We start from the raw sequence: 57,671 nt of genomic DNA, 5'->3' as shown, positions 1-57,671 counted from the left end.
TTGTTAAAAAAACGGTTACCCCTTCCTTTTTCTTCTGCCATATTATTTCCTTTATAATACTTGCTGTATTGGGGTCTAAACCGGAGGTAGGTTCATCTAAAAACCACATTTTGGGATTATTTATCATGGATCTCACAAAAATTAGCCTCTGCATCATACCTTTTGAATATTCCCCGGCCCTCTTTTTTGCGTCTTTTTCTAATCCTACCATTCTTAAAAGTTTAATGGGTTCCTCGGTCGGCACGCTGAACATCCTTCTGTAAAATTCCAGATTTTCTAATCCCGTCAACTTTTTATAAACATTGTGCTGCTCAAAGCATACCCCTATAATATTGAAAAATTCCTCGGTAGGTTTTTTAATGTTAATACCTGCAATACTTGCTTCACCCTTTTGTAAAGGAAGAAGCCCGGTTAAGATTTTTTGTGTTGTGGATTTTCCTGCACCGCTGGGCCCTAAAAATCCGAAAATTTCTCCCTTTTCAATTTCGAAACTTAAATCCCGGACCGCATAGTGTTCATCACCGGTATATGAAAAATAAAGATTTTTTACGGAAAGCATATTAATTCTCCTTTCCTTTTACCTTAATACCATTTTCAATAATATAAAGCATCTTATCCACCAGGTTATATATCCCCATGAGGTCTTCACCTTCCCTCGTCTTTAGATAATACTCAGAAATATCAATGCTTAAAGAAGTAATGAGCATGGACACTAAATCCACATCAATGGCGGGATCCACCTCCCCTTTTTCAATTCCCTTTATCAAAAGGTATTTGAAAAAATCGCCGCTTTTTTTTCTTGAATCTTCCATTATTTCGTCAAATAACTCGCTATCCTTTTCTTTTAGAAATCTAACCCCGATAGAAAACGGCTTGGGATTATCTTTTGCATACTTTATCCCCGCAATATAAAGTTCCCGTATAAGCTGAAAAATGTTAAGCTTTTCAAAATCCTTTATAATATGCTGCATATACATTAACTTTTGCTGTGCGCTTATTTCAATAATGAATTTATACAGGTCTTTCTTATCCTCAAAATACTGATAAAAGCTCCCTTTAGCTATCCCCGCTTTTTCAACTATCCTGTTTACGCTCGCCTGTTTATAGGTGTGTTCGGAAAATTCGTCAATAGCCGCTTCTATAATTTTCTGCCTTTTATCTTCAGGCAAATTAAAAAAAGTGCTTTTAGGCATCCGATACCTCCTTAAATTATATGACCAAGTGGTCATAATATGATTAAAAAAATATGACCAAAAAGTCACATGACCTCTTGGTCATATTATATAATAATAGAAAATATATGTCAATTTAAATTATTATTTTATTTATTGTATTATTTTTTTAAAAAGGCATAAACAAAATCGATATCCACTCCTCCTATAGGCGCTCTTACGAGATTCTGCAGTTCACTTTTTTTCACCCATACGTTCTGGGTAAAATAAAGCGGCACCATCGGAGCTTTATTTAAAATATATTTTTCAGCTTCAAACATAATTTCTGCCCGTTTTTTAAAATCGGTTTCTTTCCCGGCATTTTTAATCATACCATCGTAAGTCTGATCCTCCCACCCGCTATTTTTCATATTCTCATCGGGAAGCCAGTATTCAAGATATGTCATGGGATCATTGTAGTCCGGCCCCCACCTGGTTATCATCACTTCGTATTCTCCATTCCTCATTCGCTGTAGCCTTTCTTTGAAGGTTACCGTTTTTATCTCTACATCTATACCCAAATTCCTTCTCAGCATATCCTGAATAATTTCTACACCGGTCTTGGTTCCGGAAGTGTCATCCACCATGAGTTCAAAACCGATTTTGTTTGTTTCAGATACACCCAGTTCCTGCATAGCTTTAGAAAGGTACTCTTTCGCTTTTGTTACATCAGCTTTGGACGGGTAAAACTCCAAAGGAAACTCTTCTACGTATTTCTTTTCCACTCCGTTCACATCCGGGGGTATGAATCTGGTAGCGGGATAAGCAACTCCTTTAAATGCCATCTTTATAAAATCTTCCCTGTCTATGGCATAACCTATGGCCTTTCGGAAGTTTTCGTTGGCAAGCCAGGGTTTATCTTTGGATTTCATATTGTATCTTATGAAATACACCCTGCCCGTATTGTATTTTTGCGTATTTTCCCCGGAAATTACACTTTCTATAAGAGCTTCCGGAACGTCGGCAAAATCTACCTGACCCTTTTCATACATCTGATAGGCTGTATTCTTATCGCCAACTATATACACCCTCACCTCATTGAGTTTTATCTCATCTTTATTCCAGTAATTAGGATTTTTTTCCAGTACTAATTCCTGTTCATGCTTCCATTCTTTCAAAACAAAAGGCCCGTTGTAAAGAGCTTTATCGGCATCGGCACCGAATTTTTCCCCCATTCGTTCTACAAAATCTTTTTTCACCGGCATAAATGAAGCCATCCCCAAAAGACCATCGAAATACTTCGTAGGAGCCTTTAATGTAATTTTTAAAGTTTTGTCATCCAGCGCCTTTACCCCAACCATTTCGGAATCAGAAATTTTCCCTGTATTAAATTCCTCTCCGTTGAGTATATAATACCCGATGAAAGCGTAGTTTGATGCCGTTTTGGGATCTAAAAGCCGTTTTATGGCGTACTCGAAGTCGTAAGCCGTTATCTTCGACCCATCGCTCCACACCGCATCCCTCAAATGGAAGGTATATGTGAGCTTGTCGTCCGATACATCCCAGCTGCTGGCGATGCCGGGTAAAACCCTGCCGTTGTGTACCCTCACCAGCCCCTCGTAAAGGGCATTGGCAATGCTGAAGCTAAAAGAATCGGTCATGTGCTGGGGATCAAGAGTTGCAAGGTCCGTAGTAATCGAAAACTTTAGTTGCCCACCTTTTGATGTACTTTCCCCGCTTGGAGCACAGCCTTCTATAATTAAAGAGGCCATTAAAAAAAGAATTATAAAAAGCGCAAGAATTCTTTTGTTCTTCATTCATAACCCCCCTCAATATTAAGAATATTTTAGATATTTATTTACAATCCTCTCATAGGTTCCGTCCTTTTTGATTTCTTCAATACCCTCCTCGAATATTTTCTTATATTTACTTAAATCCTTCTTTTTACTGAATCCCAGCCGGATATCCGACGATGTTTCTTCTATCATTTTGTATTTATTTTTCCTTACTACCTGATTCAGTTTTTTATTTTTCAAGTAATAATCTCCTACAAATTCATTTAATATAACAGCGTCAACAATACCTTTTATTAATTTTGTAAAAAGAATATCTTCGTTTAAACTTTTATCTTTTATAATAGATCTATCATTTAAAAAATTTTCATCATAGTTGTATCCTTGAATTATGCCTATTTTGTATTTCTTTAAATCATCATACTTTTCAATGCTTACACCTGAAATTTCAAGAGAATAAATGGCTTTGTAAATTTTGCCGTATTCTTTTGAAAAATCGATGAAATCTTCCCTTTCTTTTTTGTAAGATACGGTTGGTATTAAGTCTGCCACGCCGCTTTTTATGGCTTTCAAAGACATATCCCATGTGGTAACCCGGGTCACTACATCTATATTTCTTCTATTAAATATTTCTTTTATAATTTCTATGTCTATGCCCTCCAGCTCACCTTTTTCATCGTTATAAATGACGTATGGTTCGTAAGGAGAGCTTACAAGTATCAATTTTTCTTCCTTTTCTTGCAAAAATTCGCTTTCATTAATTTCGGAAGTCAACTCTATGTAATTGTCCTCCATTTTGCTGATAATATCCAACAGTTCGCTTATATAATCCTTTTGCTCCTCGATGGCTTTATCAACCTTAAAGGTTGAGTTTTCTATTTCTATAATTTCTTTGGATATATTTTCTATAAAGCCATTTACTTCCTCAGCTTTGCTGAAAATATAGGATATCTCTCTTTCAATATTCCCGCTCTCCTTTGTTGAATCATATACGTATTTTTCTATATCGTTTATATAGTTCACGATTAAGCTCAGCTTATCAAAATTCTGGGTGATGTTTTTTAAGACTTCGATAATGGAAATATTAATCATGTTGCTTATTTCCTTAATTTGATTCAAAAGTGAACTTACTTCTTTTGAAACTTCCTTCGTACTGTAAGAAAGCTTACGTATTTCGGATGCTACCACTGAAAAACTTTTGCCCCGTTCTCCGGCATGTGCGGCTTCTATAGCCGCATTGAGCGCAAGTAAATTAGTCTCTTCGGAGATGTCCTTAACCGATGAAATTAAATCTCCCGCACGTTTTGACCTTTCTTCAAGGTTTTTTACAGCACTTTCGGCAATTTCAAGTTTTTTCTTTAGAGTATTTAGATTTTCCATAATGGATATAACTTCACCTTTTTTTGCCGCAATATTTTGATAAATTTTGCTTGAATTATCTACCACCGTCTTTATATTTATACTGGTCTTTTCTATTTTTTCGTAAAGGTCTTTTGTAAAATTTTTCGTCGAAAGAATATTAGACGTTTGTTTTTTTGCCGCTTCCGTGAGCACTTTGCTCTGCTCTGCAATGCTTTTCATCGCAATGGAAATTTCCTCAACGGAAAAGGAAAGACGGCTGAGCAAGCTCAAATATTTTTCGGCTTTTCCCATAATCCCTTTAATCAATTCTTTAATCCCATTTACACCAAAAGAATTTTCCGGTTTTCTTCCTCCACCCTGAACTTCCTTTCTTTTCGGCTCGCTTATTTTACCAAAAGAAAGATTTTCAACGCTCAATAGGTCAGTTTTATTTACCTCGTTTACTGCCGCCATCCATTTAAATATCATAATCTTATCAGCCCCTCATTATCGGTTAAAAGTTTTCCCCAAAAAGTACCCGATGCGGCCCGATTTTTTTAAAAAACCGGGCCGCAATGATGAATTTTAGTAGGGAGTTATCTTCAAATATTCGTTTATTACGGTATAAGAACTATCGCCATCTATTCTCTGCCAGTATCCGTAAGTATCCGAATATCTATCCCATCTCAATCTAAACCCAAGTTTTGCTTTCTTATCGTATTTTTCACCTATCGCATAGATTTCCGTCTTGCTGTCCACAAGTTTTACGAAACAATCATAAGCCGTATAAGGATCAAAAACTGCATTGGTGTAAATTGTGCCGCTGTAATACTCATTGCCCCTTAAATTAATCTTTACAGGATTTGGCGTGATGTTTTTAGTTGAAAGATTAAAGGTATCGCCCTTCGAAATATAGTGCATTTTAATTCCGAGCAAGCTGAAGTTTCTATAGCTGTAATCTCTATATGCATTGGTAAGATCTATTATGGTAATCCCCCTCTTCCCCAAGGCCGTTATGGTATTACCCTGAACTACCATCGCAGTATCCTCATCTATACCGAAAGCGAGGTCAAAGTAATAATCCCATGCAGCTCTTATAAGCCTTCCGATCCTACCCCTTGCGTGGAAATGCTGGTCTACGAGCCCTCCGCTGAAAAATCCGAGTCCTCTGTAAAGAGTTACACCGTTTCCCAGTGTGGGGCCCCAGCTTGAACCGTATCTTAAAGCATCAAAACTTTCGCCACCTATAATCATGGGATTTGACATCAACGCAGCTCCGGCGCTGCTCCCCGCTATCACTCCCCCATTGTTGTAGACATTCCAAATAGCCTGCAATGCCGGAGTCATGTTCCCGCTGGAATCATATAGGGCCGTTACAGCACGCATTTGGTCGCCGCCGGTAAACCAAATACCGGTGCAGGAATTTATGGTATTTACAATCTGCTGACTGTAAGCATTAGTAGCGTAATTGTCAATTGTTATGTCTATTAATACTACATTTCCCGCTCCGTAGGAAAGGAATAGATTCCTGTAAAAATCGTAAGAACCGTACGGGTCGGCGCTGTTTACCGGTATAACGCCTATAACCGAATTAGCCCCACCTGCCAGCTGAATAATCTTGTTGTATACCGCAGCATTTGTGTCGCTGAGAGCACCTCCTACAATGACCAGACTCCCACCCGTTTGCGCCTTTGCATTTGAATTAGATGGTATCCACACACCAAACGCCAAAAGCCCGATAAACACCAAGAGCATAACACATATTAAACTTTTTCTCCAAGCCTTCATTTTATATTCTCCTTTTTTTGTTTTATTTTTTTAATCGCATTTTCATAAAACTTAGCGATTGAATAACCTGTACATCAACGTCAAGCTGAAATACTCCCCCTAATCCCTGATTATTTTTATTCCTGGAGGGGGCGGAATGTACATCCGCCCCGATTCTTTAGTTATACCCTATTAAATGAGCTATAATTACGAATATGCTGCCAAGGAGGAATAAAAAGCCCTGCATTTTTATCTGCCATTTTGCCCATTTGCTCCAGTCAAGCCTTGCAACACCGAGGACGCCCATAAGACATGCGGAAGTTGGCACTATTACGTTTGTAAGGCCATCGCCCAGCTGGAATGCGAGAACGGCGGTCTGCCTCGTAACACCCACAAGGTCGGAAAGCGGTGCCATTATCGGCATCGTAAGGGCTGCCTGCCCGGAGCCGGATACGACAAAGAAATTGAATACTGACTGGAACAAATACATAAACCAGGCAGAGAGCAAAGATGGGAATTTCCCTATACCCTGGGAAACAGCATTTAGAATGGTATTTAATACGGTCGGATCAGAAGGGCTCGTGCCTCCCAGCACTATAAGAATCCCTTTTGCCATACCTACCACTAGTGCTGCTCCTGTAAGGTCCGATGCGCCTTTAGCAAAGGATGAAGCTATATCGTTTACCGTCATACCGTTTAATCTGAAGACGACACCTATTATGCCCGCCACGAGTCCGATTACGAAAAATTGAGAAGCAATTTCCGGAATGTAATATCCCTTTTTTGTTACGCCCCATACAACCCAAATTATACCTATCAAAAGGGTAAGTAATACCAATTTATGCCCTGTGGTGAATTTCACTTCTTCATTCTCAGTTTCGGAATTAACCTTTACCTGACTTCTGAAATACTCATCGGATTCATAAGAGATGGAGTTTAATGGATTTTCCTTTACCCTCAGGGCATACCTCCAGGTATACCATAAACCCGCTGCGGTAAATACGGTCCACATTACTATCCTGAAAGGTGCCCCGGAAAACACCGGCACATCGGAAACTCCCTGAGCTACAGCAAGGCTGAAAGGATTCATCCAGGACGTGGCAAAACCTATCTGGCTTGCAACGTAGGTTATGCATATACCCACCACCGAGTCGTAGCCCATCGCGATAACCATCGGAACCACAATCATAGCAAAGGGTATGGTTTCTTCGCCCATCCCAAAAACTGCTCCGCCCAAGGAAAACAGTACAAATAAAACGGGTATGATTAAAGACTCCCTTCCCTGCGTTCGGCCTATCATCGCCATTATGCCCGAATCCACAGCCCCCGTTCGCAAAACTATGCCAAAGGCTCCACCGATAACAAGAATAAAAGCTACCACACCTACAGCAGAACCCCATTTATCCCCCGTTACCAATCCTTCAAAAACATAATTGAGAAAACCGTAGCCGCCGAAATCCTCTGTACCCCATATCTTAGCAGGCTTTTTAACAGGCATGCCTTTTTCATCGAGCTCGTATTGGAAGGATCCCGGAACAACTACCGTCCTGGTTTTTTCCTTTCCATTTTGAATATATGTCTTTTTTGTCGTTTCAAATTTTCCAACGGGCAAAAGCAAGGTCAAAATCCATGCCGCCAAAACCACATAAAATATGATTACATAAGTATGAGGCATATTTATGTTTTTAAACTTACCCAGCAAGCTTAACCCTCCCTTTTGATTTTTAATTTTTTTAATGCTTTTCAAAGGTTCCGAAAACTTCTAAAACGCCTTTTCTTACCATCCACCTCCCTTTTGCCATTACGCTCTCAATCTCCAGATTTTCATTTAAAACAACTAAATCCGCATCCCATCCCTCCTTTATTTCTCCTTTCCCTTTTAACCCATGTATTGTTGAAGGATTCTTTGTTACGGTCGAAAGGGCAATTTCCAATGGAATTTTATATTTAAAAAACATTGCCTGAACGCTTTTTAACAACGCGGAAACGCTGCCCACCCCCAATCCAACTAATCTTTTTTGGGAATCAAATACGGGTAAACTTCCGTTTCCGTCAGAACTTATAGTGAGGTTATCCATAGGTACTCCGGCCTTTAAAGCTTCATATACGGCTTCGGCTGCCGTGACTTCATCCTCATCGTATACCTCCTCTCCCGCGGTGTAGTCGCAGTATCCTCCTCTCATTCCAAATTCAAAGGACTCCTTCATCAATCTGCGGTTCCTGTTTAAATGCGTGGGCTGAAATTGAGATAGGGGAATATCCGCGTAATCGGCGGCATCGTATATAATTTTCAGGCCCTTTTTCCCGTCTCCCACGTGTAAATGCACTTTACCTTTTTTGCCGCCAATCATTCCTCCTACGCGGGCTTCCCCGGCAATTCTCGCGAGTTCCTCCGGGGAGATCCCGGAAGACCGGTGATCGGATATGGCCACCTCTCCTACCCCCACAACCTTATCTATAAAGATTAAATCGGATTTAACGCTGCCCGTCAGGGTTGGAAGCGGAATTTGATAAGCTCCCGTATAAATATAAGAAGAAACACCTTCATTTTCCAGGGCTTTGGCTTTACCGTACAACCTTGCCATTGACCTCGTCACGCCATCCGTACCGAGACATCCGATAACCGTTGTAACACCGTTTTTTGTAAGTTCGGAAAGCCAAATTTCAGGGGTCGATGTCTCCGGTCCTCCTTCTCCGCCACCTCCCGTTATGTGAACGTGCTGATCGATGAATCCAGGACAAAGGTATTTTTCTTGTAAATCCACGATTTCCAAATTAAAAGGCCCGCTTATTTCGCATTTCTCCCCCACATAAATTATCCTTCCTGCTTCGATTACAACATCACATATTCCCTTATCTTCGGGTGCATAAACATGAGCGTTTTTAATGTGAATCATAAATTTCCTCCTTAGCTATAGGCTTTAATGATTTTTTTTAATTTTATATTTGCATTATTCGTGCCATAATTTTGGTTATTTTTTAAACCCCAAAAACTCAAGAAAAACTTTTATTTTTTATTTTGTAATAAAAAAAATAGGCTTTAATGGGCTTTATTTACAACCCATTAAAGCCTATTTTCCTCCAATTACCGCCCTTCCTTGAGGTGTAAGCGCGGTTCCCTGCCTTCCCCTTCCAGAAATTAAATATCCCTTTTCCTTTAGATCCTGCAAAAGTTTTCTCACCTTTGAAGGCGTCACGTTAAATCCTCTCTCGGACATCAGTCGGGCTATACTGTTTCTGCCCAATTTTATACCCTTAACCTCTCCCTGCCTTATGATTTCAAGCACGTTAATCAAAAGTTCATCGATTTTCGGTTCCCGTAAAAACGAATCTTTATTTTCCCCGTCCTTTAAACATATAATATCGGGTAAATCGTAGACTTTTGGAATACCCGCAGCCATGGTTAAAAGGTACTCCACGCAGTTTTTTATCTCCCTCACGTTTCCGGGCCAGGAATAATCGAGCAGAATGTTTTTTACCTCTTCGGATAAATCCTTCCAGCGCCAGGGGGGTACCGAACGGATTTGGTCTATAAAATAATCAAATAAAAGTGGCACGTCTTCCACCCTTTCCCTGAGCGGAGGAAGAAATAAAAACAAAGGAGTTAACCTGTAAAACAGGTCTTCCCTGAATTTATTTTCTTTCACAAGTTTTACAGGATCTTTGTTTGTTGCAGCTATTATTCGGACATCTACGGGCACCATTCGGTAGCCACCTATTCTCATAACTTCCTTTTCCTGCAGCACCCTAAGAAGCCTTGCCTGTATTTCTACCGGAATTTCGCTGATTTCATCCAAAAAAACTGTACCGCGATTTGCCATTTCGAAAATTCCCTGTTTACCTCCTTTTTTTGCTCCAGTGAATGCCCCTTCTTCATAGCCGAACAGTTCGCTTTCCAGCAAGTTTGCCGGCAATGCAGAACAATTTATCGCAATAAAAGGAAATTTGCTCCTTTTAGAAGCGCTATGTATTGCCTGTGCGAATATTTCCTTGCCTGTACCCGTTTCCCCGTATATGAGTACATTTGAATCACTTGAAGCAATTTTCTTAGCTTTCTCTATGGCTTTTAAAATTGCTGTACTTTTACCTACAATGTGATTAAACGTATATTTTGTAAAAAAACCCTTTTCTTTTGCCTCCATGCGAAGTTTTTCTTCCATCTCGGCTATGTCGCTGGCATACCTTAGGTGTATAACCGAACTTTTTCCCAGCGCGACCTGAGTCATTATCATTTTTTCTCCGTTAAAACTAACTATATTATTTCCCATTCCCGTATTCAAGATTTTTTCCACGTCAAGCTTTTTCAATATTTTTCTCGCTTGATTGTTTGCGAATATTATTTTCTTATCTTCATCCAAAGCAAAAATCGGGTCATTAACAAGGTCCAAAATCGCCTCTATCTGTTTTTTGGAATTTATTACATCATCCCGAGCAGAAATTAAATTTTTATTTAACTCCACTAATTCCCTGATATACCTTGCCGAAAGGTAACTTGCCCTATCCTCCATCAAATCCAGTTCCCTTAAAATATCTACCATCGTCGTAAGGTCAATCAACCTGCACCCTATATCCACTACTTTTTTTATATAATTCGGAACGTATTTCGTTTCACCGGGTGTAACAGCTATTTCTGCCTCGGGAAACTCTTTCGCTCCAGGATAATACGGAATAAAATTTATATGATTTATTCCAAGCTCCTTTATTTGAAAAACCGTCTCTTCAGCGGTGATTTTTGTGTCGTTTACCAGTAAAACCGGCAAATCGGAAGAAAGCTGCAAGATAAGGTCAAGGTATTTGTAGTTAATAGACCTTTTTGCGAGCATGACCTTCCCGTCAAAATTAATATCCAAATCCTCCAGCAAGGTATAATGGGTAAGTAAAATAATATCCGCTTTTAAATCTTTGGGAATACCTTTTTCCATAGAATACGCCTCAATCGTTATCAAATCACCGATTATATCCTTTAGCTGATTGGTCAACATTCGGCTTGTATTTTCCCCCTGAGAAACAAGCACCACTTTTTTCAAAAAAATCACCTCGGAAAAGCTGCCCTATAAATATTCTACCATCAAAATTAAATATTCTATGTTAAAAATTAAAAATCCTTTAATTTATTGAAAACAAGTATATATGAAAACCCATTTTTTATCTTTTTTATGATGATTTTATTTTTTCAGAATTAATTATGCATGAATCTATTTTCTCTCTTTCAATTCCCTCAAAATATCCTCCCAGTCCATATCAAAGTAAGAAAGCATAACGCTTAAATGATATATAAGGTCTGCGACTTCGTAGGTTATTTCGGATTTTGAGCCGTTTTTTGCCGCTATTATCACTTCAGATGCCTCTTCGCCTACCTTTTTTAATATTTTGTCTAAACCTTTTTCAAAAAGGTAGCAGGTATAGGAGCCTTCTTTTTTTTCATTTTTTCTTTTATTAATAACCACCATTAAATCCTTCAAAATTTCAAATCCAACTAAATTTTCCTTTTTAATAATTTCATTGAAAAAACAGGTTTTATTACCCGTATGACATGCCGGCCCCTTTTGTTTTACCTTTGCCAAAATAGTATCTCCATCGCAATCATAATATAAAGAAACCACTTCCTGAATATTTCCCGATGTCTCTCCCTTTTTCCAAATCTTATTCCTTTTTCTGCTGAAAAAGTGCATGTAGCCTGTTTTTAAAGTAAGTTCGTAACTTTCTTTGTTCATATATGCAAGCATTAAAACCTCACCGGTTATATAGTCCTGCACCACAACGGGTATTAAACCGCTATTTTTATCAAAATTTAATCCTTCGTTATCTTCCATTTATTTCTCACCTCTACGTCGTTTTCCAAAAGGAATTTCTTTAAATCTTCTATTTTAACCTCTCCAAAATGAAAAATTGAGGCGGCAAGGGCTGCATCCGCACCTATTTTAAATACATCCAAAAAATGCCTTTCATTTCCGGCACCGCCCGATGCAATTACGGGTATATCTACATTTTTTGAGATGAGCTCCGTAATTTCCAGGTCAAAGCCCTCTTTTGTGCCGTCTCTGTCAATCGATGTCAGGAGTATTTCCCCCGCACCTCTTTTTTCAACTTCTTTAGCCCAGGAAAGGGCATCAAGGCCTGTATTCTCCCTTCCTCCGTTTATATATACCCGGTATCCTTCAGGATGTTTTTTAGCATCAATAGCAATTACTATACACTGACTTCCAAAAACCCTGCTTGCCTCATTAATTAAATCCGGGTTTTTAACCGCAGCGGAATTTATGGAAACCTTATCCGCTCCTGCAACCAATATTTTTCTGATATCCTCTATGGTGCGTATACCCCCTCCTACCGTAAAGGGTATGAATACATTTTTTGCAACCTTTTCCACTACTTCAATCATTATATCCCTTTTTTCATAAGATGCCGTTATATCAAGGAAAACCAGCTCATCCGCCCCCATTTTGTCGTATTGTATAGCAGCTTCTACGGGGTCTCCTGCGTCTATGAGGTTTATAAAATTTATCCCTTTTACAACCCTCCCCTCCTTGACATCAAGGCAGGGAACAATCCTTTTTGCCACCATTTTTTTCACCCTTTTTTAAATCTTTTTTAGAAGATCGCTTAAAATAATGTCGTTATTATAAAGTGCCTTCCCTATTATGACACCATCTATACCGATTTGTTTTAACTTCATTACATCTTCTACGCTTTTAATACCGCCCGAAGCAATTAAAAGCCCCTTAAAAATTTCTCTCAACCTTTTCGCGGCATCCAAATTTGGCCCTTCAAGGGTCCCGTCCCGCGTTATGTCGGTGAAAATTATCTTTTCTATGCCTATTCTTTCAGCTTCTTTGACAGAATGGTCTATCCCCATTTCTACACTTTCCTGCCATCCCGATATTTTTATTTTATCCTTTTTAAAGTCCAGACTCAGCGCTACCTTTTCCCGGGAAAATTCCTTCAGCATCCTTTCAACTTCTTTCCTACGGTTAAAAAAAGCAGAGCCTATTATAATGCAGTCGATTCCCGCATCTAAAAGCTCCTTTGCCGTTTCAAAATCCCTTATCCCTCCGCCGCACTGAACGTAAAGGCCCGATTTTCTTTTTATCTCCACTATTATTTCAATATTTTTTAAAACCCCTTCCTTTGCCCCGTCTAAGTCCACAAGGTGGAGGTATTTAGCACCTTGATTTTTAAAATACATGGCCTGTTTTACAGGGTCCTTACTGTAAACCGTTTCTTTATCAAAATCCCCCTGCGTAAGCCTTACGCACCTTCCATCTTTTATATCTACAGCAGGAAATACTATCATAATAACCTCCCGAAATTTTCCAATAAGTAAAGTCCAGCTTCCCCGCTTTTTTCCGGGTGAAACTGGGTTGCAAAAATATTTTCTCTTTCAACGCTTGCAGTAAACTCCAGGCCGTGGATGCACAAAGAAGAGACTAAATCTAAATCAGTAGTATCCACATAATAGGAATGTACAAAATAAAAATACTGCCCATCCAATCCTTTTAAAAGAAGAGAATCCTTTACGACATTTATCTTATTCCAGCCCATGTGGGGGATTTTTACGCCTTCCTTTTTAGGAAAAAGCTTCACCTTTCCTTCAAAAATGCTTAATCCTTCCGATTCCCCCTCGTAACTGAATTCAAAAAGCAGCTGCATCCCAAGGCAAATCCCTAAAAAAGGTATTTTGTCCCGCAACACCTTTTTCCTTATTTCTTCTTTTATTCCCCCGCTTTTCAACCTTTCCATTGCCTCCTTAAAAGCACCGACCCCGGGAAGCACCATGCAGTCAGCCCTTTCAAGCTCAAAACCTTTCGAGGCTAACTTTACTTCAAAGCCCAAATACTCGAAAGCCTTTTTAACACTGCCGAGGTTTCCCATGCCATAGTCTACTAAGGTTACAACCTTTTTCACCCTACAATACCCCCTTTGTCGAGGGGATAATGCCGTTATCTTCCCTTTTAACAGCCTCCCTCAGAGCCCTGCCGAAGGCTTTGAAAATCGCTTCTACCACATGGTGCTCATTATTGCCGTAAAGCTTTGCCACATGTAATGTTACCTTAGCATTTGTCGAAAACGCCCTGAAAAATTCCGATACGGTCTCCAAGCTCATATCACCTATTTTTTCTCTTTTAAACTTCACGTCAAAATTTAAATAAGGCCTCCCAGAAATATCCATAGAAAATAAAACCAGGGCATCATCCATGGGTACCAAAGCAAAACCGTACCTATTTATCCCCTTTTTGTCCTTCAGGGCTTTTAAGACCGCTTTCCCTAAGGTAATGCCCGCGTCTTCCACCGTATGATGGTCATCTACCTTTAAATCTCCTTTTGCCCTGACGACTAAATCCAATTTTCCGTGCAGGGCAAACTGGGTGAGCATGTGGTCGAAAAATCCTATGCCCGTACCGGCTTTGCAAAACCCCTTCCCATCCAGGTTAAGGAAAACCTTTATATCCGTTTCACCGGTCTTCCTTATTAATTTAACCATCCTGTCCTTCATCCTTCAGCCCTCTCCATTCCTTCAAAGCTTTTAAAAGCTCTTCATTTTGCTCCTTAGTGCCCACCGTTATGCGCAAAAGCCCGGTTCCCTTGTCAAGCGTAAAATACCTTACAGCAATACCCTTAGACCTTAAGAAAATCTGAATATCATCCAATCCCTCACCCACAATTGAGAGGAAATTTCCGTAGCCGTCGAGCACATTAAAGCCCAATGCTCTAAAATCCCCCTTCAATTTTTCCCTATCCTCTACAGTCTTTTGAATATTTGGCTTCACCAGATCAAAGTTTTTCAAAACCTCCGCCGCTATCATCTGGGTATAAAAGCTCACATTGTAAGGGGGTTTTACTTTATGAAGATTATCTATTATATGTTTTGATGAAACCGCATAACCGCATCGTATTCCCGCAAAACCTATTTTTGAAAAAGTCTTTAAAACAATTACGTTTTCATGCCTTCCCACCAAATCAACATAATCACAGGGGCAAAACTCCGCATATGCCGCATCCACCACCAGTATCTTGTTCTTAAGGGTTTCAGCTGCGCGGGATATATCCTCTTTGTTCAAAAGAATCCCGGTGGGATTGTTAGGGGTATCTAAAAATACTGCTTTTATTCTATCATCCTCTTGAGCTATATTAATAATATCCTTTACATCCACCTTCCACTCCAAATTAAAAGGAACCTGTTTTACTTCAATATCGAGGATACCGGCAGTAATCCTGTACATTACAAAGGATGGATTTAAAACCAAAATCGCATCGTTTTTTTCGCATACCGCCTGCATTATTATCTGAATGAGCTGGTCGGAACCGTTTCCGACTATGAAGTTCTCCTTATTTAATCCGTAAAATTTAGCCAGCTCCTCCCTCAAAGTATCCGAATTATTTTCCGGATAAAAGCAGATTCTATCTACGTTTTCCGCTAAGGTATTTAATATTTTCTTTTTTAATCCCTCATCCATGGGATTTAAATTTTCATTGGCATCAAGTTTTATTTTATAATTTTCCTCTTTGACTTCGTAATTCTTGTAGTTTTTCAATTTATCCCTGAACATCGTTTATCCTCACTTTCAGTGAATTTGCATGTAGATATAGTCCCTCCCGCTCCGCAATTTTAACCGCATGACCAGCATACAACCTAAGGCTTTCCAATGAGTATTTCACCACGTTGATCCTTTTCATAAAATCGTATACGCCGAGGGGAGAGAAAAACCTGGAAGTCTGATTTGTGGGCAGGACATGATTTGTCCCAGCAATATAATCCCCTATGGGTTCGGGGGAAAATTCGCCCAGAAAGACCGTTCCGGCATTTTTAACTTCTTTTAAAAGCTCATCGCCATTCTTCGCTATTATTTCTAAATGTTCCGGTGCAATTAAATTAGATATTTTCACCGCTTCCATGAGATTCTGGGTCAATAAGATTAATCCGTAATTCTCTAAGGATTTTTTAGCTGTGGAAATATTGTTGTTTAAAGGATCTTCCTTTTCTTTTGTCTCTATACAATCGTTAATACACCTCAAAACCTCCTGGGCGAGCCGCTGCGAATCGGTGATTAATATAGCCATGGCATTCTCGTCGTGTTCCGCCTGGGAAAGCAAATCATAGGCTACATACCTTTCATCCGCCGTTTCATCGGCAATCACCACAATTTCACTGGGTCCTGCTATTAAATCCACATCCACTTCACCGTACACCTGCTTTTTGGCGCAGGCAACGTAAATATTGCCGGGGCCCACTATTTTATCGACTTTCGGTATTGTTTCCGTACCGTAAGATAAGGCCGCTATCGCCTGGGCGCCACCGATTTTGAAAATCTTATTTATCCCGCAGATCTTAGCAGCCGCAAGGATATAAGGGTTAATCTCTTTATTCCCCTTAGGAGGTGTGGTCATGTAAATTCTTTCCACTCCAGCTACTTTTGCTGGTATGGCGTTCATCAATACGGTGGAAGGATACGCCGCCTTCCCCCCCGGCACGTAAATGCCCACGCTTTCCAGCGGCAAAATTCTCTGCCCCAAAAGGCTACCTTCCTTCATATAAAACCAGGATTCCTGTTTTTGCTTTTCGTGAAACTCTAAGATATTTTCATAGGCTTTATTCAAAGCTTCCAAAAACTCCTTTTCTACCGAACTATAGGCCTTTTCTATTTCCTCATCCCGTACTTCCAATTCTTCTGCATTTAAAAAAACGCCATCCAATTCCATAGTCAGCTCAATAAGAGCTTCATCCCCTTTTTCTCTCACTTTTTCTATAATTTCCCTCACCCTTTTTTCTACACCGGTCAATTCTCCCGGGGACCTTTTTTTAACGATATTGATAAGTTCTTTTTCAAATTCACGATTTTGGGCAAATAGCACCTTCAATTTCCAGCCCCCTCTCTATTCTCTCTACTATGTCGTTTATTAAATCCTTCTTCATTTTAAGACTTGCCCGATTTATAATAAGCCTTGCACTTATATCAAACAATTTTTCATACACTTCTAAGCCGTTTTCCTTTAACGTTCTCCCGGTTTCCACCACATCAACTATTCCATCCGCAAGCCCGAGTAAAGGCGCAAGTTCCACAGAACCGTTAAGCCTTATCACCTTCAGGCTTTGATGGTTTATTTTTTCAAAATACTCCCTTGTTACTTCCGGGTATTTTGTCGCAATAACCTTATCCTTTTTCCTAATAAAATCCTCTTTCTTTCCCTTTACACCCGCTAATGCAAGAAAACAGCGGCCAATACCCATGTCCAGAATCTCAAAAATGTTTACATTTTTTTCCATAATAACATCCTTCCCCACCACACCCATATCCGCCGCTCCGTATTCCACATAGGTGGGGACATCAAAGGGTTTTACCAGGATTATCCTCAGATTATTTACTTCATCTATAAAAATTAACTTTCTCGAATCTTCCTCCATTTTTATGTTCAAAAGACCGCACTTTTCAAAAAAATCCGCCGTTTCTTGTGCCAATCTCCCTTTAGGAAGTGCAATTGTAATCATTTTCTCACCCGCTATAGAAAAAATATTTCATCACCTCTAAAATAATATACTTTTTCGGCTCCCAGTTTTTTTGCTCTTTTTATGCTATCTTCAGGTTTTTCCGGAAAGCTTTGAAAATAAATTTTATCGTTAATATATCTGGTGAAGTTAAAGGCTTTTTTAAAACCTTCCTCGTCATAACCGATGTATACTTTAAAACCTTCCCCGAAACTCCCTGCTTTTTCCAGAATCCTTTCAAGCCCTGCTGCAAAACCCACCGCATAAAGGTTCCGGTTATATTTTAAAAAAAGCGAATCATATCTCCCTCCGCTGAGGACGGGATACCCCAGCCCCTCAATGTATCCTGTAAAGATGATACCCGTATAATAATCCATATGCTTGAGCATCCCTAAATCTAAAGATATATATTTTTCATACCCCATAGATTTAAGTTTTTCGTAAATAAAACTTAATCTCTCTAAGCTTTTTTTTGAGGTTTCATTTTTGGCATATCCTTTTGCTTTTTTCAATACTTCCCCTTTTCCGTAAAGCCTGGTAATTTTTCTGAAGTCGTCTATAACCGAATTTTTTATGTTTTTGTCTCCGAGAAAATTTTCAATGCCTATGTAATCCTTCTTATCTATCAACTTGCACAGAATTTCAGAGGATTCCTCATCAAATCCGTAATCGAAGGTAATTCCCTTGAAAAAATTTACCTCTCCCATATCCACGGTAAAATTTTTAAAACCAAGCTCTAAAAGGGTTTCTACCGCCAGCGCTATTACCTCTATGTCCGCAAACGGATCATCTTTTCCCATAATGTTTTCAATCCCTATCTGGTGAAATTCCCTGTAATCCCCGGCATTTTCGGTAATATACCGGAATACCTTCCCAAAATAATAAAATTTTATAAAATCCCGTCCTTCATCATTAATCCTTGCTGCCATCTCCGCTGCCGACAGGGTATACTCCGTCCTTAATGTCAATACCCTGCCGTCGTAATCAACTACTTTAAAGGAGTTGTTTTTATCCTTGAAATACAGGTCCTCGTAATCTAAAAAAACCGATGGTTCAACCGGTTCGTAACCGAAACTCCCGTAAAGTTTACCGATTTTTTCCCTAACCCTTTCTAAAAAAATACTGCCCGGCGGGCAGTAATCCGTGAATTTTTTACCCATTTTATGCGACCCCGCCATTATGTAAATTTATTACTTTAATATTTTAAATAGTTAATTTGATAATATTATAAATTATATGTGGAATTTTGGCAAGTAAAAAATATGAAAATAAAAAAACGCGGTAAATCCGCGTTTATTTCAATGCAGCCTTATACACCATGTAGACGGTCGCCGTAACCTTAACGGGTTCCGGGTTTTGAGGCTGAGGGACATAACCTTCGACCCGCTGAGCCGTATCGTAAGCCTTCATCACCGGATAGTAATAAGGACTTCCAAAATCCACCCTGACCTGTTCGGGTCTTATTAGCTTTGCTCCCAAACCGTCAGCGCTTATCTCTATGGATTCCTTTGCCTGTTTAATAGCTTCATTTATAGCCTGCTTTTTATACACCGATATGTTTTTTACTCCGTACTGAACGCTGTTCACGTAAGCATTCTGAGTGTTGGAAGCCACCGCCAGGATGTCACCAACTTCTTTAACATCATTGGCTATGACTTTAAGCCCGCTTTCCACTACATACTTGATTACGTATTTTACCGGCTTTGCTCCTTCCTGCATCGGCTGAACAATAGGCTCTCCCTCCTGTATCTGGTAATTGTAAAAATACGTTGTTTTTACCTCAACCTTGAATTTTGAAAGAGCTCTTGTCAATTCCTGAACCCTCAAGGCGTTGTCCTTCTGGACGGTATCCCTGGAAAGGGATTCATTTCTAACCGTAATGTAAATTTCTGCCATATCCGGTGGGACTTCTACCGTGCCGGTTGCGCTGGTTTCAATGTTAAAATATTCGGCAGCCGGTTCCTCCCCAAGAGCAGATGATGATATAACGGGTGCCACTAAGAGGATAATAAGAGCAAAGGACAGGAGTTTTAGAAATTTCAAATTGTTTTTCATATAACCTCTCCTCATTTTTTTATTTTTTCTTTACATTAAATAAATACGTAAAATTTTGCCTTGTTTTCGGGGTATTTTTAAATTAATCCTTGCTTTTTTTGCCCAGAATTTCCATTCCATAGGAGATAAGGTCCTCAAATACCGATGTGTTAATCGAATAGTAAATGTTCTGACCCCTTCTTTCGTCTACCACCATCCCCGCCTGTTTTAATATATTCAGGTGGTGGGAAATGCTGGGCCAGGAAATATCAAAAAAGGAGGCTATTTCGCCGGCGGTCAGATCCCTTTCTTTGAGCAGGGCAAGAATCTTTCTTCTTACCGGATCGGAAAGTGCTTTAAAAATAATATTTAAATTCGTAGCCTCTCCCTCCCCGTTCAGGTTATTTTTGTCCATAAAGTTTTTTGTAAATTATATACGAGTAAACAAACCCGAAGATTGCAACGGAAAAGATAGAAACCATCCCCACTATGAAACCGATGGTTTCGCTTACAAATATGCTCACAATCCACAAAAACCCCGCAATTACCCAAAGGGGACCGGAAACCCTGTGAGTTTTATTCCATACCTCCTCGCTCGCTAATGTCCACGGCGTTTTTATACCAAAAGTATAGTTGTGCTTTATCTTGCCGAAATAATTTCCTATAAATATAAACAATACTCCTACACCGATGCTTACCAGTTTCCCTACAGGCAATGAATATCCGAGCCCTGCCAAAAGCGTGATAATATAAATTCCCCACATAAAAAGAACAAATACTACCTTAAACCCTTCATAAACCCCGGTGAACTTTTTATAGTTTTCCGCCCTCGGGTCAATTTTGGGCACAACCTTCAAAAGCAAAAACAAACCCAGGGTAAATGTAGGCATAAAAAGAATGTGATTGAATTTCCCGGTATAGCCGTCAACCTCTCCCCGTATGTTCCAGTGGGAAGGCACCTTCTCAGGCAGGTAAGGGTAAAGTAAAAAACCTATTACATACAAAGATAAAATAAGTATCAAAAGAAGGGTATCGGTGTTAAACTTAAGACCCTTTTTTTCCATTCAGGACAACCTCCTTAGATATTTATATAAATTTCTAAATATATTATAACAAAAAAACATAAAAGGATAAATATTTTTTAGAAATTTTTTTAATAAAAAAAATTAATGATTATATGCTCTTTCCGCGAAAATAATAAAATAAATACTGCTGGACAAAACCTGCTCTTTCTCCGAATTTTTTACGGGCAAAATCAATTATTTCTTTTATATTTTTTTGGCAACCATCAAAATAAATTTCCTCTACCGCCCTTTTTATCCATACGTCCACAGGAAAGGAATCGTATTTTCTATATGCAAAAAGCAGGATGCAACCGGCAACCTTTACGCCAACGCCGGGAATTTTGATGAGCTCCTTTACCGCATCTTTCGTATCAAGTTTTTCAATTTTTCGAAGGTCCACTTCTCCGGATTGCACCATTTTAGCTGCTTTTATTATATATTTTCCGCGAAATCCGCACCGGGTGCAGCTTATTTCCTCATCCGACAAATTGCTCAAGGCATCGGGAGAGGGAAAGGTGTAGTAAGTTTTTCCCTTGTAATCGATAGGGCTACCGTATTTTTCACAAAGCCTTTCAATTACCCTCTTAATATTTGGTATGCTGTTATTGGCAGAAATTATAAAGGATATCAAAGTTTCCCAGGGGTCCTGGTGGAGAATTCGATTTCCGCTTCCATCCTCTATGGCTTTTTTGAGCTCCGGATACTCCTTTGTCAATTCTTCCTCCAGGGTAAGGTAATCCCTGTCAAGGTCAAAATAATCCATTATAAACCTTATATCTTCTTCCTTTGATGAGCTTCCATCGTTTATTTCCACCAAAAGAGTGTTTTCAGAGTAATCAACCGCTAAAAATCTGTTTTTTACAATTCCTACAAACCGTCCGTTTTCTTCTTTCCACCGAAAAGCCTGCCCTCCATCCAGCACGGCTTTTAAATTAAACGGCCTTATATTTTCAAAAACGTAAAGCATACTTCCTCCCCCAAAAAATATAAACCGCCCGGAAAAATTCCGGGCTTTTAATCTAATACCTTTCCCATTTTAATACTTCGGACAACGGCTTCTTGGCAGGGTTCGGATGTTCCTGGGAATAACCGAGGGGCACAAGGGATATAAGCTCGTATTTTTCAGGAACGTTCAAGAGTTTTCTTACTTCCTCGCTGTAAGGCCTCTTATAACCGGCCACCCAGCAGGAATCAATATCATGGGCTTTTGCTGCCAGAATAATATTTTCTGTAGCCGCCGAGCCATCCTCTACATGGAAGGGGTTGTCCTTTTCACAGAACACCGCTACGCAGGCTGCGGCATCCTTAATAAATTTTCCCCAGGTAGCAAGTTCCGCAATCTTATTCTTTGTATCCTCCTGAGTTACCACCACAAATACCCAGGGCTGAAAATTATTGGCTGTTGGCGCAAGTCTGCCGCAGTCAATAATCTCTTCCAGGACCTCCCTTGGAATGGGTTTTTGAAGAAATCTTCTTACACTCCTTCTTTCTCTCATCACAGTAATAGCATCCTTCATTTAATACTGCCTCCTTTCGATATGTATGTATTTTGCCCGCCCTTTTTATTCTACATAAGGGGCGGGCAATTTTCAAGTTTTATTAACCTCTTTTACATCTTTTTATACCCAGCATAACGCCGAACCCGTTTATATCCCATTCCTTCAAGAAAACATCCGGCGGCATCGTTTCACTGGATATATTTAGGGCGAGGGTATCTTCCTTAATGCTTTCTCCGAACATATTAACCGCCTCCCGAATTTCTTTTGAGCCCGACTGATAATAAACCGTTATTTTGTCTTCTACTTCAAACCCTGCTTCCTTTCTCATGTTTTGAATTTTGCTGGTAAGCTCCCGGGCAATCCCTTCCAGTAAGAGTTCTTCTGAAATATGGGTATCCAGCACCACGTAGTATCCCGCTTCACCCTCGGTGCAGTATCCCGCTTTATCTTCCGCCCGTATATCTAATTCTTCCTCTTTTATAGTAATTTCCTGCCCTTCTACGTTGATTTTTATTTCACCCTTTTCTCTGGCTTCCCGGATCAAAGCAGAAGCCTTTGCCGAAGAAATTTCCTTTGCTATTTTGGGCATGAGTTTTCCGTATTTTGGCCCCAGAAGGTCAAAGCGGGGTTTTAGCATGTAGGTAAAGTATTCCTCTGCCACATCTATATACTCTATTTCTTTTATATTGAGCTCCTCTTTAATGATACCCGTTAAATCCCTGATAAGGTCCTCGTCCTGGACATTTCTAAGCTGCACCATCATCTTTGACAAAGGCTGGCGGTTTTTTATCTTTGCTTTGTTTCTCGCCGCTCTTCCCAGCTCTACGATTCTCCTTGCCAGTTCCATCTTGTGCTCGAGAACCGGATCAATTAACCCTTCTTCTACTTCAGGATAGAAGGTCAGGTGTATGCTTTCGGGAGCTTCAGGGTAAACTTCCCTTACAAGGTTTTGATAGATTTCTTCCGTAATAAACGGAACAAAAGGTGCTGCCATTTTTATGAAATCCACCAGTGCTTCGTACAAAGTCAGATATGCGGAAATCTTATCCCGATCCATCTCTGATTTCCAGAACCTCTCCCTGTTTCTCCTGACATACCAGTTGCTCATATCGTCCACCAGCTCTTCTAAAGCCCTGGCAGCGGATGTAATATCGTACTTCTCCAGCTCTTCTCTGATCTTTTTGTTTATGCTGTTTACCCTGGACAATAACCAGCGGTCCATCTCCGGCCTTTCTTTCGGATCAATTTGGTAAGCCTTCGGATCAAAATTGTCGATATTAGCATAAAGGACGAAGAAAGAGTAAACATTCCACAAAGTCCCCAGAAATTTCCTCTGAGCTTCACTGACCGCCTCTTTGTAGAACCTGCTGGGTGCCCAGGGCGGACTGGAAACGTAAAGGTACCAGCGCATAGCATCCGCACCCTGGTTGTTTAGAATCTCCCAGGGATCAAGCACATTGCCTTTATGCTTGCTCATCTTCTGGCCGTACTGATCCAGCACGTGCCCCATAACCAGCACGTTTTTATAAGAGGATTGATCAAAAAGCAGGGTCGAAATTACAAATAAACTGTAGAACCATCCGCGGGTTTGATCAATGGCTTCCGCTATAAAATCAGCGGGAAAATGGGTCTCAAACACTTCCTTGTTCTCAAAGGGATAATGAAATTGAGCAAAGGGCATAGAGCCGGAATCAAACCAGCAGTCAATTACCTCCGGGACCCTTCTCATATCCTTGCCGCATTCAGGGCAGGAAAGGATTACTTCATCCACATAGGGCTTATGCAGTTCTATGTCTTCAAAAGGAACCTTGCTCATTTCTTTTAGTTCCTGAATGCTTCCTACCGCATGGTGATGACCGCACTCTTCGCAAACCCATATATTTAAGGGTGTTCCCCAGTAACGCTCCCGGCTTAAACACCAGTCAATGACGTTTTCCAAGAAATTACCGAATCTTCCGTCCCTGATATGTTCCGGATGCCAGCCTATTTTCTGGTTCAATTCTAAAAGCCTTTCCTTAATAGCCGTGGTTTTTATAAACCAGCTGCTTCTTGCATAATATAAAAGGGGTGTATCGCACCTCCAGCAGAAGGGGTAGGTGTGCTTATATCTTTCAGCTTTGTAAAGCTTTCCTCTTACCTTTAACTCCTTAATAATACCCTTATCCGCATCTTTTACAAATAGCCCTTCCCACAGAGGAACCTCTTTGGTAAATTTTCCCTGAGCATCTACCGGTTGTAATACGGGTAATCCGTACTTTTGTCCCATCCTGTAGTCGTCTTCACCGAAGGCAGGAGCCATGTGTACTATGCCTGTCCCTTCATCAAGGGTTACGAAATCTGCTAAGACCACATAAAACGCCCTATCCTTTTCTTTTTCGAAGAAAGGAAAAATTGGCTCGTATTTTTTACCTGCTAAACTCTCCCCGGAGAATTTCTCAATTATTTCATATTCCCCTTCCAGGACCGAGAGCCTGCCCTCAGCAAGGATAAGATAATCCTCACCCTGTTTTACCTTTACGTAGGTATAATCATCCTTCACCGCTAAGGCCACGTTGGAGGGCAGTGTCCAGGGGGTTGTGGTCCAGACCAAAAAGTAGGTGTTTTCTTCATCCAACACCCTGAACTTAACAAATACCGAAGGATCTTCGACCTCCTCATAACCTTGTGCCACTTCATGGCTTGAAAGAGAAGTGCCGCAGCGCGGACAGTAAGGTACTACTTTATGCCCCTTGTACAAAAGCCCTTTCTCCCAGAATTTCTTCAAAGCCCACCAAACTGACTCGATATAAGTGTTGTGATAGGTGACATACGGATCGTCCAGGTCTATCCAGAAACCGACCCTTTCCGTCATCTTTCTCCATTCCTGCTCGTAGGTAAAAACGCTTTCCTTGCACTTTTTGATAAATTCTTCTACACCGTATTCTTCTATCTGCGGTTTTCCGCTTATACCCAGCTGTTTTTCCACTTCCAGCTCTACCGGGAGTCCATGGGTATCCCATCCGGCTTTCCTGTCGACTCTGAAGCCAAGCATAGTCCTATATCTGGGAATGAGATCTTTTATTACCCTTGTAAGAACGTGACCGGCATGGGGTTTTCCATTTGCGGTGGGAGGCCCCTCGTAGAAAACGTAATTGGGGGCATCTTTTCTCTGCTCGATGCTTTTTTTGAATATCTCATTTTTCTTCCAGAACTCGAGTATACTTTCTTCTATGGGAACAAAGTTCATGGTGGGTTCGACTTTTTTAAACATCCTCTTTTTTAACCTCCCTTTATTTTTCTGAAAAATAAAACCCGCCCTGTTCCAGCAATGGAAGGGGCGGGTTATTTCCGCGGTACCACCCTAATTTGGGGCTCATTTAATATAACGGCTTTTTGCCGCTGGCGCCTACTCTTTTTTCGGGCCAATACTCAGGGGTGATCTTCGAAAAGCTTATGCCCACCGGGCTTTCACCAAACCCCGGCTCGCTTTGGAGCAAAGAAAGCTTCCTACTTTCCCCGTCATCGCATTTTTTTGATATAAAATTTACTAAATAATATACAATAATTTTGTTATTTTGTCAACGAAACAGGCTTGTAAATAAGAGCTTCGTTATCCAAATAAAGCTCGCATTCCTGGGGTTCATTGTCAACTCCCGAAAAGCCGCTTACCGTTTCTATCCTGTACATAGAAGAACGGTACCAGTTCAATTTTGGTTTTACCTGCACGAAGGAGTAATCGTCTCTTATGCTCTCTAAAAGGTAACCCCAGTTCACGTACTGGTTGAAATCCTCAATTATATCCGTTATAGTCACATCGAACTTATTTAAAAGCATTTTTTGAAATTCTCTCCACTTTACAAAAGAAGATTCAGCTTTTGTGATCCCGAAATATCCTGCACATCCTTCACCCTTTAAACCCGCAAGTCCTCTTTTCATAACAACTTCCAGAGCTTCAATGGTCTCGGGAGGATCGGTAGTAAAAGTATCGAAAGCCCTGACAAATTCCCCGGGAAGGCTTTGTCTGAAATCGTATTTATAAGCTTTTACAGGAAGCTCCAATTGAACTGCTTTTTTATTAATGTAATCGATAATTCTATCATCGATTTCCAGAACAACCACTTCCTGGGGAAGCTCCGACAAACCGGCGGCAAGGCTAACCAGGTCGTCGTCCCCCAGGACCAGAAGTTTTTTACCTTCCAGGTCTCCTCTTTCCGCCATCATGGCTATTCGGCTTATAACCGTCTTTGAAGTGACATAACCCTGGTCATAGTCTATAACAGCTTCGGGACGATCCTTGGTCTCCTGTTCAAATCTTTTAATCAATTCATTGAATTCTGAAAGGTCAAGACCCCGCCTTTCGCAGTGAGGACATGCATAATGCCTTTTGGGGTAAATCCTGTACACTTCCACCAATTCTTTTCCGGCCTGAGTCAAACCTATAGTACCATCCTCTCTGTTTTCCAAAAGGCCCTCGTTTATAAGGATACCTACGGTTTCGGCTACTATATTAAAAGGTTTTTGAGAAAGATAAACCACTTCCCAGAAATGCGAGACCCTCTGCAGGCAAGAAAGGATATTCTCCACATCCCTTGCGGTGGTTTTAATACCCGTTCTTCTTTCCACTTGCCGGGCAATACCCGCTATTCCGGTCATGGTCCACCTCCGTAAATATTAATTTTTAAAGCACATAAAAGGACCCTGTATGTATTATGCATACAAGGCCCTTAGCATATTTTATTATATATAAGGAATATCTTTTTCGTCAAGAGCTTCTTTTATGCCCTTTTTATTCTGTAAATATATCATTTTATTATTTTATTATTTCTACGCTAATTATATTTTTATCATGGGCTTTTATTTCCACATAAGATCCTTCTTTTAATTCCGAAAGCCGGACTTCTTTCCCATCTTTTTTAACAGAAGTATTTTCGGTCAAATTAAAGGTTAAAGTGTTATTTTCGTTTAAGAGATACCATTCTTTGACCTCCAGCACCGGTCCCCTCATGTATATAGATGGACCGTCTTTAACCTCACCAAATACCAGTATGCTTTTACTAATATTTTCATCCAGACCGCCGGTTTTTCCTGTTAAAACATAACGGCCGGATGTGGTTTCCAGTTCATAGTGGAGTCCTTCAATTTCGCTCACCTTTAAAATACCCGGATATGCATTAGTTTCCTTACCATAGGTGTATAAAGTTACCGTTTTAGCATTTTTATCTACATCTACAATTATTCCCTTTACCGTTACCGTCACCTTTTGATCATCATCTTTATCACCTATTAAACCATCCAAGTTGTTTATAATAACGGCCATCTCGGCCCGGGTAACCGGCTTATTGGGCATAAATAGATTCCCCGGATAACCTTTCATTAATCCCAAGTCGGTAATTACGTAGACGTATCCCACCGCATCTTTTGGAATCGCACTGGCATCCTTAAAGGAAAGCTTATCGTTCATATGGCTCTGGGCTATCGATTCCTTGCCAATTGCTCGCACAATATACCTTGCCACCTCGTGTCTTTTTGCGGGTTCGTTGGGACGGAAATTTTTTAGCTCTTCAGACTTCACGAGTCCTTTTTCCACCGCTACAGCAACATAATAGTATCCTTCCTTCCAGGAAAGTTTAATATCCTTTACTTTTTGGGGAAGTTCCGCTTTAAAATCAACTTCCTTTTCCCAGCCCATTATTCTTAAAGCCATAATAATCGCCTGCAGATGAGTAACGGGATCCTTTGGTTTAAACAGTCCGTTGGGAAAACCTTTTATAACTCCTTTTTCATACATCCTGTCTATGGCAAACTTTGCCCACTCAAAACCTTCCCCCACATCCTTAAAGTTTAATTTAGGCTTTGCAAAAACCGGAGAGGCCATAACGGAAACAATCAGCAGCATCATCAGCAGCCCCGCTATAAATTTTTTCATGCCTTGCATACCTCCATTTTCCTGCTTTTTTTACATTATATAATTACGGAAAATCCCCTGTTAAATTCGGTGTAAATTTTTTTATAACAATATTATAATAAATGAAGAATAAAAAAACACCTTACTCGGATTGGATATCCGAATAAGGATTTATGAATAAATAAATCAATTTATACCCTGCCTCTTAATTTCAAGGCTTCGGCAATTCTCTTTATTGCTACCATATAGGCGGCTTCTCTCATGTTCACATTAGATGAAATATGCATATTGTAAACTTCATTAAAAGCTTTTACCATTATGTTTTCAAGCCTACTGTTAACCTCTTCCTCTGACCAATATAAATTCATTAGGTTCTGGACCCACTCGAAATATGATACTGTCACTCCTCCAGCATTGCATAGAATATCTGGAATTACGAGGATACCTTTCTTATACAGTATTTCATCAGCTTCCGGTGTAGTAGGACCGTTGGCGGCTTCAGCTATAATCTTCGCCTTTATTCCAGCAGCATTATAGCTCGTTATAACGTTTTCTAAAGCCGCAGGAACGAGTATGTCCACATCGAGTTCCAAAAGTTCCTCTCCTGATATGCTTTTGCTCCCGGGATATCCTTTTACAGTCCTGTTATTCTTTTTATGTTCGAGAACCGCCAGTGGGTTCATTCCTTCGGGATTATATGCGCCTCCTTGAGAGTCGTTTACTGCAACGATCCTGCAACCCAGTTCGTGAAGCAGTTTTGCTGCGATACTGCCCGCATTTCCATAACCCTGGATGGCTACGGTTGCATTTTTTAGGTCAAGGCCAATCCTGCCGGCGGCTTCTCGTATTGTAAACACGGCTCCCCTTGCCGTAGCTTCGTTTCTTCCGAGAGAACCACCGAGGATGACTGGTTTCCCTGTGACCACTCCTGGGGTATTGTAACCCTTAATCTCACTGAATTCATCCATAAACCAGGCCATTACCTGGGCATTGGTGTATACGTCAGGAGCGGGAATATCTTTTTCAGGACCTATAATGGGGCTTATTGCTCTAAAATATCCGCGGCTGAGCCTTTCCAGTTCCCCTTTAGACAGTTCCTTGGGGTTGCAGCGTATCCCGCCTTTACCGCCGCCGTAAGGAATACCTACAACTGCGCACTTGAAGGTCATCCACGCGGATAGCGCCTTTACTTCATCAAGGGTCACATCTGGATGGAATCTTACACCTCCTTTAGCGGGTCCTATAGCCGTACTGTGCTGGGAACGGTAACCGATGAAGGTCTTGATGGTGCCGTTATCCATCCTGACTGGAATTGATACAACCAGCACTTTCTCAGGTTCTTTTAAGACTTCATAATATGATTCCTCCAGTCCCAATTTGCCACAGGCCGCTCTAATCTGTTTCTGAACGATTTCGAAAGGATTCAAAGTTTCTGTCATTTTATATCCTCCCTCATAATTCTTAATTTATATATTCATTATTCTTAAATTTTTATCGATAATAAAGTCAGCTTCGGTTACCTTTTTTATATCCTCTACGCTTGTCCCCGGTGCAATTTCTTTTAAAACCAGACCTTTGTCCGTTACTTCAAATACGCCCATTTCCGTTATAATCATATCCACCACCCGGATTCCGGTAAGTGGAAGCGTGCATCTTTTTAATATTTTGGGTTTGCCCTTTGCGGTATGTTCCATAGCTACGATGACTTTTCTAGCTCCCACCACCAGGTCCATGGCACCTCCCATACCAGGTACCAGCTTACCGGGTATTATCCAGTTGGCCAGGTTGCCCTCCTGGTCTACCTCCAGGGCCCCCAGCACCGTCACATCCACATGCCCTCCCCTGATAATCGAAAACGAAAGGGAGCTATCGAAAAAGGCAGCACCCGGTTTTACAGTTATCATCTGCCCTCCGGCATTTACCAGATTGGGATCTCCTTTTTCGGGTTCCGGCGCCGGCCCCATACCAATTATGCCGTTTTCCGACTGTAAAAACACCTCCACTTCTTCCGGGATGTAGTTGGCCACCAGTGTCGGTATGCCGATCCCCAGGTTTACAACGTATCCGTCCTTTAACTCTTTTGCTGCTCTTTTTGCAATTATCTCTTTGGCATCCGGCAATTTTATCCCCTCCCCACTATGTAGTCCACAAATATCCCAGGAGTTACTATAATATCCGGGTCCAGTTCTCCTACTTCAACTATATGATCGGCCTCCAGTATCACCAGATCCGCCGCCATGGCCATTATCGGGTTGAAATTCCTCATGGATTTGTAATAAACGGTATTGCCAATCCTGTCAGTTTTGTACCCCCTGATAAGGGCCACATCTGCCCCCAGCGGTTTTTCCAGTAAATATTCTTTATTGTCTATCTTAAATTTTTCTTTTCCTTCTTCCACAATAGTCCCGACCCCCGTAGGTGTCAAAAAACCTCCAAGCCCAGCCCCTTTGGCCCTTATCCTTTCCACTAAAGTCCCCTGCGGGACAAGCTCGACTTCTATTTCTTTTGCCGTCATCTGTCTTCCCGTTTCAGGGTTTGTGCCGATGTGAGAAGTAATAACTTTTTTAACCCGGCGGTTTACTATCAGCCTACCTATACCTTTATCTGGAAAAGCCGTATCATTTGCAATAATAGTGAGGTCTTTTACTCCCCTCTCTATTATTCCGTCTATTAGTAGTTCCGGCGTCCCGTTGCCTAAAAAACCGCCTATCATTACTGTCATCCCGTTTTTTATGAGTGAAATTGCCTTTTCCAGGTTTATTACTTTATCCATTTTTCACACCTCCCGTTCTACTATTAAGGCACAGGCCTGGCCTCCCCCTATACACAGTGATGCAAGCCCGTACCTGGAGTTTCGCCTTCGCATTTCGTAAAGTAGTGTGACAAGTATCCTGCAGCCGGACGCTCCTATTGGATGCCCAAGAGCTATGGCTCCACCGTTGACGTTCACTCTGTCAGCGGGAAGCTCCAGTTCGTTTATTACAGCCAGAGATTGCGCCGCAAATGCCTCGTTAAGCTCAATCAGATCCAGATCTTCAATTTTAAGTCCCGCCTTTTGCAAAGCTTTTTTAATGGCATTAACCGGGGCTATCCCCATTATAGCTGGTTCGACCGCAGCAACCCCATGAGAAACAATCCTAGCCAGCGGCTTCAATCCCAGGCTTTTTACTTTCTCTTCTGAAGACAATATCACCGCCGCCGCCCCATCATTTATACCCGAGGAATTCCCTGCTGTGACAGTACCACCTTCTTTGAAAGCCGGCTTTAATTTAGCCAGGGCCTCGTAAGTAGTACCGTATCTTATATGTTCATCCTTTTCGAATACCAGAGGCTCTCCTTTTTTCTGCGGTATCACTACGGGCACTATCTCGTCGTCAAACTTTCCTTCTTTTTGGGCCTTTTCGGCCTTTTGCTGACTCTCCAGAGCAAACCTGTCCTGTTCCTCTCTGGAAATCCCGTACCTTTCCGCCAGGTTTTCTGCGGTTATCCCCATATGGTACTGGTTAAACACATCGGTTAAACCGTCGTAAACCATCACATCGATTAGCCTACCGTCATTCATGCGGTATCCCCACCGGGCATCGTTAAGAAGGTAGGGTGCCCTGCTCATATTCTCCATGCCGCCGGCTGCAACAATATCCGCATCTCCTATCATTATAGCCTGAGCTCCAAGTATGACCGATTTCAACCCGGAACCGCAAACTTTATTAATCGTCATCGCTGGTACATCTATGGGAATCCCCGCTTTTAAAGAAACCTGTCTCGCTGGGTTCTGTCCAAGCCCAGCCTGCAGGACATTGCCCATTATCACCTCTTCTACGGCCTCAGGGCCAATGCCAGCCCTTTTAACAGCCTCTTTGACAGCTATCGCTCCAAGTTCAGGGGCAGGAATTCCCATAAGGCTGCCTCCGTATTTTCCAATTGGCGTTCGGGCAGCACTAACTATAAATACATTTCTCATTAATTCATCCCTCCCTGAAAAACTTTTATAAACTACCAGTCATATGAACTTAATTGGAATTCTGTAAAATTAATCAAGCAAAAAACGTACCAGAAGCTTTTTCTTTTTTAAATACCCGTTATTACATTTAGTTATTTATTTTAGTTATTTATTTTTGAAATTTCGGTAAAAACTATTGCTGTTATCATTATCGCTGGTGCTAAAGAATTGCAATGATTCAATTTTGAATAATATAGTTGCATATTTGAATCAACTGGCAATTTTATTCGACGAGCTGACAAAAAAATAAACTTCCAGAATTCCTGGAAGCTTTAATAAAAAATTTAAGAACTTATTCTAATTTTTTCAGCGCTTTTAACCATGCGGGGGCGTTGCAACAAATATATTATCACCATTGCTGCGATACCAAACAAATTTGAAGTCGGTTCGGGGTGAACCATACTCAGACCGCTGATAAATAAGAGGATTCTCTCCCAAGTTTTAGTTTTAGCAATAAAATATCCTGAGATCGAGCCCGCAATGCATACCATGCCCAAAACAGCTGTAGCTATATCTATTAAAATCTTAGCTGGTGAGGCATTTACAAGGACCAGACTCGGCGCTATGGCAAAAATATACGGAACAATATATGCGGCAAAAGCTAGTTTTGACGCTTCAAAACCCGTTTTAAAGGGGTTTGAACCGGCTATACCTGAACCTGCAAAAGCAGCCAGAGCGACAGGAGGAGTAATATCGGCGATTATGCCGAAATAAAAAACGAATAAGTGAGCCGCTATTAATGGAACGCCAAGATTTACAAGCACAGGAGCGGCCACAGTCGCCTGGATAATGTAATTTGCTGATGTAGGCACCCCCATTCCAAGTAGAATTGAAGTCAACATTGTGAGAAACATTGTAATATAAATGTTTCCTCCAGAAAGCTGTACTAAACCGTTCGATAATTTTATGCCTAACCCCGTAAGGGTTACTACACCAACGATAATACCTGCAGTAGCACATGCAAGCGCAACTCCGATAGCTGATCTTGCTCCATCTTCCAATGCTTCTAATATATTTTTCATACTCATCCTGGTATCATGGCGAATATAACTTACTGCTATTATTATTAGAATTCCGTAAAAAGCTGCCTTCATTGGAGTCTGACCTTTAGCGAGCATAAATACAATAGCAACGATAGGCATGCCTAAAAACCACTTTTCTGAAAAAAGCTTGCGCCAATTAGGAAGCTTATCTTTTTCCAGGCCTCTCAAGCCATTCTTTACAGCTTCTAAATGAACCATTATTAATATGCCAGTAAAATACAATATAGCCGGTATAGCAGCTGCAGCAGCTATTTTAATATAGGGAATATTCGTAAATTCTACCATTATAAAAGCGGCTGCGCCCATTATTGGAGGCATTAATTGTCCTCCAGTGGAAGCCGCGGCTTCTACCGCAGCTGCAAATTCTTTACGATACCCTATACTTTTCATCAAAGGTATTGTGATCGAACCCGTTCCTACCACATTTGCCACCGAGCTTCCTGTAATTGTACCCTGGGCTGCGCTAGCGATAACTGCAGCCTTAGCTGGACCACCCGTAGCACCTCCTGCTATCCCCATTGCAATATCTGTAAGCCAGTCACCAATCTTAGTTTTCTGTAGGAAAAAAGCAAAAACTAAAAAGAGAAAGATGAAGGTCGCAGAAACTGATATAGGCGTACCCAAAATAGATTCGGTGCTAAGCCATGCATAGGTAAAGATTCTATGAATCGAATATCCCCGGTGTGCGAAAAATCCTGGAAAGTACCTTCCTAAATTTGCATAGAGTAAAAAGAAAGAAGCAAGAATAACAAGTGGTAATCCTACAACTCTCCTTGTAGCTTCAAGAACCAGCAAAACAGCTACCGCTGATATCATAAAATCTACCTTTGTATAAGAACCGGCACTGTGAATAAGCCTTTCATAATTTACAACATGATAAGCTGAAACTATTACCGATAAAACAGCTAGCAAGCAGTCGAATAATGATATTTTATTGCTCCTGTCATTTCGCCGAAATGGGTAAAGCAAAAAGCTCAGGACAAGTGCAAACCCAACGTGAGGTGCCCGCTGTATTGTAGATGGAAAAACCCCGAATGCTGCAGTATAAAGCTGAAAAGCCGACCACGATATGGCAATGATAGTTACTATATATTTCCAGTTGTTGGTTAACCTGCGGTATGCAAACTCCCTATCGTACTTAGACATTAAATCTTCCGGCGAATGAATTTCACAATAATCTTTTGGCCCCTCTTGCTGCATTTTTCATCCTCCTCATGTTGATTTAAGGGTAGGCCGGGGATATTAGCCCCGGCCTTAATTGGTACTTTACATCATTCCTTTCTCTTTGTAAAATTTGATTGCCCCTGGATGAAAATCTGTGGTAATTCCCTTTATAGCATTATCTAATTTTATCTGTGCACCGGCCGCATGTCCTTTAGCAATCTCATCACTTTTTTCATACAACAACTTTGTTAGGTTGTAAACCAGTTCTTCGTCCAAATCTTCTCTAACGTACAGTACAGCCTGTAATGAGACAGTATTGATCTCCGGGTAATCCTTTCCTTTGTAACTATAGGTGCCTGCAGGAATAACATAAGGAGAAACCAGAGGAAATTCTTTCTGCAATTGCTCTGCTTCTTTGCCGGTTATTTCTAAAAATACTACTTCTTTTGCAGTAAGAAGATCCACAATGGCTGCCGCTGGTGCCGCCAGCACATTCCATGCAGCATCCAGCTGTCCATCTTTCATTTTGTTAACAGCATCGCCGAAAGTATCATAATGCACCTGCATATCTTCCATTTTTAAGCCGTATACCTTCAGTATATGGGGTACAGTCGCCGCAGTTCCGCTACCCACAGGTCCGGGGGAAACCCTCTTGCCTTTTAGATCTTTTATGCTTTTTATACCGCTTTCTTTTAAAGCAACTCCTTGAATTATTTCAGGGTAAACAACGCCGACAGCTCTGAAATTCTTTATGGGTGAATTAAAGGAACCCCTTCCATTCCAGGCATCATCAGCAATATTGTTCATAGCAAGAGCTATATCCGCATCACCGTTACCTATGAGACGTAGATTTTCTACCGATCCTCCTGAAGGCTGAACAGTAACCTGTAGCCCATTGATGTTTTCGTTCCACACTTTTGCGATTGCACCACCCAAAGGATAATAAGTACCGGCTGTCCCTCCTGTAGCGAAATAAAGTTCGGTTCTCTTCGGCTTCTCTTCCGCAACGGGTTTAGATTGATTTCCTCCACAGGCCGTAAGAATGACCATAGCAATTAGCAGAAGAATAATCAAATATTTTGTTTTCCCTTTGAACACAACACAACCCCCCAAAACTTTTTAATTAAAAATTAATTTACAATACCTGCTCACACGTCTTTTTGATGCCTCTTTCCAGCTTTTCGTAAAGTTCGTCTACCTCCTCCTTTGTTATATTCAACGGCGGAGCCAGCAGGAAATGATCGCCTCTTACACCATCAACTGAACCGCCACCAGGATATACGACAACCCCTTCTTCCAAACAGTTAATTGTTACTTTTCCTTTTATATTTTCCGATACATCGAAAGGTTCTTTGGTTTCTCTGTCTTTGACGAATTCTACGCCTATCATAAGCCCTTTACCCCTAATATCTCCCACTATCGGGTACTTATATAACCCCTGTAGCTTCTGCATCAAATATTCGCCTTGCTTTGCGGCATTTTCTACATATCCTTCTCTTTCTAGTATATTTATGACGCAAAGAGCAACAGCACAGGACAGAGGATTGCCACCATAAGTGTGACCGTGCACAAAGTTTCCTGAACCTTTTACCATAATTGTTTCAAATACTTCACCATTAGCTATAGCAGCACCTATTGGAGTGTAACCACAGCTCATACCTTTCGCTACGGTCATTATGTCCGGCACCACCCCGAAGTAGTCAACGCCAAATTTCATACCTGTGCGGCCAAATCCACTCATTACTTCATCAACTATTAAAAGAACATCATATTTTTTACAAATCTCCCTTACCATTTCAAAATAGATTTTTTCGGGATGAGCTCCTGGTGCTGCGGAACCGACTACCGGCTCAGTAATGAAGGCTGCAACATTTTCTGGCCCTTGCCTGAGGATTTCCTCTTCCAGGGCCTGAGCCGCCTTGATGCTGGTTTCCTCAAGAGTTTTGCATCCCCAAGGATTTCTATAATGATAGAATTGCGGTATTTTAGGGAAAGCAAGCAACATAGGATCGTAAATTTTACGGCGCGGTGTATCGCCTGTCATCGAAAGGGCCCCTAAGGTTGCTCCGTGATATGAATTCCATTTGCTTATGACTTTCCACTTAGTGGTATTTTTGCCGTCCCTTTCTATAAAATACTGTCTTGCCATTTTTATAGCCGCTTCGGTGGCTTCAGATCCACCTGAAACGAAATGAACGTGATTAAGATCGCCAGGCGTCCATTCTGATATCTTTTCTGCACACTTTTCTATTACATCAACGGTCCAGCGGGAAAGATGTGTAAAGGCTATTCTCTTAACCTGTTCTTCATAACAACGCGCTACTTCTTCGTTGCCATGTCCAATATTTGCAACTGCAGAACCTGAACAGGCATCAATATACTTCTTCCCATCCTCTCCGTAAAGATAGATTCCTTTGCCGTATGCTATCCTTGGATAAATCCAGTTTTGATTCCTATAAAAAACATTATTTTTAGGAGCCTTATTGAGGCTCATTATAATCAAAACCTCCTTCATAATAAAATTTAATTTTATGCCAAATTTAATATTTTTCTTGCCTCTTTGGGCGTAGCAACTTCATGTCCTAAATCCCTTATAATTTGGACTGCTCTTTTTACAAGCATTTCGTTGGTAGCAAGCACCTTGGGTTCGTAAGAATACAGCAATACATCTTCGAGGCCCACTCTTACATGCCCTCCAAGAATAATTGACATAGCAATCAAATCCACATGGGATTTCCCCACTGCCGTTACTGTAAAAGTAGAACCGGGAGGCAAGAGCTCCACCATATGAAGCAGGTTCTTGGGAGTGCCGCTTATAGACCCCGGAACATTCATTACAAGGTTAAAGTGAAGGGGTGGTTTAATTACGCCTTTTTTTATGTAATAGTCTACATTTGTTATCATAGCCACATCAAAAGCCTCTATTTCAGGTTTAACTCCATTTTCCAGCATCTTCTTCCCCAGGTACTCTATGAGTTCCGGCGGATTTTCGTTGACGGCTGTCGGAAAATTCGACGATCCGGTGGCAAGGCTGGCCATTTCGGGTTTTAATTCAATACAGGCTCCTCTTTCCTTGCCTTTGCCGGCTCTAGCTCCTGTAGATAGTTGAATTATAATATCACATTTTTGCTTCACTTTTCTGATTATTTCTTCAAAAACTTTGGGGTCTGCAGTTGGTTTCCCATTTTCGTCTCTTGCGTGGATATGAGCTACTGCAGCACCTGCCTGATAGCAGTTGTATATATCCTCTGCTATTTCATCCGGCGTTACGGGTACGTAAGGGTTGTCTTCTTTTGTCGGAACATTACCCGTAGGGGCTACTGTTATAATTACTTTTCTCAAATAACAACACCTCCAAACTATATATTGCTTAAAAATATTAAGCAATTTCTATTTAATTGATTATTGCAAATAGTATGCCATATTTACTCAAGAATGTAGCCTGTTTTTACCTTCAACTTGGATCTATCGTTAGTGAAAATATATCATATCTGCAAAAGAGTTTCGATAATATAAGAATTATACCAACCTCATGCGATTCATTTTTGAATAGATGATTTCAAATATGAATCAAATAAATAAGCCTGCAATAAGTACCCATACGTTGTCGAGCAACAATTTTATCCGTTCCTTTCAAGTTTGTAAATTTAAATCCACACTATGCCGCAAAAACTTTTAAACTTAACATAAAAAGTCGACTCCTCGTAAGGTTATGGTCAATATAAAATTTTAGTAAAATAATAACTTGTTTATATTATAATGTCAAGAAGATGTAATGTTTATTTTTAAAACTTGACAATTATAGCAAAAAACTTAGATAGTCTCCCGCCTTGATAATAAAAGTGTTAAATATGAGTTGTTATATAATTCCGTATTTCTTTAACTTCCTTACAATTGTCGATTGACTTGTTCTTAGGGCTTCCGCCATCTTTCTGGTGGTTTTATAGAGGATTTTTGCCTGAGATAAAATCCTTTTCTCATACTCTTCCATGATTTTATCAAGGCCCATTTTGGTAAAATCCATATCATTTTCTCTAAAAATGTAATTGTAATCATCAATAGAAATAGAATCGCTTTTCGAAGTTACTATAAGTCGCTCAATTGTGTTTTCCAGTTCTCTTACATTTCCTTCCCATGGCATATTTATCAATAGATTTATAAGGGAAGTGGATAAGATTTTATTACAGCCGTACTTTTTATTGTACTTTTCAACAAAATATGTTATAAGTGGCGGTATATCCTCTCGCCTTTCTCTAAGAGGCGGAATGTGTATAGGCACTACATTAAGCCTGTAGTACAAATCCTCTCTAAATTTCCCTTCCTGAACAAGTTTATATAAATTCTTATTCGTAGCGGCAATAACTCTGACATCAACCTTAACCGGCTTTCTGCTGCCTATTTTGACAAATTCCATATCCTGGAGCACTCCAAGAAGCTTAGACTGGACATTCAACGGAAATTCTGCAACTTCATCCAGAAATATAGTGCTGTGATTAGCCAGCTCAAATAATCCCGGTTTGCCCCTTTTATCAGCTCCTGTAAAAGCTCCTGCTTCGTATCCAAATAGCTCCGACTCAATTAGGGTCTCTGGTATAGCGGCACAGTTCACCTTTATCATCGGTCTGTTTCTCCTTTTGCTGGCTCTGTGTATTATTTCAGCTACATGGCTCTTGCCTACCCCCGACTCTCCAATAATTAATACAGTGGAATCTACTGCGGCAACTCTTAAAGCCAAGTCTATAACCCTATTCATCGCTTCGCTGTATGCTACGAAATTGTTTTCTTCCGAAAGATTACCCCCAACACCTTCATTATCGACAGTATTTTTATATTCAATTTCGGTAAGATCGTAAACTGTGCTTACTACGTATTCGATTTCCCCGGCTTCATTAAATATGGGTTTTCCCCTTGCCAATAACCTTCTTTTAGTACAGGTATTGTAAATTACAGATGCCGGCGCCTTTCGCTCTAAAACCAGCAAAGTGGCAGAAGCCGAAAAATATCCCTTCTCAACCAGCTCTTTCATGCTTTTCCCGGTTAGCTCTTCATTTTTTATTCCCGACATCATTTCAAAAGTTTTATTAACACCTATTGTAGTCCCTTTACCATCCGTCAGATATACACCTGCATATAAGTTGTTTACAACAATTTCTAATAGCCTTTTGTCCATAACACTACCTCCAATTTAAAATTAAGTTCTGGTATTTTTGATATGTTATAATACTTAATATTACTTTTATAATATTTTTTTATTTTTAAAATAATATTTTCCTAAATAAAATAATTTATCTTAAAACAATATTTTTAAATTTATTTTATAACAAAATACTTTGATAGAATATACCTAAATTTTCAAAATTAAAAAGCACTTTATCAGATGTTTGCTAAAAGATAATTGGCCAAATATATTTTAGAAAAGAACATCTGATAAAGTGCTAAATAATTATTGTATAAAATGTTCATTATCCCCACAGATTTAGCCCCGTGACCTCATCGCGCTTTCTTTCAAGGGTAGGGCCAAGAAGCTCTTTTATGTAAAACTCTCCTGCAAACACTTCGGTACCTTCTATAAGGTGCCCTCCGAATACTTTCCCTTCATCATCGGAAATTGCTATATGAAGATGCAGCATGGGTTGGCCGTTTAATAACGATATATTTCCAATGCAGCTCACGATCTCCATAGGTTTTTCGAAAATCAGGTTATTATATACCTTTTTTTCCTGATCGTAAACAGCTATCTTTGCCCTTTTGCACGCACCTATTACCTCTATAATCCCGGCTTTAATTCCTTTCTCCTGAACAAAATCAGTAAGGGAAAGCAAAAGGTCGCTCCCGTAACCGAGCCTTCCGGCGAATTCCCGCCCGGTTCTGTATTCATTTACCAGCATGGCCAATCACCCCGTAAATAATTTATACATCAAAATTATACCATTTAATTCCTCTCTTATCTATTTTAAAGAATTATTTGATATAATAAAGAAAAAAGTTTACAAAGGAGATGTTATATAATGCGAAGAGAAGTTCTGGATTGGCTCGAAAGCTCAGAGTACGATTTTGAAACCGCAAAAGCAATGCTTGATGCTGGCAGATATAATTACTGCATTTTTATTTGCCACCAGGCTGTAGAAAAATTATTAGAAGCTTTGATAATACATTTAAATAAAGAATTTCCACCAAAATCTCATAATTTAATTACATTATTAGAAATGATTGATAATAACCCTGACAAAGATATGGAAACGATAATATTAAAATTGAATCCACACTATATGGTTTCAAGATACCCCGATGCTGCCGGAGGAGTTAATTATAAAATGTATAACAGGCAAATTGCTGAAGAATACTTCTACGATACAGAAAGGGTGTTAAAATGGTTAAAACAAAAGATGAACTGATAAAATTATTATCCGATTATATAAGCAAGTTAAAAAATACTATCAAAATAGAAAAAGTATTATTGTTCGGGTCTTACGCAAGAGGTGAAGCTTTAAAAACCAGCGATGTAGACCTTGCAATAGTATCGGAGGATTTTAATAAAATGAATTTTTTTGAACGCCTTGAGTTTCTGAATAAATACTGGAACTACGATATAGGAGCGGATATATTAGGGTATACTCCCGAAGAATTTGAAGACTTGTCGGGAAAAATAAGTTTTGTTTCCGAAATAGTAAAAACGAGTATCGATATTACCGACATTTGTTCTAAAAGAAATTAATACGCCTTTACCATACCACCATCGACAAGTATAATTTGGCCGGTGATATATGTATTTGCCGGCGAACACAGAAATACGGTTAATTTTGCGTATTCTTCGGGTGTACCGTACCTTCCTAAGGGTATATTTTTTGAAGTCTCCTTTCTTAATTCCTCAACGGTAATACCTGCTTTTTCCGCCCTTATTTTGTCCAAGTATTCCACCCTCGCTGTGCCGATTCTCCCTGGCCCTACAACATTTATCAAAATATTATATTTACCCAGCTCCTGGGAAAGAGTCTTGCTGAGACCGACCACGCCCATTCTAAAGGTATTTGACAGAATAAGATTGTCTAAAACCTGCTTTACGGAAGAAGAGGTAAAGTTTACAATCTTCCCTTCATTATTTCTTTTCATAAAGGGAAGTACTTCTCTTATAGTCCGGATATAGCTTAAAAGGCAAAGTTCATAGGCTTTTTGCCAGGCTTCATCGTCAAAATTGTCAAAATTCCCCGCCGGCGGTCCGCCGGTATTATTTACAAGGGCATATACGTCTTCAAAGGCCTCAACAGTATTCTTTACTAATCGCTTTATATCCTCGTAATTTGTCATATCCCCTACAGTAAAAAGCGGTTCTTTCCCGGTTATTTCTTTTATTTCCTTCTGCGTTTTTACCAATTCCTCTTCGGACCTGCTGAAAAGCATTACATTTGCGCCTTCTCTGCAAAATTCCAGAGCAGCAGCCTTCCCAAGTCCCGAACTGGACGCAGTAACAATTACTGTTTTATTTTTCAATCCCAGTTCCATTTTATTCCCTCCAAACTTATTTGCATATTTTTTCTATTTTCTTGCCTTTAAATCAATTACATTATTAATTAGAGGCTCAAAACCATCGATCCAGCATTCAACTGTATCCCCGTCGTTAATTTGAACAGCACGGGGTGTTCCTGTGGAAATAATGTCCCCCGGAAGAAGAGTCATCACCTTAGAATGAAAGGAAACAAGAAAGTCCGGCGGAAATTTCATATTTGATACCGTATTTTGCGCATATATTTCGCCGTTTTTTACCGTTGCCACCCTTAATTTCAACACATCCTCAATCTCGTCGGGGGTCACCAATACAGGTCCGAAGCTGAAGAAAGTATCAAAACTTTTAGCCCTCGTTAAATATCTGGGATTTTTTCTCAATATATCCTCGGCGGTAACATCGATTACGGTGGTAAACCCTGCTACATAGGAAAGCCAGTCTTCCCTCTCTACTTCTTTACATACCTTCCCGATTATAACCCCAAGCTCACTTTCGGCAGTAGTCTTTTCGGACTGGACGGGAATTTTTATAGCATCTTTATGGCCGATAATAGCTGTATCGGGCTTCATGAAACTTGCCGGTTCCTCATCGGGGGCTTTTTCTGCTAAATCCGATGCGTGTTCCACGTAATTTAATCCAATGCCCCAGATTTTTCTTGGCCTTCTGTACAACGGCCCGTATTTTACCTTTTCCTTAGGGATAAACTCGAGTTTTTCTATTTCCTTTTTACCTCCATTTTCGTACCAGTCCTTCATTTCATCCAACTGTCCTTTTTCAATAATTTCAAATAAATCCCTGGACCAATTTTTATTAAGTCTTTCACTTACTAAACTAACGGGAACCGCGCCTTTTTCCGTAATTATTGCCGCTATTTCCATTCCCAAAAGCTTAATTGTGGCAAGCCTCATAATTATTACCCTCCTTAATATTTAAAAATTTTCCTCTTTGGCTTAAATAAAATCACGCCAAAGAGGAAGTTTATTATCTCAGGATAAATTTTTATTTATCGTAACTTTCCTCTTTCCAATCTGAAGCAGTAAAACACCGGCTCCTATAACAACACCTATAATATCGGTTAATCCTCCCGGCTTTATTAAAAGCAAGCCGGCAATCATCATAAGAACCCTTTCAATTTTATTCATCGGCTTTAGAAGATATCCTTCAAAAGAAGAAGCTACAAAGGTAACACCAATCAGGGCTGTAATACAGGTGGTTATAATTGATAAAGCACTGCCTCCTATTCCGAGGAGTACGGGATTGTATACGTACATAAAGGGCACTATAAAACCTGCTATAGCCAATTTAAACCCCTCAAGCCCCGTTTTGTACATATCACCTCCGGATATACCCGCTGCTGCATAGGCCGCTAAGGCCACGGGCGGTGTAATGTTTGCAAGCATAGCGTAATAAAATACGAAGAAGTGGGATACGAAAGGTTTAACGCCGAGCTTCAAAAGTGCCGGTACTGCCATATTAGCCGTTAAAAGGTAAGCAGGAATTGAAGGCATCCCAACCCCCAGTATAATACATGCTATCATTGTAAATACCAATGTCAGAAACAAATTGCCTCCCGAAAGGGAAATAATTGCCCCTGCAATTTTGGAGCCAAGTCCCGTCAGTGTAGAAATACCAACAACAATACCTACAACAGCACAGGTTACCGCAACGCTTAAAGAACCTTTGGCACCGGACTCCAAAGCCTCTAATATCTTCGACAGGTTCATTTTATTCCTCGGGGTCAGCCAGCTGACGGGCACCGTCAATAGAATGCCAAAAAAGGCAGCAAAAGTTGGAGTATAACCCTTTACGAGAAGGTACACCAGTACAATTAAAGGTATCAATAGGAAAAACTTCTCTCTAAAAATCTTGCCTAAACTCGGCACTTCTTTTTTGTCCAATCCCCTTAAGTCCATTCGAACCGCTCTAAAATAAACCGTTATAAATACCCCGAAATAATATAGCAATGCAGGTATAATGGCCGCGTACATTATATTGACGTATTTTACCCCCAGGATCTCTGCCATTATAAAAGCTGCCGCGCCCATTACAGGAGGCAGGATTTGACCGCCGGTAGAAGCTGCAGCTTCCACGCCGCCGGCAAATTCCGGAGTATATCCTATCTTTTTCATAAGAGGTATAGTGAATGTTCCTGTTGTAACCACATTTGCCACCGCCGAACCGTTTACAGAACCCATTAAAGCGCTGGAAAGTACCGCCACCTGAGCGGGCCCGCCCCTTTTATCCCCGGCAATTGCCAAAGCTATCTCGGTTATAAAATCGCCAACACCGGATTTTAATAAAAACGACCCGAAAATGACAAAAAGTATTAAATATTGAGCCGATACTCCTATAGGAGTACCGAAAATCCCTTCTGTTGTCAGGTACATATATTCGATTATTTCGGGAATTGAAAAACCTTTATGGGAAAAATATCCGCTGAGCAGGTTGCCTGTTAAGCCGTAAAGCAAAAATATAACCGCAAGAATGGGAAGAACCAGCCCGGTTACTCTTCTTCCTGCTTCCAAAACAAGTATTACCAGAAGTATTCCTACCAGTATATCCAGGTGGTGGGCATTCCGGCACGGTTCACTATTTCGTGGAAATTTGCCCTTAAATAAAGGTACGGTATTATACTTGCAGCAATGAGAATTATATCAAAAAATTTAGTAAAACCGTTTTCTTTAGAACTCATGGGATATAAAAAGTAAATAAGGACAAGCATAAAACTTACGTGAATAGACCTGTGAATTATGGCTGTAGGTGTTCCATGCCAGGAGGTGTAAAGGTGATACAGCGCCATTGCTATTGCTATAAAAGATACCAATTTTTTTAAATTCCCTTTTAATTCCTTAGTCCTTTCCGTTTTATCGTATTTTTTTATAGTTTCCTGTATTTGATTTTCATTAACTATCTGTTTGTCGCTCATAAAAAAATCTCCTCCAAAAAATTAGTTAAAGAGTTTTTTTGCTCTAATTCTAATTCCGGTATTATCTCCAAAAATACTGACTAAGTTAATCTTTTTACCGCCCATCCTCAGATAATGAGGAGAAATTTTCGATAGTTTTATATCCAGAAATTCAAATTCTTTATCTATTTTATCGTAAACTATGAAACCGTCTTTTATTTTTACCTTCCATCCGTCCTCTATATTCGAAGGCACCCCCGGGCCAATAGAAGCCACTTTCATTGTTTTCAGCACTAATTTATCTTCATTAATTCCAAAAATATTTTCCCAGGGTTGTTTTTCACTGGAATGTATAAAAATAATTGAAAAAGTATCACTAAAATAAGGTATTCTTATAGTTTTTTCATTAGATGAAATAATAATTAAATATAGCCTGTTTGAGATAAAAAACATAATTAAAAGTACCAATGAAAATATTAAAACCCATGCTTTTTTTTTCATTTTATGCATTTAGATAGAGAGCAGTTAAATAACTTTAACTGCTCTCTTTACCTCCTGTTTTTTATTTGATTAAACCCTTTTCTTTGTAGAATTTCTCTACTCCAGGATGCAAAGGTATTACCATATGTTCGGTAGCTCTTTCCAAGGTTACATCCTTTAAAGCTGAATGGGACTGTTTTACCGTTTCCCAGTTGTCAAACATTGTTTTTACGAGATTGTATGCCAAATCCTCGGACATATCCTTGCTAACAACAAGATAGTTCTTCAAAGCAACGGTCTTGACAGGTGCGTCCACGCCTTTGTAGGTTCCTGCAGGAATTTCCGCTTCAAAGTATATGGGGTATTCCTGCTTTAATTTTTCAATAATTTCAGGTGCAATTGGAACAATCTTTATATCCTTTGTAGTAGCAAGTTCTGTTATGGCCGCAACGGGAAGTCCGCCCGTAATAAATCCTGCATCGATGTTGCCGTTTGCTAACTGTTCGCAGGTCTCCGCATAGCTTAAATAATCTGCTTTTGCCAGATCATTGTAGGTCATACCGGCGGCCTTTAATATGCCGCGGGCGTTGAATTCGGTTCCGCTGCCGGGTGCACCCACTCCCACCCTTTTACCTTTTAAATCGTATACACTGTTAATTTTACTGTCTTTTTTGGTTATAAGCTGCACGTAATTGTCGTGCAAGGAAGCAAAACCCAAAACGTTTGCCAGCGGTTCCTTGAACATTTCCTGCCCTTTATTGGCAAGGTATGCCACATCGCTCATAGTAAAAGCTATCTGGGCTTTATTTTCATTTATCATCCTCAGGTTTACCACAGAAGCAGCGGTAGAAGAGTTTGTAACATTAATACCGGAAATCTTCTCATTCCATAAGGAAGCTAAAGCGCTGGCGATAACGTGGTATGGACCGCCCGCTCCTCCGGAAGCAAAGGTAATCTCCGCTTTTTGCGCAGGATTGGAATTCGTAGAATTGCTCTTTTCACCTGAATCCTGCTTTGCTCCACAGCCGCCGAGAGAAAAAACAATAAGCGAAATTACCAATAAAAGCGGTAAAACTTTTTTTAAGTTCAAAATAATGACCCCCTTTTTTGAATATTTCCCTCTCATTTAATATCAAAAAAGGAGGTCTTTCGTAAACAATATTTAAATGAATGTGTCATTTCATTAAATGAACAGTATGAAAATTGAAATGAAAATTATATGTTCAAAATCGATTTCAGTTCATTGGCTTTATTTTTTGATACGGGTATTTCTATACCTTCGCAGCCGCTCAATTTTATTAAATAGGTGTTATTAAACCAGGGGATTATTTCTCTTATTTTTTTTAGATTTATAATGTAGCTTTTATGAACCCTGAAAAAGCAGTTGTTCTTTAACCTTTCTTCAATATCTTTCAAAGAGTATAAGGATTTGTAAATACCATTTGCGGTCTTAATAATGGAATTTCTCCCCTCGGCTTCGATGTAAATAATCTCATCGATGTCGATAAAAATCAATTTTGAATCCGATTTTACCGGGAGTTTTTTTACCTCCTCAAATTTTTTTCCAAGCCCTGCCGTTTCAACTTCATTATTTCTTTTAATTTTTTCTATTGTCTTTTTTAGCCTTTCTTCGCTGAAGGGTTTTAAAACATAATCCAAAGCATTCAATTCAAAGGCCTTCACTGCATATTCATCATAGGCGGTAGTGAAAATAATTTTTATACCTTCATCAAGGGATAATAAACTTTTTGCTATTTCCAGTCCGTTTAAATCATTTAATTTTATGTCGAGAAACACAACGTCGGGGTTCAGTTTTTTTACGATATTTAAAGCCTTTTGCCCGGAATTAATAATTCCTATGACCTTGATATTTTTATCCACCTTTTTTAAAAGGTATTTCAGCTCTATCGCAGAATACTCTTCATCTTCAACTATTAAGGCCTTCAACCGCATCACCCCTTACCCGTATTATCACCGAGGTACCCCTTTGTTTTTTACTGTAAATATTAAACTGAATACTGCTCCCGTAGAAATATTTAAACCTCTTGTAAACTGATTCTAATCCAAAACTGCTTTTCGGGAAATTATGAGAATTTAAATTTTTTAAAAGTTCTTCTTCAATTCCTACGCCGTCATCTTTAACGCAGATCAAAAATCCTTTACGAATCCCCTTTATAATTACCGCCACATGCCCCCCTTCCTCCTTAGGAAGGATTCCGTGCTGGATGGCGTTTTCCACTAAGGGCTGCAGGGTAAGCGGCGGTATTTTGAAATTCACGTTCTCATCCTTTGTAAAAGTTATCTTAAGCTTGTTTTTAAATCTTTCTTTTTCCAATGCCACATAAGATTTTACGTGCTCCAATTCCTCATCTATATCAATCAGTGCATCCTTCTTGTTTAAATTCTTTCTGTAGAAATTGGAAAGATGGCTGATGAGTTTTCTTGCTTTAAAGGGGTTCAGGCGGCACAGGACAGAGATGGTATTCAAGCAGTTAAATAAAAAATGCGGATTTATCTGGTTTTGCAGTACCTTAATTTGAGTCAAAGCGAGAATTTTGTTCTGTTCTTCAATCATACTAAGCTCTAATTGAGTTGAAAATAACTGTGCAAGCCCGAGGCCCAGCTCCACATCCGTTTCGCTTATGGAATTTTCTGCACACCTATATAACTTCAAAGTCCCGATGACGTTGTCCTTTATTTTTAAAGGAAGCACAATTGCGGACTGAAGTTTACAATCGGGAAACTTACAGTCTATTTCCGCCTTACTCTTGCTTACTACATAAATGCCCTCCTGAATTGCCTTTTTTGTAAGGTTTGTCAACAGCGGTCCCCCGGAAGCATGATGGTCCGAGCCCACTCCGAGATGGCAAAGTACTTCCTTTTCGTCGGTAATGGCTATAGCGTCAAAATCCGTCACATTGAAAATAATTTCTCCCGCTTTTTTTGCCGTTTCCCTGCTTAAACCCTTCCTTAGAATTGGCAGGGTTTGATTTGCTATATTAAGACAAAGCTTTGCTTGATAAGCCTGTAGTTTCTCCTTTTCTGTAAAAATGGATTCGATAATCGCTATAAATATAGCAAGACCTACGGCATTCACAACGGTCATGGGAATCCATATGACTTTAACCACCGCTACGGCTTTGGCAAAAGGTCTGGAAAAAATGAGCACCATTATTTTCCTCAGGGATTCACAAATTACCCCCAGGACTATCCCGTAAATCCATTTATTGCGTCTTTCCTTGGCAATATAATAGGAATATCCGGAAATCATTCCTTCTATAATTGTGGAAATGCTGCAGGCTTTCAAGGTAAAGTCCGCAGTCCCTATGGACAGCCTGTGAATAACCGATATTACTGCAGCTCCTAATCCCACCACCGGGCCGCCGTACAGCCCTCCCGACGCTACCCCAATAATTCGGGTATTTACCAGGGAGCCTTCATAATTTATACTGAAATAATTCCCCAACATGCCGATAATGCCAAATATTGTTATAAGCAATAGGTTTCCTTTAAAAGATTTTTCGTTCTGGGTAATAAGTTTTGTAAAGGTTTTTGATTTGGATAAAAGATAAATTATTATAATAAAAAGACCTAATTTGTTCAGCAGATTGTATATTAAACTGAATATTATCATTTATTACCACCTTTTTCTTTTTTCAAAAAAAACCCTCTATAATAGCCTAATTTCTACCATAGAGGGTGTTATTTATTTTTTTACTTTAGATAACCGCTCAAAACCAGAAAAAGTATTAAAATCCCAAATACTATCCTGTAATAAGCAAAGGGTTTAAGAGAGCGGTTAGACACGTATGAAAGGAATTTATCTATAGCTATTAGAGCAACAATAAAGGATACTATAAATCCCGCCCCGAGCGCCTGCCATTCTAATACACCCATGGCGCCTATCCCTTTCAGCAGTGAAAATAAAGATGCAGCAATCATCGTGGGTATTGCCAGGAAAAAGGAAAACTCCGCCGCACCTTTTAATGAAAATCCCGCTGCAAGGCCGCCCATGATGGTAGATGCGGAACGGGACATGCCCGGAAAAAGGGCAAGGCATTGAGCTATCCCTATTAAAAGCGACTGCCCGAAACCGGCTTTTTCTATCTCATTTAACCCGTACCTCCCGAAAGCATTCTCCGTAAGTATCATAAGGACTCCACCAACTACCAGTGCGATAGCTACGGTAAAGGAGGAAAAAAGATAGGTCTCGATGTAATCGTTTAAAAACACCCCCAGCAGTGCAGAAGGGATAAAAGCTATAAAAATATTAGACCACAGGCGAAAACCGCTCCTGCCCGGGGCCAAGTTCAAAAGGGAATTATAAATTTTTTTCCGGTAATAAAAAATTACTGCTAAAATCGCCCCTAACTGTATTACTATTTCAAAGGTGATGTTAAATCTCGAACCTTTGAAACCCAAAAAATCCCCGGCGATAATAAGATGGCCTGTGGAAGATACGGGTAAAAACTCCGTCAACCCTTCCACAATACCCATTATTATTGCTTTAATTATCAGCGGCATGTCCTTACCTCTTTTCCGTATTTTTTAAAATATTTATTACTTCTTCATCCTCCACCTGAGAAAAATCTTCATAAAACTGGCCTACTGCATAAAAGGGTTCTTCAGAATAAATATAATAAAGTTCATGACAAATCCCTTTAAATTCCTTCACGGAATCGGGAGCAATTACCGGAACGGCTATTATTATTTTCTCTGCTTTTAATTTTTTCAAAAATTCTACCGCAGCCTTTACCGTAAAACCCGTGGCTATACCGTCATCCACCAAAATTACTTTTTTGCCTTCTAAGGAATCGTAATACTCCTGCCCACGAAACTTAATCAAATTTTCCTTTATCTTTTCCAGTTTCAGTTTTGCTTCATTTTCCAGATAAGGCCTCTTTATGCCATATCTGTTTACTGCTTCTTCGTAAACAAAAAGCGTTCCATCGGGAGCCACAGCACCCACCGCAAATTCCTCATTGAAGGGAGCTCCTATTTTCTTGGTGACAACCACATCAAGGGGAAGAGAAAGCTCCTCTGCCAGTACGCCACCTACTACTACCCCGCCCCGGGGAATAGCAAAAATAACAGCCTTTTCGTCCTTTTTATAATGGGAAAGCAGTTTTGCCAGTCTTTTCCCTGCGTCAATTCTGTCCTTCAGCACTTATGTTCCCTTCTTCCTTGATAAATTGTAAAATCTTTTATAAAATAATTTTTATACATTATTTCACTAAATTGTATCCAAAAGAAGGAGGAATATTTTATGGAAAAGACCTTCGTAATGTTAAAGCCCGATGCGGTAAAGCGAGGCCTCGTGGGAAGCATAATTAAAAGGTATGAACAAAAAGGCTTAAAAATCCTCGCTTTGAAAATGCTTCAGGTGACCGAAGACCTGGCTGAAAAACACTATGAAGAGCACCGGGATAAACCCTTTTACCGGGAGCTCGTAAACTTTATCACCTCGGGCCCAGTAGTAGCGATGATCTTAGAAGGGCCCAATGCAATAAAGCTGGTCCGGCTTTTAAACGGTGCTACTAAGGCTGAAGATGCCCTTCCGGGTACCATAAGGGGTGATTATGCCCTTACCACTCAGGAAAACTTAGTCCATGCATCGGACAGCAGCGAAAGTGCCCGAAGGGAAATTGCCCTGTGGTTTCCGGAACTTTCTTTTTAAGATTTATTTCACCCTTTTAAGTTTTGGGTTATCGATTAATCCCGGAATCCTTCCTCTTTTTGCAACGGGCACTCCGTCCACCATCTTAATATCCATGGTCATGTCAATTGGTGAGGCACCGGAGATATAGCTTCCCACTCCGAAGGCGTCGGCTCCGGCTTCCGAAAGCTCCCTTATCTTATCGGGAGTTAGACCTCCAGAAACGAAAATCTTTACATTTTTGTATCCCTTCTGGTTTAATCTATGCCTCACTTCATTTACCAGCTCTTTTGTTACGCCTCCCCTTTCGCTGGGGGTATCCAACCTAACCCCTTCCAGCGCACCTTTGAGAGCCTCGGCGACGTTCAAAGCCTCCTCGGCTTCGTCCTTGAAGGTATCCACCAGGATTATCCTCGGTGAATCAGGGGGCATGATCTCGTCATAGGCTTTTGCTACAGTTACCGTATCCCCGGCGATAAGAATCGCAGCATGAGGAATGGTTCCCGATGGCTGTCTTCCGAGTATCTTCGCAGCAAGAATGCAACTGGCATTGCTGGCGCCTCCCACGATCGCAGCCCTTTCCATAACCGGAGCCACCGCGGGATGAACGTGCCGCGCACCAAAACAGATAAACATCTTATCCTTCGCCGCTTCCCTGCATTCCCTTGCCGCCGTGGCCCAGCCGCTGGACTGGGCGAGGATCCCAAGAAGCGCCGTTTCATATATGCCGAATTCCTCATAAGGCCCAATTATCCTCAATATTGTCTCCTTTGGATTAAAGGTTTCCCCTTCCGGAATAGCGTAAATTTCAATATTTTTATCTTTTAAAAGGTTTAATACCTCCTCGAGTCCGCATAAAATACCGCTTTTTCTTGCAAAAACTTCGGCAACCACCCTTTTACCTGCCACCCCTAAGTGTCGCAAAATTTCCATTGTCTTAATAAAATAAATATCGGTAGTGGCGCCGCATTTTATTTCTTCATGGGTTGCCGAATAAAAGAGCCTTTCTTTTTTTATTTCAAAGTCCTTTACATCCTTCAAAGATTTTATTTCTTTCATATCATGACCTCCAAAATTTATTTTAATCTGTACAATTTTCTGTACCAATAGTACGCTTTCTTTACCTTCATTACAAAAAATTTTGTCTCCACAAAGGGTATTTCCTCTTCTTTTTTATTTTTTACATCAAACAATCCCCTATCCACCCATTCCCTTACATTGCCCCTCCCTCCGTTGTAAGCCGCTAAAGCTAAGGTAAGATCCCCTTTAAATTCCCTCAAAAGGTCGGATAAATACCAGGTTCCGATCATAATATTGGTCTTCGGGTCCATCAGGTCAATTTTTTCTTCCCTGATACCCATTTTTCCCGCAGCCCATACCGCTGTGGAAGGCATTATCTGCATAAGCCCAATTGCACCTTTATTAGATATGGAAGAAGGATTGAAATTACTTTCTATTTTTATTACCGAAGCAACAAGGTAAGGGTCTAAACCGTACTCCTTCGAATATTTCACTATATAATCCTCGTACTTTAACGGGTAAATGGTCTTCAAAAACCAGTTAAGGTTAAAAAAAAGCGCAACGATTAAAGCGATTACCAGTAAAGTAAATACCTTATTAATTTTTTGATTCAACTAATTCCCTCCAATAATCCTCTACCTGTTTTAGAAGTTGCGAAAAATCCCCCGAATTATTAATTATTCTGGTGGCATATTTTACCTTTTCTTCCTGGGGCATCTGAGCCCTTATCCTGTCCTTAGCCTCCTTTTCCTCCAAAAAGCTATCCCTCTTTAATAGTCTTTCTAACTGAGTTTTTTCATCAATGGTGACCAGCCATACCTCATCCACCATTTTATAAAGCCCAAGCTCTATCAAAAGGGCCGCATCTATCACCACAACATTTTCATTCCTGTTGGCGGCTTCCTCCAATCTCCTTTTTATTTCCTCTATTATCTTAGGATGGGTTATTTTATTTAACAGGGCCAGCTTTTCTTTGTCTGCAAAAACTATTCTACCCAATTTTTTTCGCCGCAGGCTCCCGTCCTCGTTTAAGATTTCCTGCCCGAAATGCTTCACTATCTCAAGATAAGCCGGTTTTCCCGGTTCAACGAGGGCCTTTGATATCTCATCGGCATCTATTATATATGCCCCTTTTTCGCGCAAAATCCCGGAAACGGTGCTTTTACCGCTGGCAATTCCCCCGGTCAAACCAATGACCTTCAAAGCCCTCTCCCCCTTTTTTTATTTTAGCTCCTCCCAGGTATAACCTTCCTTTACATCCACAATGAGAGGAACCTTTAGCTCCACCACCTTTTCCATATGGTATTTCACCAAATTTTTTACTGCATCCAGCTCCTCCAAAGGTACATCAAAAATCAATTCATCGTGTATTTGAAGCAACAGTTTGGTTTTATAACCCCTTCTTTTCAATTCCCTGTAAATCTTAACCATAGCGAGTTTTATTATATCCGCAGCGGTCCCCTGAATGGGAGAATTCACCGCAGCCCTTTCGGCAAAAGACCTTAGATTGAAGTTCCTGCTCGTTATTTCCGGAAGGTAGCGCCTCCTGTTAAAAAGGGTGGTTACGTATCCGGAAACCCTCGCCTTTTTAACCGTATTTTCAATAAATTCCTTAACCTTTGGATATCTCTTAAAATAATTTTCTATATACTCCTTTGCCTCTTTTGTGGGGATGTTAAGGTTCTGAGCAAGGCCAAAATCGCTGATCCCGTAAATAATACCGAAGTTTACCGCTTTTGCCCTGTTTCTCATCTCGGGGGTGACCTTTTCTATCGGAATTCCAAACACCTCGCTGGCCGTCCGAGCGTGTATATCCTCTCCTTTGACAAAGGATTCTATCAGTTTTTCATCCCCGGACATATGAGCAAGGATCCTGAGTTCAATCTGGGAATAATCGGCGGACAATAAAAGATGATCGGGGCCATCGGCAACAAATACCCCTCTTATTTTCCTGCCGATATCGGTTTTTACAGGAATGTTCTGGAGATTGGGCTCAGTGCTGGAAATCCTTCCGGTAGCAGTAATCGTTTGGTTGAAGGAGGTGTGAATTCGCGATGTAACCTTGTCTACCAGGTTCAAAAGCCCATCCGCGTAAGTGGATTTCATCTTCATCAAAAACCGGTATTCCAGAAGTTTTTCAATTATCGGGTGTGCGCCTTTTAACTTTTCCAGAACTTCTGCATCGGTGGAATAACCCGTCTTTTTCTTCTTTACGGTGGGAAGCTGCAGTTTTTCAAAAAGCACTTCTCCCAGCTGTTTAGTAGAGTTTATATTGAAAGAGGTACCGGCAAGTTTATAAATTCCCCCGGTCAATTCCATAAGCCTCTCTCCGAATTCCGCAGAGAGCTTTTTCAATTTTTCCCGGTCCACCTTAAAGCCGGTCATTTCCATATCAGCCAGTATATGGCAGATAGGAAGCTCTATGAAGTACAACAGGCCTTCCATTCCATCATTTTTTATCCTCTCTTCAAGAACCCCTTCTAAGGGTATCAAGGTAAAGCACTTTTCTTCATCAGGCTTATCCTTCAGTTCCACTCCTAAGTATTCGTAGGCAACGGTCTCCAAATCGTACCTATTTCGAGAAGAGTTTAAAAGATATGCGGCGATCATCGTGTCAAACTCATAGGAAAAATCGATTCCATTCCTTGCAAAAAACTGTATTAACCCCTTTCCATCGTGGGCAATCTTTTTTATACCGTTCATGAGAAATAGCTCTCGCAATAAATTCTTTATATCCTCTTCTTGAAGGAAAGAATTTCCCAGGGAAAAAACCTTTCTCCCTTCGGAAAAAAGCACCCTTTCGGGAGTTAAAAACAAGGAGAGAACCCCGGCGCTTTTTGCATCTTCTTTCAATCGGTATAAGTCCTCTATGTCTTTTATCCCATAGGCTATTTCATCCCGCTGTTCATTTCCTTCTTCTTTGTAGACCTCTTCTATTTGTAAAACCTTCTCTGCCTGTTTCCTTTCCCCGGAGACGTCGGCAGATTCCGCCAATCTTTTTATCAGTGTGTTAAATTCCAGTTCCCTGAAAAGATTTATAAGTTTTTCCCTGTCCGGCACCTTTATTTTTAACTCGTTGAAATCTAAATTTAACGGAATATCTCGAATAATTGTAGCCAAACGCTTTGACTTTAGAGCCTGCTCCTTATAGGCTAACAGGTTATCCTTCAACTTTCCCTTAACCCGTTCATCTCCCTGGGCCGAAAGCGCATTATAAAGATTTTCCAGATTTTGATATTCTTTCAGAAGCTTAATGGCTGTCTTTTCACCCACACCGGGCACTCCCGGGATATTATCCGACGCATCTCCCATAAGACCTTTCATATCGGGCAAAAATTGCGGGCTGAATTCGTATTTGTTTACAAACTTTTCCGGGTCATATACTTCCATTTCCGTAATGCCCTTCTTAGTAAGCATAACATGGGTTTTTTCGCTTAATAATTGAAGGGCGTCCTTATCACCGGTAACTATCAAAGTAAAAAGTCCTTCCTCTTCAGCTTTTTTTGAAAGAGTCCCCAGCACGTCATCCGCTTCAAAACCCTCTATTTCCAGGAATTTTATGTTCATGGCCGATAAAATTTCTTTTAAAATAGAAAACTGTCCTAAAAGCTCCTCCGGCGCTTTTGCTCTTGTCGCCTTATACTCTTCAAATTCTAAATGTCTAAAGGTGGGAGCCTTTTTATCAAAAGCCACTGCTATAAAATCCGGCTTTTCCTCTTTTAACAGCCTAAAAAGCATGTTGGTAAACCCGTACACGGCATTGGTGGGAACCCCTTTTGAAGTCGTAAGGGTCGGAATGGCGTAATACGCCCGGTGCATCAAGCTGTTTCCATCTATTAAAAGAAGTTTACCCATAAAATCCCTTCCCTATAAATAAAAAATTTTTTCCTGCGGTAAAAACTTTGATAACTCGCGTACTGCAATGTTAACCATTTTTTCTTTTATACTTTTTTCTACGGAAAACACCTTTTTTCCTTCTTCGTAATAAAAATAAAAGATTTCGTCATAGATTCCACAAGACCTTATATTTTTCATATATTCCTTCGGTATGCGGAATACCCCGATACCTGCATCCATTACCTTAGATTTATCTATATTATCAAAGATGTACTCTATAAGTTTATAAAATTCCTCCTCAAACCCTTTGTAATATATTAACGGGTCAAAGCAAAGCCTTACCCTGAAACCCAGCTCTTGCGCCTTTTTCATCGCCATTACCCTTTTTTCTATACCGGGTGCATTTTTTTCATAAGTTTCGGCAATAAAAGGAGTGGATATTGTCCAGGAAAGTACGGCATTTTCCGCCGGCAATACATCCTTTATAGCGTCAATGTTTGCGCTTTTTGTCCTTACTTCTATAATTAAACCCTTTTTTCCCCGGCAAAAATCTATAAAACGCCGGGAATACGGCACGATTCGTTCCATAGCTAAAAGATCCGTCTCATAAGAGCATGCTATATATAGATTTTTCTTCTCCGCCCACAGTTTTTCGATTTCCTCCAAATAATCTTGAATATTAACGAATATCACTAAATTTGAAGAAGGATACATGCCCTTTAAAAAGCAGTAGCTGCAGTTGTAGGGGCAATTTAATATGGGCGATGTGTAGTAAAAATTACTAAAACCGAAATCATGACACACTTCCGGTGCTTTAAAGAGAAATTCGCCTTTTTTTACCGCAAGGATGAGTTTGACTGCTTTTTTTTGAAGGTTAAAGCTCTGCCGGGGTCTTGTAAAGACCTCCCTGTAATCACCTATTAAAACTTTATTAGAATTTAAAAACTTGGACGTTATTTCCCGGGTAATAGGATACTCTAAGGCTTTTTCTTCTATATATAAATGAGAAAACGGGCTAAACCGAAAGCCGCTTTTTAATGAGCTCAAAGTAGTATTTCACTTCCCTCTTGGAATCTGGTTTTATATTTAAGAATTCTTTTAAAAAACCAAGATCCTTATCCTTTTTAACAATTTTATAGGCCAATGCTAAATTGTAGAGCCTCCGCTCCATTGTAAAGGTTAATTTTAAATTTTGGGCTATCTTTTTTAATATTTCCTCATCCTCATAGGATAGAGGATTTTTAATTATTTCATTGGCTTCCACCAAAGCCTTTATGTAATAATCTATATCTTGAAGGTTATCCCGGATTATCCCGTAAATTTCTTCTTTATTAATACTCAGGTCATCCAGAAAATCGTAAACCACCTTTATTAACTGGATGTTATGAACATATAAAAAAGAAGAAGCCGCTTCAAAAAAGCCCGCCCCTTCCATATCCACCAGATCGCCCTTATAAAAGACCTTCTCCTTTCCCCTGACGGGACGGGGATATGTAAGCAATGTCCCTTCTTTAAAAGGATGCTTCACCAGAATATCCGGGTAGAAACACCTTTCGGAAAAAGTGTTGACTACCTTATTGCAGAGAACGGCCTCCCCTTTTCGGTAATCAGGATTCACCGCCCCGGCTATCCCTATATTAAGAGCTATATCGGTTTTTTGCGCTGAATAACGGGTCAAAAGGTGTGAAACCGCAGCGGAGGTAATTACCGTTCCCATGCCGGTAATAATTAAAATTATATTTTCACCCTCGTATATATCGAATTTTGACGCATAATGATTTTTTTTCAAACCGTAAAAATCTATAACAGGTTTTGCTTCGGCGTAAAACGCACAGCAAATAAATACCATCTTTTACAGTTTCCCCTTTTTTATAATTTATAATATCACAAACGAAGTAGGAGGGCAATTACCTCCTACTCCGCGATCGCGTCAAGTATTTTTAGGTTTTTTAAAAACTCACCATCTTCCCATTAGATGAAGGTAAAAAATTTTTTATATGAATTGTTGTAACATAAAATATTTCCATATATTACCATATAATGGTTGTAA

54 protein-coding genes and 1 other annotated feature (1 of these 55 running past the window's edge) are annotated in these 57,671 nt (G+C 40.1%); of the genes, 3 read left to right on the top strand and 51 right to left on the bottom strand.

The window, feature by feature from the left end; all coding sequences use genetic code 11:
• The 35 genes from ATZ99_RS10545 to ATZ99_RS10375 all read right to left on the bottom strand — a co-directional run.
• On the bottom strand, positions 1–559 hold the 5' portion of the coding sequence (locus ATZ99_RS10545) for an ABC transporter ATP-binding protein (protein WP_068749196.1). The gene continues 296 nt to the left of window position 1, outside the view; only the first 559 of its 855 coding nucleotides appear in the window; its start codon is at positions 557–559; its stop codon lies off the left edge, out of view.
• 1 nt (position 560) lies between these two features.
• A complete protein-coding gene (locus ATZ99_RS10540; protein WP_068749195.1) occupies positions 561–1,193 on the bottom strand; it encodes a TetR/AcrR family transcriptional regulator in 633 nt (210 codons plus the stop codon).
• Positions 1,194–1,333: 140 nt separating this feature from the next.
• On the bottom strand, positions 1,334–2,968 hold the full coding sequence (locus ATZ99_RS10535) for a peptide ABC transporter substrate-binding protein (RefSeq protein ID WP_068749194.1): 1,635 nt from the start codon (positions 2,966–2,968) through the stop codon (positions 1,334–1,336).
• A gap of 18 nt (positions 2,969–2,986) precedes the next feature.
• Positions 2,987–4,774, bottom strand: coding sequence for a methyl-accepting chemotaxis protein (locus ATZ99_RS10530; RefSeq protein ID WP_068749193.1), 1,788 nt, complete (start codon positions 4,772–4,774; stop codon positions 2,987–2,989).
• Between the two features lie 96 nt (positions 4,775–4,870).
• Positions 4,871–6,073, bottom strand: a complete 1,203-nt coding sequence (locus ATZ99_RS10525) for a cyanophycinase (RefSeq protein ID WP_068749192.1) — start codon at positions 6,071–6,073, stop codon at positions 4,871–4,873.
• 157 nt (positions 6,074–6,230) lie between these two features.
• The gene (yfcC, locus tag ATZ99_RS10520; protein ID WP_068749220.1) at positions 6,231–7,727 is read right to left on the bottom strand and encodes a putative basic amino acid antiporter YfcC; all 1,497 of its coding nucleotides are present in this window, start codon (positions 7,725–7,727) and stop codon (positions 6,231–6,233) included.
• A 58-nt stretch (positions 7,728–7,785) separates the two neighbouring features.
• On the bottom strand, positions 7,786–8,949 hold the full coding sequence (gene iadA / locus ATZ99_RS10515; RefSeq protein WP_068749191.1) for a beta-aspartyl-peptidase: 1,164 nt from the start codon (positions 8,947–8,949) through the stop codon (positions 7,786–7,788).
• A 174-nt stretch (positions 8,950–9,123) separates the two neighbouring features.
• Positions 9,124–11,070 (bottom strand): sigma-54 interaction domain-containing protein, encoded by a 1,947-nt coding sequence (locus ATZ99_RS10510; RefSeq protein ID WP_245641382.1) that lies wholly within the window; start codon positions 11,068–11,070, stop codon positions 9,124–9,126.
• Between the two features lie 177 nt (positions 11,071–11,247).
• Positions 11,248–11,865: a bifunctional phosphoribosyl-AMP cyclohydrolase/phosphoribosyl-ATP diphosphatase HisIE gene (gene hisIE, locus ATZ99_RS10505; RefSeq protein WP_068749189.1), complete on the bottom strand. Its 618-nt coding sequence runs from the start codon at positions 11,863–11,865 to the stop codon at positions 11,248–11,250.
• Entirely contained in the window at positions 11,844–12,617 is a 774-nt protein-coding gene (gene hisF / locus ATZ99_RS10500) for an imidazole glycerol phosphate synthase subunit HisF (protein WP_068749188.1), read from the bottom strand. Before hisF ends, hisIE begins: the two co-directional genes overlap by 22 nt.
• 15 nt (positions 12,618–12,632) lie before the next feature.
• Complete coding sequence (gene hisA / locus ATZ99_RS10495; RefSeq protein WP_068749187.1) at positions 12,633–13,346, bottom strand: 1-(5-phosphoribosyl)-5-[(5-phosphoribosylamino)methylideneamino]imidazole-4-carboxamide isomerase; 714 nt, start codon at positions 13,344–13,346, stop codon at positions 12,633–12,635.
• Positions 13,343–13,957, bottom strand: a complete 615-nt coding sequence (gene hisH / locus ATZ99_RS10490) for an imidazole glycerol phosphate synthase subunit HisH (RefSeq protein ID WP_222927111.1) — start codon at positions 13,955–13,957, stop codon at positions 13,343–13,345. The genes hisA and hisH overlap by 4 nt, the downstream gene beginning before the upstream one ends.
• A gap of 1 nt (position 13,958) precedes the next feature.
• Entirely contained in the window at positions 13,959–14,546 is a 588-nt protein-coding gene (gene hisB / locus ATZ99_RS10485) for an imidazoleglycerol-phosphate dehydratase HisB (RefSeq protein WP_068749186.1), read from the bottom strand.
• Positions 14,527–15,600, bottom strand: coding sequence for a histidinol-phosphate transaminase (gene hisC, locus ATZ99_RS10480; protein WP_068749185.1), 1,074 nt, complete (start codon positions 15,598–15,600; stop codon positions 14,527–14,529). Before hisC ends, hisB begins: the two co-directional genes overlap by 20 nt.
• Positions 15,587–16,909 (bottom strand): histidinol dehydrogenase, encoded by a 1,323-nt coding sequence (hisD, locus tag ATZ99_RS10475; RefSeq protein ID WP_068749184.1) that lies wholly within the window; start codon positions 16,907–16,909, stop codon positions 15,587–15,589. Before hisD ends, hisC begins: the two co-directional genes overlap by 14 nt.
• Complete coding sequence (gene hisG / locus ATZ99_RS10470) at positions 16,881–17,537, bottom strand: ATP phosphoribosyltransferase (RefSeq protein ID WP_068749183.1); 657 nt, start codon at positions 17,535–17,537, stop codon at positions 16,881–16,883. Before hisG ends, hisD begins: the two co-directional genes overlap by 29 nt.
• A gap of 11 nt (positions 17,538–17,548) precedes the next feature.
• Positions 17,549–18,694, bottom strand: a complete 1,146-nt coding sequence (locus ATZ99_RS10465) for an ATP phosphoribosyltransferase regulatory subunit (RefSeq protein WP_068749182.1) — start codon at positions 18,692–18,694, stop codon at positions 17,549–17,551.
• A 133-nt stretch (positions 18,695–18,827) separates the two neighbouring features.
• Positions 18,828–19,589: an SIMPL domain-containing protein gene (locus ATZ99_RS10460; RefSeq protein WP_068749181.1), complete on the bottom strand. Its 762-nt coding sequence runs from the start codon at positions 19,587–19,589 to the stop codon at positions 18,828–18,830.
• Positions 19,590–19,671: 82 nt separating this feature from the next.
• Complete coding sequence (locus ATZ99_RS10455; RefSeq protein ID WP_068749180.1) at positions 19,672–19,983, bottom strand: autorepressor SdpR family transcription factor; 312 nt, start codon at positions 19,981–19,983, stop codon at positions 19,672–19,674.
• Complete coding sequence (locus ATZ99_RS10450) at positions 19,970–20,632, bottom strand: SdpI family protein (RefSeq protein ID WP_068749179.1); 663 nt, start codon at positions 20,630–20,632, stop codon at positions 19,970–19,972. The genes ATZ99_RS10455 and ATZ99_RS10450 overlap by 14 nt, the downstream gene beginning before the upstream one ends.
• 109 nt (positions 20,633–20,741) lie before the next feature.
• The gene (locus ATZ99_RS10445) at positions 20,742–21,599 is read right to left on the bottom strand and encodes a DNA-3-methyladenine glycosylase family protein (RefSeq protein ID WP_068749178.1); all 858 of its coding nucleotides are present in this window, start codon (positions 21,597–21,599) and stop codon (positions 20,742–20,744) included.
• Between the two features lie 52 nt (positions 21,600–21,651).
• Entirely contained in the window at positions 21,652–22,149 is a 498-nt protein-coding gene (locus tag ATZ99_RS10440) for a nitroreductase family protein (protein ID WP_068749177.1), read from the bottom strand.
• Positions 22,150–22,231: 82 nt separating this feature from the next.
• Positions 22,232–25,381, bottom strand: coding sequence for an isoleucine--tRNA ligase (gene ileS / locus ATZ99_RS10435; protein WP_068749176.1), 3,150 nt, complete (start codon positions 25,379–25,381; stop codon positions 22,232–22,234).
• A gap of 59 nt (positions 25,382–25,440) precedes the next feature.
• Positions 25,441–25,642: a binding site (T-box leader), on the bottom strand.
• A 38-nt stretch (positions 25,643–25,680) separates the two neighbouring features.
• On the bottom strand, positions 25,681–26,763 hold the full coding sequence (locus ATZ99_RS10430; protein ID WP_068749175.1) for a bis-aminopropyl spermidine synthase family protein: 1,083 nt from the start codon (positions 26,761–26,763) through the stop codon (positions 25,681–25,683).
• A 157-nt stretch (positions 26,764–26,920) separates the two neighbouring features.
• Positions 26,921–28,036 carry an S-layer homology domain-containing protein gene (locus ATZ99_RS10425; protein ID WP_068749174.1) on the bottom strand — a complete coding sequence of 372 codons (1,116 nt, stop codon included), beginning with the start codon at positions 28,034–28,036 and terminating at the stop codon, positions 26,921–26,923.
• 170 nt (positions 28,037–28,206) lie between these two features.
• The gene (locus ATZ99_RS10420; protein ID WP_068749173.1) at positions 28,207–29,454 is read right to left on the bottom strand and encodes a Glu/Leu/Phe/Val family dehydrogenase; all 1,248 of its coding nucleotides are present in this window, start codon (positions 29,452–29,454) and stop codon (positions 28,207–28,209) included.
• A gap of 27 nt (positions 29,455–29,481) precedes the next feature.
• Positions 29,482–30,141, bottom strand: coding sequence for a 3-oxoacid CoA-transferase subunit B (locus tag ATZ99_RS10415; protein ID WP_068749172.1), 660 nt, complete (start codon positions 30,139–30,141; stop codon positions 29,482–29,484).
• Positions 30,138–30,788: an acetate CoA-transferase subunit alpha gene (gene atoD, locus ATZ99_RS10410; RefSeq protein WP_068749171.1), complete on the bottom strand. Its 651-nt coding sequence runs from the start codon at positions 30,786–30,788 to the stop codon at positions 30,138–30,140. The genes ATZ99_RS10415 and atoD overlap by 4 nt, the downstream gene beginning before the upstream one ends.
• A 3-nt stretch (positions 30,789–30,791) precedes the next feature.
• On the bottom strand, positions 30,792–31,976 hold the full coding sequence (locus ATZ99_RS10405) for an acetyl-CoA C-acetyltransferase (protein ID WP_068749170.1): 1,185 nt from the start codon (positions 31,974–31,976) through the stop codon (positions 30,792–30,794).
• A gap of 323 nt (positions 31,977–32,299) precedes the next feature.
• Positions 32,300–34,258 (bottom strand): TRAP transporter permease, encoded by a 1,959-nt coding sequence (locus ATZ99_RS10400; RefSeq protein WP_068749169.1) that lies wholly within the window; start codon positions 34,256–34,258, stop codon positions 32,300–32,302.
• 66 nt (positions 34,259–34,324) lie between these two features.
• Positions 34,325–35,320, bottom strand: a complete 996-nt coding sequence (locus ATZ99_RS10395; protein ID WP_068749168.1) for a TAXI family TRAP transporter solute-binding subunit — start codon at positions 35,318–35,320, stop codon at positions 34,325–34,327.
• 37 nt (positions 35,321–35,357) lie between these two features.
• The gene (locus tag ATZ99_RS10390) at positions 35,358–36,716 is read right to left on the bottom strand and encodes an aspartate aminotransferase family protein (protein ID WP_068749167.1); all 1,359 of its coding nucleotides are present in this window, start codon (positions 36,714–36,716) and stop codon (positions 35,358–35,360) included.
• A 35-nt stretch (positions 36,717–36,751) separates the two neighbouring features.
• A complete protein-coding gene (locus ATZ99_RS10385; RefSeq protein WP_068749166.1) occupies positions 36,752–37,564 on the bottom strand; it encodes a beta-keto acid cleavage family enzyme in 813 nt (270 codons plus the stop codon).
• A gap of 517 nt (positions 37,565–38,081) precedes the next feature.
• Positions 38,082–39,392 (bottom strand): sigma-54 interaction domain-containing protein, encoded by a 1,311-nt coding sequence (locus ATZ99_RS10380; protein ID WP_068749165.1) that lies wholly within the window; start codon positions 39,390–39,392, stop codon positions 38,082–38,084.
• A 292-nt stretch (positions 39,393–39,684) separates the two neighbouring features.
• Positions 39,685–40,110 (bottom strand): PPC domain-containing DNA-binding protein, encoded by a 426-nt coding sequence (locus tag ATZ99_RS10375; protein WP_157074753.1) that lies wholly within the window; start codon positions 40,108–40,110, stop codon positions 39,685–39,687.
• Positions 40,111–40,230: 120 nt separating this feature from the next.
• Here ATZ99_RS10375 and ATZ99_RS10370 point away from each other — a divergent pair, with 120 nt between their 5' ends.
• Together ATZ99_RS10370 and ATZ99_RS10365 are read left to right on the top strand one after the other, a co-directional pair.
• A complete protein-coding gene (locus ATZ99_RS10370; RefSeq protein ID WP_068749164.1) occupies positions 40,231–40,617 on the top strand; it encodes a HEPN domain-containing protein in 387 nt (128 codons plus the stop codon).
• A complete protein-coding gene (locus ATZ99_RS10365; protein ID WP_068749163.1) occupies positions 40,593–40,937 on the top strand; it encodes a nucleotidyltransferase domain-containing protein in 345 nt (114 codons plus the stop codon). The genes ATZ99_RS10370 and ATZ99_RS10365 overlap by 25 nt, the downstream gene beginning before the upstream one ends.
• Here the strand turns inward: ATZ99_RS10365 and ATZ99_RS10360 are convergent.
• The 10 genes from ATZ99_RS10360 to ATZ99_RS10320 form a co-directional block, all read right to left on the bottom strand.
• Positions 40,934–41,722, bottom strand: a complete 789-nt coding sequence (locus ATZ99_RS10360) for an SDR family oxidoreductase (protein ID WP_068749162.1) — start codon at positions 41,720–41,722, stop codon at positions 40,934–40,936. The genes ATZ99_RS10365 and ATZ99_RS10360 overlap by 4 nt on opposite strands.
• A gap of 33 nt (positions 41,723–41,755) precedes the next feature.
• Positions 41,756–42,631, bottom strand: a complete 876-nt coding sequence (locus ATZ99_RS10355; protein ID WP_068749161.1) for a fumarylacetoacetate hydrolase family protein — start codon at positions 42,629–42,631, stop codon at positions 41,756–41,758.
• Positions 42,632–42,709: 78 nt separating this feature from the next.
• Positions 42,710–44,248 carry a TRAP transporter permease gene (locus tag ATZ99_RS10350; protein ID WP_245641378.1) on the bottom strand — a complete coding sequence of 513 codons (1,539 nt, stop codon included), beginning with the start codon at positions 44,246–44,248 and terminating at the stop codon, positions 42,710–42,712.
• 23 nt (positions 44,249–44,271) lie between these two features.
• Positions 44,272–44,649, bottom strand: a complete 378-nt coding sequence (locus tag ATZ99_RS12030; RefSeq protein WP_222927110.1) for a hypothetical protein — start codon at positions 44,647–44,649, stop codon at positions 44,272–44,274.
• 21 nt (positions 44,650–44,670) lie between these two features.
• Positions 44,671–45,129, bottom strand: coding sequence for a DUF1850 domain-containing protein (locus ATZ99_RS10345; RefSeq protein ID WP_187694846.1), 459 nt, complete (start codon positions 45,127–45,129; stop codon positions 44,671–44,673).
• A 61-nt stretch (positions 45,130–45,190) separates the two neighbouring features.
• Positions 45,191–46,198 carry a TAXI family TRAP transporter solute-binding subunit gene (locus tag ATZ99_RS10340; protein ID WP_068749159.1) on the bottom strand — a complete coding sequence of 336 codons (1,008 nt, stop codon included), beginning with the start codon at positions 46,196–46,198 and terminating at the stop codon, positions 45,191–45,193.
• 125 nt (positions 46,199–46,323) lie between these two features.
• The gene (locus tag ATZ99_RS10335; RefSeq protein ID WP_068749158.1) at positions 46,324–47,055 is read right to left on the bottom strand and encodes a LytR/AlgR family response regulator transcription factor; all 732 of its coding nucleotides are present in this window, start codon (positions 47,053–47,055) and stop codon (positions 46,324–46,326) included.
• Positions 47,036–48,742, bottom strand: a complete 1,707-nt coding sequence (locus tag ATZ99_RS10330) for a sensor histidine kinase (protein ID WP_068749157.1) — start codon at positions 48,740–48,742, stop codon at positions 47,036–47,038. Before ATZ99_RS10330 ends, ATZ99_RS10335 begins: the two co-directional genes overlap by 20 nt.
• Positions 48,743–48,822: 80 nt before the next feature.
• Entirely contained in the window at positions 48,823–49,632 is an 810-nt protein-coding gene (locus ATZ99_RS10325) for an undecaprenyl-diphosphate phosphatase (RefSeq protein WP_068749156.1), read from the bottom strand.
• A 4-nt stretch (positions 49,633–49,636) separates the two neighbouring features.
• Entirely contained in the window at positions 49,637–50,275 is a 639-nt protein-coding gene (locus tag ATZ99_RS10320; protein ID WP_068749155.1) for a phosphoribosyltransferase, read from the bottom strand.
• Between the two features lie 99 nt (positions 50,276–50,374).
• Between ATZ99_RS10320 and ndk the strand changes: the two genes are divergently transcribed.
• Positions 50,375–50,785: a nucleoside-diphosphate kinase gene (gene ndk, locus ATZ99_RS10315; RefSeq protein ID WP_068749154.1), complete on the top strand. Its 411-nt coding sequence runs from the start codon at positions 50,375–50,377 to the stop codon at positions 50,783–50,785.
• A gap of 3 nt (positions 50,786–50,788) precedes the next feature.
• On the opposite strand, the gene ATZ99_RS10310 is transcribed toward ndk, so the two are convergent.
• From ATZ99_RS10310 to ATZ99_RS10285, 6 genes are read right to left on the bottom strand one after another with little or no spacing between them, the layout of a single operon-like run.
• Positions 50,789–51,823, bottom strand: coding sequence for a nicotinate phosphoribosyltransferase (locus ATZ99_RS10310; RefSeq protein WP_068749153.1), 1,035 nt, complete (start codon positions 51,821–51,823; stop codon positions 50,789–50,791).
• 17 nt (positions 51,824–51,840) lie between these two features.
• Entirely contained in the window at positions 51,841–52,398 is a 558-nt protein-coding gene (locus tag ATZ99_RS10305) for a lytic transglycosylase domain-containing protein (RefSeq protein ID WP_068749152.1), read from the bottom strand.
• A complete protein-coding gene (gene coaE / locus ATZ99_RS10300) occupies positions 52,382–52,987 on the bottom strand; it encodes a dephospho-CoA kinase (protein WP_068749151.1) in 606 nt (201 codons plus the stop codon). The genes ATZ99_RS10305 and coaE overlap by 17 nt, the downstream gene beginning before the upstream one ends.
• An 18-nt stretch (positions 52,988–53,005) precedes the next feature.
• Positions 53,006–55,639, bottom strand: a complete 2,634-nt coding sequence (gene polA / locus ATZ99_RS10295) for a DNA polymerase I (protein WP_068749150.1) — start codon at positions 55,637–55,639, stop codon at positions 53,006–53,008.
• Positions 55,640–55,651: 12 nt separating this feature from the next.
• Positions 55,652–56,668, bottom strand: coding sequence for an SPL family radical SAM protein (locus ATZ99_RS10290; RefSeq protein ID WP_068749149.1), 1,017 nt, complete (start codon positions 56,666–56,668; stop codon positions 55,652–55,654).
• On the bottom strand, positions 56,637–57,470 hold the full coding sequence (locus ATZ99_RS10285) for a 5'-methylthioadenosine/S-adenosylhomocysteine nucleosidase family protein (RefSeq protein WP_068749148.1): 834 nt from the start codon (positions 57,468–57,470) through the stop codon (positions 56,637–56,639). Before ATZ99_RS10285 ends, ATZ99_RS10290 begins: the two co-directional genes overlap by 32 nt.
• Positions 57,471–57,671 lie beyond the last annotated feature (201 nt).

This window comes from Thermovenabulum gondwanense (assembly GCF_001601575.1).
Lineage (GTDB): Bacteria > Bacillota > Thermosediminibacteria > Thermosediminibacterales > Thermosediminibacteraceae > Thermovenabulum > Thermovenabulum gondwanense.
This window is presented reverse-complemented; position numbering and strand designations above follow the sequence as displayed.

What these genes read in the sequence shown, in the direction of transcription:
- ATZ99_RS10400 (WP_068749169.1), bottom strand. Translation starts at nt 34,258, where the DNA reads ATGCAGCAAGAGGGGCCAAAAGATTATTGTGAAATTCATTCGCCGGAA.
- polA (WP_068749150.1), bottom strand. Translation starts at nt 55,639, where the DNA reads ATGGGTAAACTTCTTTTAATAGATGGAAACAGCTTGATGCACCGGGCG.
- ATZ99_RS10380 (WP_068749165.1), bottom strand. Translation starts at nt 39,392, where the DNA reads ATGGACAAAAGGCTATTAGAAATTGTTGTAAACAACTTATATGCAGGT.
- hisG (WP_068749183.1), bottom strand. Translation starts at nt 17,537, where the DNA reads ATGATTACAATTGCACTTCCTAAAGGGAGATTGGCACAAGAAACGGCG.
- ATZ99_RS10440 (WP_068749177.1), bottom strand. Translation starts at nt 22,149, where the DNA reads ATGAAGGATGCTATTACTGTGATGAGAGAAAGAAGGAGTGTAAGAAGA.
- ATZ99_RS10375 (WP_157074753.1), bottom strand. Translation starts at nt 40,110, where the DNA reads ATGCTGGTAAATGAATACAGAACCGGGCGGGAATTCGCCGGAAGGCTC.
- ATZ99_RS10355 (WP_068749161.1), bottom strand. Translation starts at nt 42,631, where the DNA reads ATGAGGCTTGCCACAATTAAGCTTTTGGGAATGGAAATAGCGGCAATA.
- hisB (WP_068749186.1), bottom strand. Translation starts at nt 14,546, where the DNA reads ATGAAGGACAGGATGGTTAAATTAATAAGGAAGACCGGTGAAACGGAT.
- ATZ99_RS10370 (WP_068749164.1), top strand. Translation starts at nt 40,231, where the DNA reads ATGCGAAGAGAAGTTCTGGATTGGCTCGAAAGCTCAGAGTACGATTTT.
- ATZ99_RS10425 (WP_068749174.1), bottom strand. Translation starts at nt 28,036, where the DNA reads ATGAAAAAATTTATAGCGGGGCTGCTGATGATGCTGCTGATTGTTTCC.
- ATZ99_RS10330 (WP_068749157.1), bottom strand. Translation starts at nt 48,742, where the DNA reads ATGATAATATTCAGTTTAATATACAATCTGCTGAACAAATTAGGTCTT.
- ATZ99_RS10310 (WP_068749153.1), bottom strand. Translation starts at nt 51,823, where the DNA reads ATGAAAGAAATAAAATCTTTGAAGGATGTAAAGGACTTTGAAATAAAA.
- hisF (WP_068749188.1), bottom strand. Translation starts at nt 12,617, where the DNA reads ATGGTGGCAAAAAGGATTGTTCCCTGCCTTGATGTCAAGGAGGGGAGG.
- ATZ99_RS10450 (WP_068749179.1), bottom strand. Translation starts at nt 20,632, where the DNA reads ATGGAAAAAAAGGGTCTTAAGTTTAACACCGATACCCTTCTTTTGATA.
- ATZ99_RS10465 (WP_068749182.1), bottom strand. Translation starts at nt 18,694, where the DNA reads ATGGGTAAAAAATTCACGGATTACTGCCCGCCGGGCAGTATTTTTTTA.
- ndk (WP_068749154.1), top strand. Translation starts at nt 50,375, where the DNA reads ATGGAAAAGACCTTCGTAATGTTAAAGCCCGATGCGGTAAAGCGAGGC.
- ATZ99_RS10420 (WP_068749173.1), bottom strand. Translation starts at nt 29,454, where the DNA reads ATGACAGAAACTTTGAATCCTTTCGAAATCGTTCAGAAACAGATTAGA.
- ATZ99_RS12030 (WP_222927110.1), bottom strand. Translation starts at nt 44,649, where the DNA reads ATGAGCGACAAACAGATAGTTAATGAAAATCAAATACAGGAAACTATA.
- hisC (WP_068749185.1), bottom strand. Translation starts at nt 15,600, where the DNA reads ATGTTCAGGGATAAATTGAAAAACTACAAGAATTACGAAGTCAAAGAG.
- hisIE (WP_068749189.1), bottom strand. Translation starts at nt 11,865, where the DNA reads ATGGAAGATAACGAAGGATTAAATTTTGATAAAAATAGCGGTTTAATA.
- ATZ99_RS10460 (WP_068749181.1), bottom strand. Translation starts at nt 19,589, where the DNA reads ATGAAAAACAATTTGAAATTTCTAAAACTCCTGTCCTTTGCTCTTATT.
- ATZ99_RS10325 (WP_068749156.1), bottom strand. Translation starts at nt 49,632, where the DNA reads ATGCCGCTGATAATTAAAGCAATAATAATGGGTATTGTGGAAGGGTTG.
- ATZ99_RS10445 (WP_068749178.1), bottom strand. Translation starts at nt 21,599, where the DNA reads ATGCTTTACGTTTTTGAAAATATAAGGCCGTTTAATTTAAAAGCCGTG.
- ATZ99_RS10390 (WP_068749167.1), bottom strand. Translation starts at nt 36,716, where the DNA reads ATGAGCCTCAATAAGGCTCCTAAAAATAATGTTTTTTATAGGAATCAA.
- ATZ99_RS10285 (WP_068749148.1), bottom strand. Translation starts at nt 57,470, where the DNA reads ATGGTATTTATTTGCTGTGCGTTTTACGCCGAAGCAAAACCTGTTATA.
- ileS (WP_068749176.1), bottom strand. Translation starts at nt 25,381, where the DNA reads ATGTTTAAAAAAGTCGAACCCACCATGAACTTTGTTCCCATAGAAGAA.
- ATZ99_RS10365 (WP_068749163.1), top strand. Translation starts at nt 40,593, where the DNA reads ATGGTTAAAACAAAAGATGAACTGATAAAATTATTATCCGATTATATA.
- ATZ99_RS10540 (WP_068749195.1), bottom strand. Translation starts at nt 1,193, where the DNA reads ATGCCTAAAAGCACTTTTTTTAATTTGCCTGAAGATAAAAGGCAGAAA.
- ATZ99_RS10535 (WP_068749194.1), bottom strand. Translation starts at nt 2,968, where the DNA reads ATGAAGAACAAAAGAATTCTTGCGCTTTTTATAATTCTTTTTTTAATG.
- ATZ99_RS10345 (WP_187694846.1), bottom strand. Translation starts at nt 45,129, where the DNA reads ATGAAAAAAAAAGCATGGGTTTTAATATTTTCATTGGTACTTTTAATT.
- hisA (WP_068749187.1), bottom strand. Translation starts at nt 13,346, where the DNA reads ATGATAGTATTTCCTGCTGTAGATATAAAAGATGGAAGGTGCGTAAGG.
- ATZ99_RS10360 (WP_068749162.1), bottom strand. Translation starts at nt 41,722, where the DNA reads ATGGAACTGGGATTGAAAAATAAAACAGTAATTGTTACTGCGTCCAGT.
- iadA (WP_068749191.1), bottom strand. Translation starts at nt 8,949, where the DNA reads ATGATTCACATTAAAAACGCTCATGTTTATGCACCCGAAGATAAGGGA.
- atoD (WP_068749171.1), bottom strand. Translation starts at nt 30,788, where the DNA reads ATGGATAAAGTAATAAACCTGGAAAAGGCAATTTCACTCATAAAAAAC.
- ATZ99_RS10405 (WP_068749170.1), bottom strand. Translation starts at nt 31,976, where the DNA reads ATGAGAAATGTATTTATAGTTAGTGCTGCCCGAACGCCAATTGGAAAA.
- ATZ99_RS10430 (WP_068749175.1), bottom strand. Translation starts at nt 26,763, where the DNA reads ATGACCGGAATAGCGGGTATTGCCCGGCAAGTGGAAAGAAGAACGGGT.
- ATZ99_RS10530 (WP_068749193.1), bottom strand. Translation starts at nt 4,774, where the DNA reads ATGATATTTAAATGGATGGCGGCAGTAAACGAGGTAAATAAAACTGAC.
- yfcC (WP_068749220.1), bottom strand. Translation starts at nt 7,727, where the DNA reads ATGCCTCATACTTATGTAATCATATTTTATGTGGTTTTGGCGGCATGG.
- ATZ99_RS10455 (WP_068749180.1), bottom strand. Translation starts at nt 19,983, where the DNA reads ATGGACAAAAATAACCTGAACGGGGAGGGAGAGGCTACGAATTTAAAT.
- ATZ99_RS10525 (WP_068749192.1), bottom strand. Translation starts at nt 6,073, where the DNA reads ATGAAGGCTTGGAGAAAAAGTTTAATATGTGTTATGCTCTTGGTGTTT.